The 56,921-nt window shown below is 64.8% G+C and carries 51 protein-coding genes and 2 tRNA genes (2 of these 53 only partly in view); 19 read left to right on the top strand and 34 right to left on the bottom strand.

Annotated features, from left to right (window positions below):
• From PNO31109_RS14325 to PNO31109_RS14310, 4 genes are all read left to right on the top strand, one after another.
• On the top strand, positions 1-1,153 hold the 3' portion of the coding sequence (locus tag PNO31109_RS14325; protein WP_150556134.1) for a methyl-accepting chemotaxis protein. Its footprint begins 545 nt before the window's first position; only the last 1,153 of its 1,698 coding nucleotides appear in the window; its start codon lies off the left edge, out of view; the stop codon is at positions 1,151-1,153.
• A gap of 183 nt (positions 1,154-1,336) precedes the next feature.
• Positions 1,337-2,179 (top strand): CheR family methyltransferase, encoded by an 843-nt coding sequence (locus tag PNO31109_RS14320; protein ID WP_150556133.1) that lies wholly within the window; start codon positions 1,337-1,339, stop codon positions 2,177-2,179.
• Positions 2,163-2,690: a chemotaxis protein CheD gene (locus PNO31109_RS14315; RefSeq protein WP_150556132.1), complete on the top strand. Its 528-nt coding sequence runs from the start codon at positions 2,163-2,165 to the stop codon at positions 2,688-2,690. Before PNO31109_RS14320 ends, PNO31109_RS14315 begins: the two co-directional genes overlap by 17 nt.
• Positions 2,687-4,393 (top strand): chemotaxis protein CheW, encoded by a 1,707-nt coding sequence (locus tag PNO31109_RS14310; protein WP_150556131.1) that lies wholly within the window; start codon positions 2,687-2,689, stop codon positions 4,391-4,393. Before PNO31109_RS14315 ends, PNO31109_RS14310 begins: the two co-directional genes overlap by 4 nt.
• Positions 4,394-4,512: 119 nt before the next feature.
• Here PNO31109_RS14310 and PNO31109_RS14305 read toward each other — a convergent pair whose 3' ends face one another.
• From PNO31109_RS14305 to PNO31109_RS14290, 4 genes are all read right to left on the bottom strand, one after another.
• The gene (locus tag PNO31109_RS14305) at positions 4,513-5,694 is read right to left on the bottom strand and encodes a DUF3734 domain-containing protein (RefSeq protein WP_150556130.1); all 1,182 of its coding nucleotides are present in this window, start codon (positions 5,692-5,694) and stop codon (positions 4,513-4,515) included.
• Positions 5,695-5,797: 103 nt separating this feature from the next.
• The gene (locus PNO31109_RS14300; RefSeq protein WP_150556185.1) at positions 5,798-6,583 is read right to left on the bottom strand and encodes a 3-hydroxybutyrate dehydrogenase; all 786 of its coding nucleotides are present in this window, start codon (positions 6,581-6,583) and stop codon (positions 5,798-5,800) included.
• 151 nt (positions 6,584-6,734) lie between these two features.
• Entirely contained in the window at positions 6,735-8,402 is a 1,668-nt protein-coding gene (gene ettA, locus PNO31109_RS14295) for an energy-dependent translational throttle protein EttA (RefSeq protein ID WP_150556129.1), read from the bottom strand.
• A 63-nt stretch (positions 8,403-8,465) separates the two neighbouring features.
• On the bottom strand, positions 8,466-8,852 hold the full coding sequence (locus PNO31109_RS14290; RefSeq protein WP_241014241.1) for a 2Fe-2S iron-sulfur cluster-binding protein: 387 nt from the start codon (positions 8,850-8,852) through the stop codon (positions 8,466-8,468).
• A 273-nt stretch (positions 8,853-9,125) separates the two neighbouring features.
• Between PNO31109_RS14290 and PNO31109_RS14285 the strand changes: the two genes are divergently transcribed.
• The 4 genes from PNO31109_RS14285 (at position 9,126) to PNO31109_RS14270 (ending at position 11,812) form a co-directional block, all read left to right on the top strand.
• A complete protein-coding gene (locus PNO31109_RS14285) occupies positions 9,126-9,530 on the top strand; it encodes a nucleotide pyrophosphohydrolase (RefSeq protein ID WP_241014243.1) in 405 nt (134 codons plus the stop codon).
• Positions 9,531-9,807: 277 nt separating this feature from the next.
• Entirely contained in the window at positions 9,808-10,920 is a 1,113-nt protein-coding gene (locus PNO31109_RS14280; protein ID WP_150556182.1) for a metallophosphoesterase, read from the top strand.
• 132 nt (positions 10,921-11,052) lie between these two features.
• Positions 11,053-11,349: an acylphosphatase gene (locus PNO31109_RS14275; RefSeq protein ID WP_174966392.1), complete on the top strand. Its 297-nt coding sequence runs from the start codon at positions 11,053-11,055 to the stop codon at positions 11,347-11,349.
• A 1-nt stretch (position 11,350) separates the two neighbouring features.
• Complete coding sequence (locus PNO31109_RS14270; RefSeq protein ID WP_150556127.1) at positions 11,351-11,812, top strand: GNAT family N-acetyltransferase; 462 nt, start codon at positions 11,351-11,353, stop codon at positions 11,810-11,812.
• Here the strand turns inward: PNO31109_RS14270 and infA are convergent.
• Positions 11,809-12,030 carry a translation initiation factor IF-1 gene (gene infA / locus PNO31109_RS14265; protein ID WP_039393473.1) on the bottom strand — a complete coding sequence of 74 codons (222 nt, stop codon included), beginning with the start codon at positions 12,028-12,030 and terminating at the stop codon, positions 11,809-11,811. The two genes, PNO31109_RS14270 and infA, sit on opposite strands and share 4 nt — an antisense overlap.
• Positions 12,031-12,617: 587 nt before the next feature.
• Between infA and PNO31109_RS14260 the strand changes: the two genes are divergently transcribed.
• Complete coding sequence (locus tag PNO31109_RS14260; protein WP_150556126.1) at positions 12,618-13,094, top strand: CBS domain-containing protein; 477 nt, start codon at positions 12,618-12,620, stop codon at positions 13,092-13,094.
• Between the two features lie 186 nt (positions 13,095-13,280).
• Here PNO31109_RS14260 and PNO31109_RS14255 read toward each other — a convergent pair whose 3' ends face one another.
• Positions 13,281-14,753 (bottom strand): MFS transporter, encoded by a 1,473-nt coding sequence (locus tag PNO31109_RS14255; RefSeq protein WP_150556125.1) that lies wholly within the window; start codon positions 14,751-14,753, stop codon positions 13,281-13,283.
• 490 nt (positions 14,754-15,243) lie between these two features.
• Here PNO31109_RS14255 and PNO31109_RS14250 point away from each other — a divergent pair, with 490 nt between their 5' ends.
• Positions 15,244-15,768, top strand: coding sequence for an outer membrane lipoprotein (locus PNO31109_RS14250; protein WP_150556124.1), 525 nt, complete (start codon positions 15,244-15,246; stop codon positions 15,766-15,768).
• A 213-nt stretch (positions 15,769-15,981) separates the two neighbouring features.
• Here PNO31109_RS14250 and PNO31109_RS14245 read toward each other — a convergent pair whose 3' ends face one another.
• Positions 15,982-16,203, bottom strand: a complete 222-nt coding sequence (locus PNO31109_RS14245) for a hypothetical protein (protein WP_150556123.1) — start codon at positions 16,201-16,203, stop codon at positions 15,982-15,984.
• A gap of 111 nt (positions 16,204-16,314) precedes the next feature.
• Here PNO31109_RS14245 and PNO31109_RS14240 point away from each other — a divergent pair, with 111 nt between their 5' ends.
• Positions 16,315-17,310 (top strand): DUF4434 domain-containing protein, encoded by a 996-nt coding sequence (locus PNO31109_RS14240; protein WP_150556122.1) that lies wholly within the window; start codon positions 16,315-16,317, stop codon positions 17,308-17,310.
• Between the two features lie 120 nt (positions 17,311-17,430).
• Here the strand turns inward: PNO31109_RS14240 and PNO31109_RS14235 are convergent, their stop codons facing one another.
• The 12 genes from PNO31109_RS14235 to PNO31109_RS14180 form a co-directional block, all read right to left on the bottom strand.
• Positions 17,431-18,114 (bottom strand): alginate O-acetyltransferase AlgF, encoded by a 684-nt coding sequence (locus tag PNO31109_RS14235; RefSeq protein WP_150556121.1) that lies wholly within the window; start codon positions 18,112-18,114, stop codon positions 17,431-17,433.
• On the bottom strand, positions 18,111-19,598 hold the full coding sequence (locus PNO31109_RS14230; protein WP_150556120.1) for an AMP-binding protein: 1,488 nt from the start codon (positions 19,596-19,598) through the stop codon (positions 18,111-18,113). The genes PNO31109_RS14235 and PNO31109_RS14230 overlap by 4 nt, the downstream gene beginning before the upstream one ends.
• 31 nt (positions 19,599-19,629) lie before the next feature.
• Positions 19,630-19,869: an acyl carrier protein gene (locus PNO31109_RS14225; RefSeq protein ID WP_150556119.1), complete on the bottom strand. Its 240-nt coding sequence runs from the start codon at positions 19,867-19,869 to the stop codon at positions 19,630-19,632.
• Positions 19,870-19,896: 27 nt separating this feature from the next.
• Positions 19,897-21,474 (bottom strand): MBOAT family O-acyltransferase, encoded by a 1,578-nt coding sequence (locus PNO31109_RS14220; RefSeq protein ID WP_150556118.1) that lies wholly within the window; start codon positions 21,472-21,474, stop codon positions 19,897-19,899.
• A 22-nt stretch (positions 21,475-21,496) separates the two neighbouring features.
• Positions 21,497-22,627 carry an alginate O-acetyltransferase AlgX-related protein gene (locus PNO31109_RS14215; RefSeq protein WP_306440560.1) on the bottom strand — a complete coding sequence of 377 codons (1,131 nt, stop codon included), beginning with the start codon at positions 22,625-22,627 and terminating at the stop codon, positions 21,497-21,499.
• Positions 22,628-22,631: 4 nt separating this feature from the next.
• Positions 22,632-23,654, bottom strand: coding sequence for an alginate O-acetyltransferase AlgX-related protein (locus PNO31109_RS14210; RefSeq protein WP_150556116.1), 1,023 nt, complete (start codon positions 23,652-23,654; stop codon positions 22,632-22,634).
• A gap of 50 nt (positions 23,655-23,704) precedes the next feature.
• Complete coding sequence (locus tag PNO31109_RS14205) at positions 23,705-26,452, bottom strand: NfrA family protein (RefSeq protein WP_150556115.1); 2,748 nt, start codon at positions 26,450-26,452, stop codon at positions 23,705-23,707.
• Complete coding sequence (locus tag PNO31109_RS14200; protein ID WP_150556114.1) at positions 26,449-28,146, bottom strand: glycosyl transferase family protein; 1,698 nt, start codon at positions 28,144-28,146, stop codon at positions 26,449-26,451. The genes PNO31109_RS14205 and PNO31109_RS14200 overlap by 4 nt, the downstream gene beginning before the upstream one ends.
• A 19-nt stretch (positions 28,147-28,165) precedes the next feature.
• Positions 28,166-30,478, bottom strand: a complete 2,313-nt coding sequence (locus PNO31109_RS14195) for a cellulose biosynthesis cyclic di-GMP-binding regulatory protein BcsB (protein WP_244958174.1) — start codon at positions 30,476-30,478, stop codon at positions 28,166-28,168.
• A 105-nt stretch (positions 30,479-30,583) separates the two neighbouring features.
• Entirely contained in the window at positions 30,584-31,744 is a 1,161-nt protein-coding gene (gene wecB / locus PNO31109_RS14190; protein ID WP_150556113.1) for a non-hydrolyzing UDP-N-acetylglucosamine 2-epimerase, read from the bottom strand.
• An 807-nt stretch (positions 31,745-32,551) separates the two neighbouring features.
• A tRNA-Glu gene (locus tag PNO31109_RS14185) sits at positions 32,552-32,627 on the bottom strand.
• Between the two features lie 17 nt (positions 32,628-32,644).
• Positions 32,645-32,720, bottom strand: a tRNA-Ala gene (locus PNO31109_RS14180).
• A 172-nt stretch (positions 32,721-32,892) separates the two neighbouring features.
• Between PNO31109_RS14180 and PNO31109_RS14175 the strand changes: the two genes are divergently transcribed.
• On the top strand, positions 32,893-33,357 hold the full coding sequence (locus tag PNO31109_RS14175) for a CreA family protein (protein ID WP_150556112.1): 465 nt from the start codon (positions 32,893-32,895) through the stop codon (positions 33,355-33,357).
• Between the two features lie 42 nt (positions 33,358-33,399).
• On the opposite strand, the gene PNO31109_RS14170 is transcribed toward PNO31109_RS14175, so the two are convergent.
• Complete coding sequence (locus PNO31109_RS14170) at positions 33,400-35,328, bottom strand: sigma-54-dependent Fis family transcriptional regulator (protein WP_150556111.1); 1,929 nt, start codon at positions 35,326-35,328, stop codon at positions 33,400-33,402.
• 296 nt (positions 35,329-35,624) lie between these two features.
• Here PNO31109_RS14170 and exaC point away from each other — a divergent pair, with 296 nt between their 5' ends.
• From exaC to PNO31109_RS14150, 4 genes are all read left to right on the top strand, one after another.
• Positions 35,625-37,145: an acetaldehyde dehydrogenase ExaC gene (gene exaC / locus PNO31109_RS14165; protein ID WP_150556110.1), complete on the top strand. Its 1,521-nt coding sequence runs from the start codon at positions 35,625-35,627 to the stop codon at positions 37,143-37,145.
• A 179-nt stretch (positions 37,146-37,324) separates the two neighbouring features.
• Positions 37,325-38,473, top strand: a complete 1,149-nt coding sequence (yiaY, locus tag PNO31109_RS14160; protein WP_150556109.1) for an L-threonine dehydrogenase — start codon at positions 37,325-37,327, stop codon at positions 38,471-38,473.
• Between the two features lie 238 nt (positions 38,474-38,711).
• Positions 38,712-39,008: a hypothetical protein gene (locus tag PNO31109_RS14155; protein ID WP_150556108.1), complete on the top strand. Its 297-nt coding sequence runs from the start codon at positions 38,712-38,714 to the stop codon at positions 39,006-39,008.
• A 235-nt stretch (positions 39,009-39,243) separates the two neighbouring features.
• Positions 39,244-39,540, top strand: coding sequence for a hypothetical protein (locus PNO31109_RS14150; protein ID WP_150556107.1), 297 nt, complete (start codon positions 39,244-39,246; stop codon positions 39,538-39,540).
• Positions 39,541-40,745: 1,205 nt separating this feature from the next.
• On the opposite strand, the gene PNO31109_RS14145 is transcribed toward PNO31109_RS14150, so the two are convergent.
• The 5 genes from PNO31109_RS14145 to PNO31109_RS14125 form a co-directional block, all read right to left on the bottom strand.
• Positions 40,746-42,341: a glycosyltransferase gene (locus tag PNO31109_RS14145; RefSeq protein ID WP_150556106.1), complete on the bottom strand. Its 1,596-nt coding sequence runs from the start codon at positions 42,339-42,341 to the stop codon at positions 40,746-40,748.
• Entirely contained in the window at positions 42,338-43,099 is a 762-nt protein-coding gene (locus tag PNO31109_RS14140) for a nucleotidyltransferase family protein (protein ID WP_145864653.1), read from the bottom strand. The genes PNO31109_RS14145 and PNO31109_RS14140 overlap by 4 nt, the downstream gene beginning before the upstream one ends.
• Entirely contained in the window at positions 43,096-44,349 is a 1,254-nt protein-coding gene (locus PNO31109_RS14135) for a hydroxymethylglutaryl-CoA lyase-like TIM-barrel protein (RefSeq protein WP_145864654.1), read from the bottom strand. Before PNO31109_RS14135 ends, PNO31109_RS14140 begins: the two co-directional genes overlap by 4 nt.
• Before the next feature lie 5 nt (positions 44,350-44,354).
• Complete coding sequence (locus PNO31109_RS14130) at positions 44,355-45,335, bottom strand: aminotransferase class I/II-fold pyridoxal phosphate-dependent enzyme (RefSeq protein WP_150556105.1); 981 nt, start codon at positions 45,333-45,335, stop codon at positions 44,355-44,357.
• A gap of 149 nt (positions 45,336-45,484) precedes the next feature.
• Positions 45,485-46,618, bottom strand: coding sequence for a TauD/TfdA family dioxygenase (locus PNO31109_RS14125; protein WP_145864656.1), 1,134 nt, complete (start codon positions 46,616-46,618; stop codon positions 45,485-45,487).
• Between the two features lie 67 nt (positions 46,619-46,685).
• On the opposite strand from PNO31109_RS14125, the gene PNO31109_RS14120 reads away from it, so the two are divergent.
• Positions 46,686-47,273 carry a hypothetical protein gene (locus PNO31109_RS14120; protein ID WP_150556104.1) on the top strand — a complete coding sequence of 196 codons (588 nt, stop codon included), beginning with the start codon at positions 46,686-46,688 and terminating at the stop codon, positions 47,271-47,273.
• A 29-nt stretch (positions 47,274-47,302) separates the two neighbouring features.
• Here the strand turns inward: PNO31109_RS14120 and PNO31109_RS14115 are convergent, their stop codons facing one another.
• From PNO31109_RS14115 to PNO31109_RS14075, 9 genes are all read right to left on the bottom strand, one after another.
• Positions 47,303-47,986: a class I SAM-dependent methyltransferase gene (locus PNO31109_RS14115; RefSeq protein ID WP_145864658.1), complete on the bottom strand. Its 684-nt coding sequence runs from the start codon at positions 47,984-47,986 to the stop codon at positions 47,303-47,305.
• A gap of 98 nt (positions 47,987-48,084) precedes the next feature.
• Positions 48,085-48,873, bottom strand: coding sequence for a DUF4852 domain-containing protein (locus tag PNO31109_RS14110; RefSeq protein ID WP_174966391.1), 789 nt, complete (start codon positions 48,871-48,873; stop codon positions 48,085-48,087).
• Positions 48,874-48,963: 90 nt separating this feature from the next.
• The gene (locus tag PNO31109_RS14105) at positions 48,964-49,740 is read right to left on the bottom strand and encodes a hypothetical protein (protein WP_145864660.1); all 777 of its coding nucleotides are present in this window, start codon (positions 49,738-49,740) and stop codon (positions 48,964-48,966) included.
• 275 nt (positions 49,741-50,015) lie between these two features.
• Positions 50,016-50,663 (bottom strand): hypothetical protein, encoded by a 648-nt coding sequence (locus PNO31109_RS14100; protein ID WP_150556103.1) that lies wholly within the window; start codon positions 50,661-50,663, stop codon positions 50,016-50,018.
• A complete protein-coding gene (locus PNO31109_RS14095; protein ID WP_145864662.1) occupies positions 50,660-51,430 on the bottom strand; it encodes an RNA polymerase sigma factor in 771 nt (256 codons plus the stop codon). The genes PNO31109_RS14100 and PNO31109_RS14095 overlap by 4 nt, the downstream gene beginning before the upstream one ends.
• Positions 51,431-51,492: 62 nt before the next feature.
• Positions 51,493-51,927 carry a T3SS (YopN, CesT) and YbjN peptide-binding chaperone 1 gene (locus PNO31109_RS14090; RefSeq protein WP_145864663.1) on the bottom strand — a complete coding sequence of 145 codons (435 nt, stop codon included), beginning with the start codon at positions 51,925-51,927 and terminating at the stop codon, positions 51,493-51,495.
• 143 nt (positions 51,928-52,070) lie between these two features.
• Positions 52,071-53,003: a glycerophosphodiester phosphodiesterase gene (locus PNO31109_RS14085; protein WP_150556102.1), complete on the bottom strand. Its 933-nt coding sequence runs from the start codon at positions 53,001-53,003 to the stop codon at positions 52,071-52,073.
• A complete protein-coding gene (locus PNO31109_RS14080) occupies positions 52,978-54,558 on the bottom strand; it encodes a hypothetical protein (protein ID WP_145864665.1) in 1,581 nt (526 codons plus the stop codon). Before PNO31109_RS14080 ends, PNO31109_RS14085 begins: the two co-directional genes overlap by 26 nt.
• A 2-nt stretch (positions 54,559-54,560) precedes the next feature.
• Positions 54,561-55,343 carry a hypothetical protein gene (locus PNO31109_RS14075; RefSeq protein WP_150556101.1) on the bottom strand — a complete coding sequence of 261 codons (783 nt, stop codon included), beginning with the start codon at positions 55,341-55,343 and terminating at the stop codon, positions 54,561-54,563.
• Positions 55,344-55,672: 329 nt separating this feature from the next.
• Here PNO31109_RS14075 and PNO31109_RS14070 point away from each other — a divergent pair, with 329 nt between their 5' ends.
• Together PNO31109_RS14070 and PNO31109_RS14065 are read left to right on the top strand one after the other, a co-directional pair.
• Positions 55,673-56,047 carry a hypothetical protein gene (locus PNO31109_RS14070; protein ID WP_145864667.1) on the top strand — a complete coding sequence of 125 codons (375 nt, stop codon included), beginning with the start codon at positions 55,673-55,675 and terminating at the stop codon, positions 56,045-56,047.
• A protein-coding gene (locus PNO31109_RS14065; protein WP_174966390.1) for a SulP family inorganic anion transporter crosses the window boundary here: on the top strand, positions 56,044-56,921 show its beginning. The gene runs 919 nt beyond the window's last position; the window shows 878 of its 1,797 coding nt (coding positions 1-878); it begins with the start codon at positions 56,044-56,046; its stop codon lies off the right edge, out of view. The genes PNO31109_RS14070 and PNO31109_RS14065 overlap by 4 nt, the downstream gene beginning before the upstream one ends.

Here is a 56,921-nt window from a genome sequence, read left to right as displayed (position 1 = left end):
CCGCCTGTTCTGCGAGCCGGACTACGCGCTCTCCGACGCCTATCGTGAGTTCTGGGCGAAGCTCAACCGCGGTGAATTCGACGCGGGCCGCTACAAGCGGCTGGGGCGCGGCGGGCGCGAAGTGTGGATTCAGGCGACGTACAACCCGATCCTCGACGCCAGCGGCCGACCGTACAAGGTGGTGAAGTTCGCCACCGACATCACGCAGCAGGTCGAGCTCGAGGCAAGCGTGAAGCGCCGCGCGGAGGAAGATCAGCGCAAGGTGGCGCGCCTGCTCGAGACGGTCAACCGCGCCGCGGCGGGCGATCTGACCGGTGAGATCGCCGTGGCGGGCACCGATCCCATCGACCAATTGGCCGAAGGCATTCGTCACATGATGGACGACCTGCGCGCCGTCATCGGCAAGGTGGTCAACTCGGCCGGCGAGTTCACGGGCGCCTCGCGCGACATCGCCGAGCGGGCCAATACCGTCGCCACGGGCGCGCAGGCGCTCGGGGCGACCGTCGAAGAGATGAATGCATCGATCGAGGAACTCACCGCGTCGATCAACTCCATTGCCGACAACACCAAGGGCGCGGATCAGCTCGCCCGATCGACGCAGCAGGAAGCGGAGACGGGGGCGCGCGCCATTGCCCGCTCGGTCGAAGCGATGGAGCTCATCAACAAGTCATCCGAGGACATCAGCGAGATCGTGAAGGTCATTGGCGAGATCGCCGGCCAGACGAATCTGCTCGCGTTCAACGCAGCCATCGAGGCGGCCCGCGCCGGCGAGCACGGGCTCGGCTTCTCGGTCGTGGCAGACGAAGTGCGCAAGCTGGCCGAGCGCTCGTCACAGGCCACCAAGGAAATCTCCAAGCTGATCAACGAATCGACCAAACGCGTGGCGCAGGGCAGCGACGTCTCGCGTCAGGCGGGCGAAGCGTTCGAGAAGATCGTGGCGGGCGTGTCGCGCACCACGCAGGCGATCTCGGAAATTTCCTGCGCAGCCGAGGAGCAGCTCGTGGCCGCGCGCGAAGTGAGCGTGGCGATCCAGCACGTGGCCGAGGAAACCGAGCGCTCGGCGGGCGCGTGCGAGACGATCGCGCAAGCGACCACCGGTCTGAGCCAGGGCGCCGAGGAACTCGATCGCACGGTATCGCGCTTCAGGGTGTAACGAAGGAGCGTGCGCGCCGCTGCGGGCTGCGTCCGCGAGCGGCACGCCCGAGGGCGCCGTCCCCCCGCCCCCGGCCAGCCTCATTGCGCCATTGCGTCATTGCGTCATTACCTCATTGCCCCGGCCACGCCCGACAGTCCCGCCGTGCGCGGCCGGCTCACCCGTCCGCCCGGAGGGCCCGCCATGGAAATCGAAGCCGACGTCGACCCCGGCACCCAGCAGGCGCTGTTGCGCGCCGTGCATCGCCACACCGGCATCTCGATGAACGAGAAGAAGTGGACGATGCTGCAAGGCCGCCTGCGTCCGCGCCTGCGCACGCTGTCACTGCGCTGCTACCGCGACTATCTCGCGCTGCTGGAGAACGCACCGGACGAAGTGCGCAACTTCGTGAATCTCGTCACGACGAATGAAACGGCGTTCTTCCGCACGCCGCGCGTCTGGGACTACTTCGCGCAGCACTACCTGCCGCGCTGGTATGCCGCGAACCCCGGGCGCAGCCTGCGCCTGTGGTCGGCGGCGGCGTCCTCCGGCGAGGAGCCGTATTCGGCGGCGATGATTTGCGAGGAATTTCGCGCGCGCCATCCGGGCTTCCAGTATCAGATCCACGCCACCGACATTTCGAGCCAGGTGCTCGCCTCGGCGGCGGCGGGGCGCTACGGCGGACGCAGCATCGACGGTCTGCGGCAGCAGCGCCCGGCCATGCTCGCGAAGTACTTCCGTGCCGACGCGGCCGGCTTCACGGTCGTGCCGGAGCTACGCGCCCACATCACGTTCGCCGAGCACAACCTGTACCAGCACATGGCGCGACGCGAGGCTTTCGATCTCGTCATGCTGCGCAACGTGCTGATCTATTTCGAGACTGCCGACCAGGAACGCGTGCTCGAGAACGTGCGCCGCACGCTCGCCCCCCACGGCGTGCTGATCGTCGGCGAATCGGAGTCGCTTGCGCGGCTCTCGACCGGCTATCGCTTCGAGCAGCCGCTCATCTACCGGAACCAGGGAGCACCGAATGGGGCCGTCGCATGACATCCAGGTATTGATGGGCGAGGTGCGCCTGGGGCGCGGCGGCGACGTGTTGCGCGCAACCCTCGGCTCCTGCGTGGGTATCGGCCTGATGTGGCGGGCGCGCGGCCTGTACGCACTGGCGCACTGTCTGCTGCCCGAGTCGCCGCAGCCGGTGCTCGCCATCGGCGCGAAGTACGTCACGCAGGCAGTGCCGTCGCTGCTCGCGCTCCTGAAGGCGACCGGTGCACGGCGCGGCGAGATCGAGGCCGTGATTGCCGGGGGCGGCAACATGATGCCGCACCAGCCGCCGGCGAGGCACGGGCTGATCGGCGAGGCCAATGCCAGAGTGGCGCAGGCGCTCGTCACCGCGGCGGGCATCCCGATCGTGCATATCGAAGTCGGCGGCGACGTCGGCCGCCAACTGACCATCGACTGCGCACGGCACGCATTTGCCGTGCGCACCATCGGCTGCAACGGCGGCGCGGCCGCCCCTCGCCGCCCGGCCCTCCGACTCGTGGGACGTGAATCATGAATGCTCGCACGCCAGGCTTTCCCTTCCTGCCGGTCTCCACGCGCGACGCCGTCGCCGGCACGGCCGTTCTGCCGCAGACGACGTCGCCCTATCACGCGTATCAAGGCGTCGGCGCGCCGGCAAAGGCAACGCCCGAGGCGCCCAAAGTGCCCAAAGTGCCCACGATGCCCAGGACGGACGAGGCCGAAGTCTTCGGCTCGTTCCATCTCGGCGGCATTGAATTCGCGCTGCCCATCGTCGCGCTGCAGGAAGTGGTGAACTATCCGTCGCGCGTCACGCCCGTGCCGCTCGCGCCGCCGTTCCTGCTCGGGCTGTTCAACCTGCGCGGCACGCTGATCCCCATCGTCGATCTGACGCCGCTGCTGGCGATGACGGCCGACGCGCCCGCGGCGCACCACGACGCCGGCAAGATCGCCATCGTCGACGTCGATGGCGTGCGCGTGGGGCTGTGGTTCGACGCCACGGGCGAGCTCCTGCGCGTGCGCGCGTCGCAACGCACCAGCTTTCAGTACGGCACCTCGCATACGGCGCCACGGGTCATCGCGGGCGCGATCAAGCTCGACGGCGGCGATCGCATTCTGCAAATCCTCGCGCCGGGCGCCCTCGTGCGCATCGAAAACATGCCGCAGTTGATCGCACGCCAGGCGCTCAGCGCGCCGCAGCGCCGCCAGCAACGTCAGCGCCTGCAGTGCGTGTCGTTCACCGTCGAGCGCTCGCGACTCGCGCTGCCGATGAGCGCGATTCGCGAAATCATCCGCGTGCCCGAGCTGCAGAATTCGGCGCTCGCGAGCGCGTTCTGCGTCGGCATGCTCAACCTCCGGGGCACGATCGTGCCGGTGATCGACTTCGCGCACTTCCTCGGCCTGCAGGCCGCCCGCCCGGATGCGGGCATCGCAGGCACGGCGTCCGACCCGCGCCGCATCCTGATCGTCAGGCAGGAGGACGTCCACTTCGGGCTGCTCGTGGACGCCGTGGACAGCATCGTCACGTACTTCGCCGATGAACTGCTCGCCGTGCCGTCCTTCAGCGCGTCGCATGCGCAGCTCTTCGCCGGCTGCATCGCGCGCGATCCGGCGGACGACATCGTGCTGCTCAACGCCGACGAACTCTTCACGCATTCACAGGTGCTCGAACTCACGCGCGGCCACCGCGAGCTGTATCGCGAGGCGCCCGCCGCGCAGCACGCGAGCGCGAGCGAGGCGGCAGCGCGCATGGGCGCGAAGTCGTCGCGCGGCACGCGCCACGCTTACGTATCGTTCCGTTTGCAGCACATGCTCGCGGTGCGCCTCGATCAGTTGCGAGAGATCATTCACGACTCGCCCGACGTCATGCCGGCGCCGGGCGCGCCGCCCTTCGTGCGCGGCATCCTGAACCTGCGCCGCGAGCTGGTCACCATCGTCGATTTGCGCGCGCTCTACGGCATGCCGCCGCACGACGATGCGCAGGGGCGCAAGATCCTCGTGATCGAACACGGCAAGGACAAGTTTGGCCTGCTGGTCGACGCGATCGAGAACATCGTCACGCTCGACGACGCCGACAAGCTGCCAGTGCCGGCGCTGCTGCTCGGCCGTGCCACGCACGAGATGCGCCACGACATGCGTGAAGCCGTGGAGTTGCCGGCGGCCGGCGCTCAGGCGCGCACGGCGATGCTGCTGGACCTGCAGCCGCTCAGGCTACGGCTGGAGACCGCGCTGGCGCAGTGATGCGCCGGCGCCAAAGCCTTGCGGCGTCCCCGGGGGGCGGGGAGCGGCGCGCCGCAGGCGGGCGAAGTGATGGCGCGCGCCGTGGCTTATGCGCGAAGCCGGGACGGTGACAGCCCGGCTCAGACGGCTTCGTGGCGGTGGATGTCGTGCGTGACGAAGCCCGTGGTGTCGCTCGGCATGGCGAGCCAGTCGGGATGCGCGAGGGTGCGTCGCATGTCGTCGAGACCGCTCGACCAGTGATCGAGCATGGCAGCCAGCCCGAACTGGTAGTCCTTGTAGTGGCCCTCGTATTCCTTGTTCCGGTAAATGAGCTGGATCACGTTGTAGCGTTTGCTGCACGCGATTTCCTGCGCCGCGTGGCACCACGGATCATGCGCGCGCACGTCGGCAGGCACGCGCTCGAGCACCTCGCGCAACACGCGGCGATAATGCTGCGCACGCTGCAAGTTGTCCGTGACGAGACGCGTGCGGCTCGAGAACTGGATGTCCTTTTGCCGGTCGGCCACGTCGTTCAGATTGTCCGGCAGCGGGCCGCGCGCACTCCACAGATCCACCTGGAACGCGATCGTGTCGCGCCGCGGCGAGGTGCCCAGCACCTCCGAGAGCGGGGTATTCGATACGAGACCGCCGTCCCAGAAATACTGCCCATCGATCTCCACGGCGGGAAAGCCCGGCGGCAGCGCACCGGACGCCATGAAGTGCTCCGGACGCAGCACCTCGCGCGTATTGTCGAAATAGACGAAGTTGCCGGTATGCACGTTGACCGCCCCGACGGATACGCGAATCTCGCGCGAGTTGATGCGATCGAAGTCGGCGAAGCGTTCGAGCGTGGCGCGCAGCGCGGTCGTGTCGTAATAGCTCGCGTGCGCGGGATCGCCCATGGCGGTGGGCAGCGGCTGCGGCCAGCGCGGTGTGAAGAAGCCCTTCTGCCCCTCGACCAATGCGCGCCAGGCCTGCCACGCGCTGTACGCAATGCGCCCCGATTCCGGACCGTTGAGGATGGCTGCTTCGAACGGTGCGGGCAGCGGTGGGAACACGGCCGGCTCGCAGATCGTGCGCCAGAACGCTTCGAGCTGAGCCACGCGACGCTCGGGCGCATTGCCGGCGATGATGGCGGTATTGAGCGCACCGATCGAAATACCCGCGATCCAGTTCGGCTCGATGCCCGCTTCGTACAGACCCGCGTACACACCCGCCTGATAGGCCCCGAGCGCGCCGCCGCCCTGCAACACGAGCGCCACCGTCTCGTAAGGCGGCAGTTCGATGGCCCGCTTGGGGACTTTCGGCGGATTGGCCGTCATGAACGTTCTCCTGAGGCTTGCAGACGCTGACCGGGTGCGACGGCGCGGGCGGCTCCCGCCCCCGCCTCGCGCGTCGGGAATTGGCCGGCTACTAATTGGCCGGTTACTGCATGAACCAGCCGTGGCTCACCACGAAGGACTGCCCCGTGAAGGCGGCCGACGGGAACGTGCACAGGAAGAGCGCGGTCTGCGCGACGTCGTCCACGGTGGTGAATACGCCGTCGACCGTGCCGCCGAGCATGACCTTCTTGATGACCTCGTCTTCCGAAATGCCGAGTTCCTTGGCCTGTTCGGGAATCTGTTTGTCGACGAGCGGTGTGCGCACGAAGCCCGGGCAGATGACGTGCGAGCGCACGTTGTGCTTCGCGCCCTCCTTGGCGAGCACGCGCGCGAGCCCGAGCAGCGCGTGCTTGGCCGCCACGTAGGCCGACTTCAGCGGCGAGGCCTCGTGCGAGTGCACCGAGCCCATGTAGATCACGATGCCGCCGCGATCGTCCTTGTACATGTGCTTGAGCGCCGCCTTCGTGGTGAGGAAGGCGCCGTCCACGTGAATGGCCTGCATCTTCTTCCAGTCGGCGAACGCGTAGTTCTCGATCGGATTGACGATCTGAATGCCCGCGTTCGAAATCAGAATGTCGATCGAACCGAACGTTTCGGCGACCTTGTCGATGCCGCCGTTCACGGCGTCTTCGTTCGTCACGTCCATCGCCACGCCGATCGCGCGCCCGCCCGCCGCCTTGATCTCTTCGGCCACGGCGTCGGCGCCCTGCTGGTTCAGATCGGCAATGGCGACTGCCGCGCCGGCACGCGCGAGCGTGAGCGCGATTTCCTTGCCGATGCCGCTCGCCGCCCCGGTGACCACGGCGACCTTTCCATCCAACTGATTCACTGACTGGCTCATTTGCACACTCCCGATTCGTCAAAATGGCGGGTCATGCGGTGCTGCGCGCACCGGCATGGCTCGTCGGATATACAGCGTTCACCACGTTCGCTTGATCGCGTCCAAACGGAAAAGGCGCCTTGCGGCGCCTTTTCCTGCATTACCGCGCGATCGGCTTGTAGCGGATTCGCTTCGGCTTTGCTGCCTCCTCGCCGAGGCGCTTCTTCTTGTCGGCCTCGTACTCCTGATAGTTGCCCGGGAAGAACTCGACGTGCGAGTCGCCCTCGAAAGCCAGAATATGCGTGGCGATGCGATCGAGGAACCAGCGGTCGTGCGAGATCACCAGCACGCAGCCGGCGAATTCGAGCAAGGCGTCTTCCAGCGCGCGCAGCGTCTCGACGTCCAGGTCGTTCGACGGTTCGTCGAGCAGCAGCACGTTGCCACCGGAGATCAGGGTCTTGGCCATGTGCAGACGGCCGCGCTCGCCGCCCGAGAGCGAGCCAACCTGCTTCTGCTGGTCCGAGCCCTTGAAGTTGAAGCGGCCGATGTAGGCGCGCGACGGCGTTTCGTACTTGCCCACGGTAAGCACATCGGCGCCGCCCGAAATCTCCTCGAACACGGTCTTGTTGCCGTCGAGCGCGTCGCGGCTCTGATCGACGTAGGCCATCTTCACGGTCGGCCCGATCTTGATCTCGCCGCTGTCCGGCTGCTCGCGGCCCGTGAGCATCTTGAACAGGGTCGATTTACCGGCGCCGTTCGGGCCGATGATGCCGACGATGGCGCCCGGCGGCACCGTGAAGCTCAGATCGTCGATCAGCAGACGGTCGCCGAAGGCCTTCGAGACGTTCCTGAATTCGATCACCTCGTTGCCCAGGCGCTCACCCACGGGGATGAAGATTTCCTGCGTCTCGTTGCGCTTCTGGTATTCCTGATTGTTCAGCTCGTCGAAGCGGGCCAGACGCGCCTTCGACTTCGCCTGACGGCCCTTCGGGTTCTGGCGCACCCACTCCAGTTCCTTCTTGAGCGCCTTCTGACGGGCCGACTCGCTCGCCTCTTCCTGCTTCAGGCGCTGCTCCTTCTGGTCGAGCCACGAGCTGTAGTTGCCCTTCCAGGGAATACCGTGACCGCGGTCGAGTTCGAGAATCCACTCGGCGGCATTGTCGAGGAAGTAACGGTCGTGGGTCACGGCCACCACGGTGCCCGGAAAGCGCGTGAGGAACTGTTCGAGCCAGTCGACCGATTCGGCGTCCAGGTGGTTGGTCGGCTCGTCGAGCAGCAGCATGTCGGGCTTGGAGAGCAGCAAACGCGCGAGCGCCACGCGGCGCTTCTCGCCGCCCGAGAGCACGCCGATCTTGGCGTCCCACGGCGGCAGGCGCAGCGCGTCGGCGGCAACTTCCAGCGTCTGCTCGATATTGTTGCCGTCGCTCGCGGCAAGAATCGCTTCGTACTTGGCCTGCTCGGCCGCAAGCGCATCGAAGTCGGCGTCCGGCTCGGCGTATGCGGCATAGATTTCGTCGAGCTTCGCGCGTGCCTGCATCACCTCGCCCATGCCGCCTTCCACGGCCTCGCGCACGGTCTGCTCCGGGTCGAGCTGCGGCTCCTGCGGCAGATAACCGATGTTCAGGTTTGCCATCGGGATCGCTTCGCCCTCGATCTCCTTGTCGACGCCCGCCATGATCCTGAGCAGCGTCGATTTGCCCGAGCCGTTCAGGCCCAGCACGCCGATCTTGGCGCCCGGGAAGAACGACAGGGAGATGTCCTTGAGGATATGACGCTTGGGCGGCACGATCTTGCCCACGCGGTTCATGCTGAATACGTACTGTGCCATTCGGCTTTCCTGATTCTGAAACGGTTGTGACGGCTCTCGGGCGAGCGCCAGATAGCGGCAAGTTTAACAAAGGGCGACACGCACGGCATCGGGCGCGTCGATCACGAGCTCGCCGCGCGCGTAGGCGCAGCAAGGCAACAGCCAGCCCTCGGCCTTCTCCTCGCGCGACATGCCCGGCCACTCGATGCGGTACGTTACCGGCGCCGGTGCGCCGCCCGTCTGCGCCCGGCACAGACAGGCCCGGCACGTGCCGTTGCGGCACAGGCTCGGCAGCCTGACGCCCGCCGCCTGCGCGGCGAGCAGAATCGGCACGTCGGGCGGCGCATCGAATTGCCAGCCCGACGGCGCAAGCGTGATGCGGCATGCAGGCGCGCCTGGCGCATGAGTGTCGCGCGCGGCGTCGGCGCACGGTTCGGAGACGTTGGCGGAGTCGGGGGGCGGACGGTTCAAGGCAAAGGCGCTCGGTGGGCGTCGAAACGGTGCACGGCGCATCTTGCGCCAACGCGCTACCATAACCCGTTCCCCGACCTTTTGTCGCCTCGGCGGGCGCGTCGCGGGCATCGAGGTCCGTCGCCCGGCAATGCCCGGCCGCCCCTTCGCTCCGTGCCCGCCGTGCGCTGCGATCTCCATTACGGTCCGCCCATGTCCGCTGCTCCCGAAACTACGCCTGCACACGCGCCCGCCAGTAAGCCCAACGACAAGCCCGCCAATGTGGCCGCCAATATGACCGCCAATATGACCGTCAACGCGCCGTCATCGGAGGCCGCGGCTGCGGGACAGCCTGCTGGATCCACCGCGCTCACCGGACTCATCGACACGTCCGGCCTGGAAGCCGCGCTGCACGCGTTTGCCGATGCGCGCGATTGGCACCGCCATCACACGCCGAAGAACCTTGCGATGGCGTTGTCGGTCGAAGTCGCCGAACTGGTCGAAATCTTCCAGTGGCACACCGAGGCCGAAGCGAAGGCCGTCATGCAGACGAGCGAAGCGCGACACGTGGAGCAGGAACTGGCCGATATCGCCATGTATCTCGTGCGGCTCGCCTCGGTACTCGGTGTCGACCTGAATCGCGCCGTACACGAGAAACTCGTCATGAACGCCGAAAAGTATCCGGTGCCGCCGGCCTGACCCACACCTTGCAATGTCGCCCCGCGCCCCCATACCAGGCGTACCGGGCGTATCGGGCATACCGGCCATACCGGGCATTACGGTTGCGCGCGTCCCAAGGCGATTCCCTCGAATGTCGAAGAGATCCATGTCCATGTCGCAGTCCTCTCCAGGCTCCCGGGCCTCTCAGGCGTCCCCGCCCCTCTCGGCGCCCACGGCGTCGCCGTCACCGCCTGGCGCGGCGCACGCGCACGGCAAGCCGTCGCGGCGCACGCTGCCCGCGCGGCCGCGCTGGCTCATGCTCGCCATCATCGCGCTGCTGCACGCCTACATCGGCTGGCGCCTGCTCACGCCCCTGCCGGTCGCCCCCGGCTGGAAGGTGCTCGGCGCGGCGTGGCTCGTGGCGTCGACGGTGCTCATCCCCCTGGGCCTCATGAGCCGCGCCATCCAGCGCGAGCCGCTTGCGACGCTGCTGACCTGGGCCGGCATGACGGCCATCGGCATCTTCTCGTCGCTGTTCGTACTCACGGTCCTGCGCGACGTGGTGCTCGGCGTGGCGCTGGCGGTCTCCGGGGTCGACGCCCAACTCGCCACGCGCTCGGCCATCATCGTGCTGGTGCTCACCGCCGTGTCGACCCTGCTCGGCTTCTACAACGCGCGGCGCCTCGCCCGCGTGGTCGAGATCGACGTGCCCATCGCCGACCTGCCGCCCGCACTCAAAGGCTTCACCATCGTGCAGTTGAGCGACATTCACGTGAGCTCGACGATCCGGCGCCGGTACATCGAAGCGATTGTCGAGGCCGCGAACGAACTCAAGCCCGACCTGGTGGCCATCACCGGCGATCTGGTCGACGGCGGCGTGCCCGCGCTGCGCGAGCACATTGCGCCGCTCGCCCGGCTCACGTCGCGCCACGGAACCTATGTCTGCACCGGCAACCACGAGTACTACTCGGGCGCGCCGGCGTGGGTCGAAGAATTGCGCCGACTCGGCCTCACCGTGCTGGAAAACGAGCATGTGGTGCTCGACCACGAGGGCGCGGCGCTGACCATTGCCGGCGTGACGGATTTCACCGCGCATCACTTCGACCCGGCAAAGCGCAGCGACCCCATGGCCGCCGCGGCGGGCTCGCCCGAAGGCGTCCCGCGCGTATTGCTCGCACACCAGCCGCGCAGCGCGCCCGCGGCCCAGGAAGCCGGCTTCGATCTGCAACTCTCCGGTCACACGCATGGCGGACAATTCTGGCCGTGGATGTACTTCGTGCCGCTGCAACAGCCCTTCGTGCATGGCCTGCATCGGCTGGGGCGGCTGGCCGTGTACGTGAGCCGCGGCACCGGTTACTGGGGCCCGCCCAAGCGCTTCGGCGCGCCCTCGGAGATCACGCGGATCCGGCTGGTTCCGGGCAACGCCTGAGCCCGGGCCCGGTCTGCGCGGCATCCGCGTTCGCGCCTTCGTGCCTTCCCCGGCGCCGCCGCGCTGCCCGGGCGAGCGGCATTCGATGACGCTACAATCGCCCTTGCCTGAATGTCCCATGCTGCTGCCGTCATGAAGTCACTGCCACCTGCCTCTTCGCTCGAAACCGTTGCCGTGCGTCTGCGCGGCAAGATCACGGGCGTCGGCTACCGTCAGGCGGCCGTGCGCGAGGGTCACCTGATCGGCGTGCGCGGCTGGGTGCAGGCGCTGCCCGAGGGCGACATCGTCGCCATGGTGCAGGGCACGCCCGACCAGGTCGACAAAATGCTGGAGTGGATGCGGCATGGCCCGCCCGGCGCACGCGTGACCGACTTCGAGAGCGAAGTCGAGTACACGAGCCGGCGTTTCGACCGTTTCGAACAGCTCTGACATGACGCGCCCCGCCACGCTTCGCACACGCCTTGCCATCGACGATGACGCGCCGCGCATCGTGACGCTGCTCTCGCAGCTCGGCTACGACACGCCGTTGGAGATCGTCCGGCGCAATATCGCGCTGTCGGCGGCGCAGGGCGACGACGCCGCGTTCGTCGCGCTCGACGCCGACGGGCAGATTGTGGGATGCATCGGGTTGCACGCGCTCACCATGTTCCATCTGGCGGGGCGGCTAGGGCGCATTACGGCGCTGGTGGTGGAAGAAAATGTGCGGGGCTCGGGCGTGGGGCACGCGCTGATGGCGGCCGCGCACGCGTGGTTCCGCGAGCGGGGGTGCGAGAAATTCGAAGTGACGAGCAGCGACCATCGGGTCGCCGCGCATCGCTTCTATGCGCGCCATGGCTACGCCCGCGACGGGCAGCGGCTGGCGCGTCAGAGTCAGACGACGTCGCTGACCTAGTTCTTGTGACGGTAGTTGATGCGGCCCTTGCTCAGGTCGTAGGGCGACATCTCCAGCGTCACGCGGTCACCCGCGAGAATGCGGATGCGGTTCTTCTGCATGCGGCCGCTCGCATATGCCACCACTTCCACGCCGTTCTCGAGCGTGACGCGAAAGCGATTGTCCGGCAACACATCCGAAACGTGTCCGCTGAATTCGATCAGTTCTTCCTTGGCCAATATCGTGTCCTCTTTTGGGCGCCGCTCGCGAGGGGCGCGGCACCGGTGTTACAGAAGGTTCGTTCGCCAATACCTTCGCCGCACCCCGGTGCTTGGCGGGGTGCACATCGAACGCCAAAAGGAGCCTACCCGGCGGACCGGCCATGTCGGACATGGCGGCGCACCGAAACGCGGCGATGGTTCGAAGGAGCAAGGCACATTGCGGCAGTGCCGCAATGACGAGCAGTGCGTGTCGGGAGGGCGAAGACCGTGCGGTCCGCGTCATCGGCACAGCGAGTGGTCCGGCCCGCGGGACATGGCTGTCAGCGGCGCCGATAAAGCATTTCGCGATCGTCAGGCGATGATCGGCGAATTTTCGCCGATTCCGCAAGCATACGCCTTTCTGCGTCGCCCGTGGGAAAAATGTGCTGCCGGCAGGCCATGCCGGGGGCTTTCCGAGGCAATTTGTGGCGCATTGCATCATGGCGAGCACCGAGGGACCATTTCGCGCCCCGGGGCGTCCGGTCGACTCGGTGAGAACGCGAGCATGACGCGCGGCGCGCCCTCAACTATGCTGTAAGTACCCGTAGCCCGCAGGAGGATTGATCATGAAAACAGTCGCTCAGATCCTGAAGTCCAAATCGGTGAACACGGTGTACAAGGTGCGCCCGTCCGATTCGGTGCTCGACGCCCTGACGCTGATGGCTGAAGCGCGCATCGGTGCGGTGCTCGTGAGCGAAGACGACCGCACGATCGTGGGCATCTTCACCGAGCGCGACTATGCGCGCAAAGTGGCGCTCATGGGACGCACATCGGTCAACACCCCGGTGCGCGACGTCATGACCTCGGCAGTGCGCTACGTGAGCCCCGATCAGACGAACGAGGAATGCATGTCGCTGATGACGGAGCATCGCATCCGCCACCTGCCCGTCATGAAGGACGGCGAACTCGTGGGCCTGCTCTCGATCGGCGACCTCGTCAAGGCGATCATCTCCGAGCAACAGTTCACCATCGACCAGCTCGAGAACTACATCATGGGAGGCGCCGCCGCCATGGCGGGCCGCTCGCCTTCGCGGCCGAGCTGACGCCGGAAAGACCGGAAAGCCCGGAAAGCCGGGCCGGTCCGGGCCGACCGCTCGCGAACCCGTCGGCGGCGCAATCAGGGGGCACGGCGCTTCACACGAAGCGCCGTTTTTTCCGGAGCGAGCGAGCAAATCGTCGACGGACGGGCCACGGCCCGGCCCACAACGTGCCCGTGGCCCCGCAGAACGTCAGAAGTCCTCGGCGTCGACGTCGTAGTTCGACGGCTCCCAGCGAATCGCGAGCAGCGCCAGCAGACCGATGGCCGGTGCGACGGCGATCACCCAGAACACCTTCGTCGAAAGCGCGGCGGCCAGCACCGGAAACAGGAACAGGGAAACCGTCGAGCTGGCGCGCATGAGCGTCTGGTTGAAGCCGACGCCCACGCCGCGCAACGAGGTCGGATAGCTCAGCGACGCGAACGTCATCGAATGCGCGCCGGGACCGAAGCCCTGCCCCAGCAGGAACAGCGCAAGGAAACCCAGTGCCCAGGCCACCTGAACGCCCCCCGCGGGCTTGCCCACGAGCGCCAGACCGACGAGCGCCGTCAGTTGAAACGCGTAGCCGAGCACCGTGAGTTTCCAGGCGCCGACCTTGGGCACCAGGCGCACGCCCAGCAGGCCGCCGGTGAATGCGAACAGCAGATTGAGCGCGAGCGACATCAGGATCGTGGTCAGCATCGACTGTGCGAGAAAGCTCGCGATGATGACGGGCAGCCCGAACGCCACTGCGTTGTAGGCGAACGACGATGCCACGGCGATGATGGTCGCGAGTGTCGTGCGGCGCAGGTACACGCCCTGGAGCAGCTTGCCGTAGTTGCTCCATGACGCGGGGCGCTTCGGTGCGGCGCGCTCGGCATCCGGCGCCACGACGGCGTCGATGCCATACGAGCGCTTCAGAATCTTCGCAGCGCCGTCGAGATCGCCCTGATTGGCGGCCCACACCGGCGACTCGCTCATGTAGCGGCTGCGCACGGCGATGATCGCCAGCGCGGGAATGGCGCCGAAGCCCAGGATGATGCGCCACAGCAGCGCACTATGCGACGCCGGGAGCACCGAATAGCACAACAGCACCAGCAGGTACGACGCACAGATCGCCGCGTACCACGTGGGGCACCACATCGCGACCCTCGCAGCCTTGTTCCCCCGCCCCTTGAGCTTCGAGAACTCGGCGAGGAACGCCATGGCCACGGGCAGGTCGATGCCCACGCCCAGCCCCATCACGAAACGCGCGCCGGCGAGCACGTACTCGTTGGGCGCGAGCGCACACGCGATGGCAGCGATCACGAAACACAGCATGTCGGCCATGAACACACGATAGCGGCCGATCCGGTCGGTGAAATAGCCGCCGAGGAAGGCGCCCACGATCGCGCCGAACGTGATCGCCGAGGCGACCATGCCCGTGCCGGCCGGCGTGAGGTTGAACTCGCGCGCCACGTCCTTCAGGCCGAAGGCCAGCGCGCCGAGGTCATAGGCATCGAGGAACACGCCGCCGAGCGCGATCGCCACAATCCAGCGCGCATTCGAGACGCGGGCGCCGCCCTCGTTGACGAGCTGCGCGACATCGCCAGCGCAACGGATGACGGCCGGCGCAGCGGCGCGTGTGGCGGAGTGCCCGGCACTCGCGTGCGCCGCGGCGGGAGACAGGGAAACGTCGACAGACATGATGCGCAACCGGAGAAACGGAAATGGGGGATGGGAAATGAAATGGAGCCAGTGAAATAGACCCAGCAATGGAACGGGCGACGGGCGGCGGATCGCGGCCATCGCCAAAGGTGGCGATGTTACCGCTTGGTACTCACGCCACCAAGTGCTTTGTAGTTATATGCTTAGATGATTCCAGCGTTGCCCCGATGATTTTCGCGACAAGACAGCAACAATTCTCTTCATCACCCCGTATGTATAGTGCATTCCCCCTTTGCGTTAAACATTGGCGGGGAATGCCCCCACGTCTCGCCAGGTGGGAATATCATCGAAACACCGCGCGAACGCCTGGGGCCGTCCCATTACAAATGCTTACCGTTTTTTACAGCACAAAGCGCGGCGGAACCCTACATTCCGCGTCGTGGTCGCAACAGATGTGCCACAGGTGCGCCACGCCATCCTTCACCGCGATGGCGACGCATTCACCTCACGCTCACGAGGACAACGGAAAATGAACATCAAAGCACTTACGGGAATCAGCGCGGCATTGGCCGCCGTCATGCTGGCCGGTTGCGTCGCGCCGGGGCCGCAGTACGGTTATCAGCAGGGCTACCAGCAGGGTTACCAACAGGGGTATCAGCCGGGTTACCAGCAAGGCTATCAGCAGGGTTATCAGCAGCCGCAACCGCAGATGCAGGGTGCGCTGTACGGCCGCGTGGAATCGATCGAGCAACTGAACGGCGCCAATAACAGCCCGAACATTCTCGGTACGGTCCTCGGCGGCGCGGCGGGCGGCCTGCTCGGCAACACGATGGGCGGCGGACGCGGACGCACCGCCACGACCATCGCCGGTGCGGTCATTGGCGGCATCGCCGGCAACCGCATCGAGAACAGCATGGGACAGCCGAACGTGCTGTATCGCATCACCGTGCGCCTGGACGACGGCCGTGTCGCGACCGTCACGCAGGCGCCGCCGCTGCGCGTACAGCAAGGCCAGCGCGCCGCCGTCGCCAACGATACGGTGTATCCGCAGTAATCGCTTCACGGCGGCGGCGCATCGCTGCGTCACCGCGCAAAACACAACGCCCGCCGGTGCCATGCCGGCGGGCGTTCTCATTGCGCGGACGGAACCGCCGCTACGCGTGCTTCATAAGCCCACGCAGGCGACAGAACTGCCTGACGTAGTCGTTCCCGGCAAGGGGGACGCGTCGGGGACGCGCCCCGGGCACCATGCGCACACGCGCTTGACTCAATGATGATGGTGGCGATGCGACCATAGCGGATCCATCGAGTCGACGAACGACGCGACGGCGTCCTTGTCGCCGGTGGCGTAGCGCATCAACTGACCGCACTTGCACCAGCCCTGATACGGGGTGATGTGCGAGCACGCCGACGTTTTTTGCAGATACAGGGTGACCGGCTTGGCGCACTTGGTGCACTTGAACTTGAGAGTGAGGGCGGGTTTGCTCATGAGAATTTCGCTGCGGCGCGCTCGGCCGTTGCGTGTGCAAAGGCGATATTCTACCGGGCTGTACCGCTTCCTGAACCTTTCACCCGAACTCTGGCGCTGAGCCGACCCACGATGCCCTCGTCTTTTGCCGCCCCCCATTCCCCGATGCGCCGCCGCCTGATGCAGGCGGCCGCACTCGCTGCCTGCCTTCCCCTTGCCGCCTGCACGCCGCCGCCCGAGGTCGGCGGAACGTTCGTGCAACTCTGGCGCAGTCATCTCGACTGGACGCCCGATCAGTGGCGCCAGCGCCTCGCCGCCACGCACGCGCTCGGCTGCAAGGAAATCTTCGTGCAATGGGTGGGCATCGACGGCGAGCCGGCGAACACGTGGATCGCACCCGACTCGCTCGTCCAGACCCTTCTGGACGAAAGCGCCGCGCTCGGCATGGGCGTGCACCTGGGCCTGCCGTATGACGAGCGCTGGTGGAAGGCTATCGGCATGGCAGACGACGCGCCGCTAGACGCCTACCTTCAGCGCACCGGGCAGCGCGTCGCGCGCTATATGCAACAGACCGTGTGGCCCCGGCATCACGCGTTTCGTGGCTGGTATTTCCCATACGAGATCGAACAGTACGACTGGGCCCTGCCGGCACGGCAGGACAAGCTTGCCGTATGGCTCGGCGACATGTCGGCCGTGGCCGTGGCCACGAGCGGGCGCACGCCGACAATCTCGACGTACTACAGCCGGTTGCCGACCACCGGTACGCTCGCTGACCTATGGCGCACGTTGCTCGATCGCGTCACGCTACATCCGATGATTCAGGACGGGGTGGGTGTCGCCGGTCTGGCGAACTACGACTCGCTCGCGCCCCTGCACGACATGCTGCGCGCCAGAGCCGCGCCGTTCGATCTCGTGATCGAGCTTTTCGAGGAACTGCCGTCGAAGAAAGACGACGGCACCGAATTCAACGCCAGGGCTGCGAGCTTCGCCCGCGTGAAGCGTCAGTGGGAGATCGCGCGCGACTACGGTGCGACGCGGCTCGTCGCGTTCGCCATCGACCCTTGGGTGCTCGACGATACCCCGGAGTCGAAGGCGCTGCTGCGCGAATGGCAGGCCGCCCTGCGCTGACCGGCGCCGGGCGATTGCGCGACGGCGGACGTTCTACTGGCGCCATTCCGCCTCGGTCTGCTTCGACGCGCTTCTGACCGCGCCTGCCACCACTTGCCGCCGCGACTCGCATCCGCGTGGTTATCGCTGATACGTGTCCGTCGCGCTCAACTGTCCGCGCAACACGGGGGCGGTGTCAGTGCCGACGAGGAACAGGCTGTAGTGATCCCCCGGTTCGAGCGCGGGTAGCGCGAGCGTCTTCGTCGTGGCGCTCCCACACGCCGACACCAGCGTAGCCTTGACCGGGTTGATCGCGCGCGCCACCGACGCTCCCTGCGCCACGCCGTCGAATAGCATCGGGCCGGACGGGCTGACGCGCAACTGGCCCGCCGCGCAATTCGCGCTCAGGTTGTAGAAGCGCAGTTCTGCCTTGAGGCCGTCCTGCGTGCCGCCCGCGTCGGTAAGCACGGTGAACGTCACCTTGCCGCCTTCGCGTCGCGGCACCAACGTGTTGAACGTATCGGGCGCGACCTGGAGCGTGCCTGCCGGCTTGCCGTCGATGACGATCGGAAATGCGTCGTTTCCCTTCACGATGGCGTACGTGCTTGCCACCTTCTCGCCTGCGAGCGTCTGTGCCGGGCCACCGGCGACCTGCGCCCGCATTGGCGTGCCACCGGGATTGACCACCCTCACGAACGACGAGCCCACTGGCGGACGCGCGGCATAAAGCCGCGAGAAAATGCCTTCCGCGTTCGCCACGCCTGCACCGCCTCCCCCGGCCACGCCTAGCGCCAGTGCGACTGTCAGAATTCGCCACGTCCTCATGCTTGCGACTCCGTTTTTCCTTTCGTGCCCGGACGCGCCCTCGCGTCCATGTACATTCGCTCCAACTGCTTCCGGTCCGCCTTGTCGCTATTGGTGGTCGGAAAACCATGACACACAAGTAGTTCGGACGGAATCATGTACGACGGCAGACGCTTGCCGAGCAGCGCCTTCCAGTCGGACAATCCCTCAGGCACCGCATGCAGCCCCGGCGGCCCGCTCGTCTCCGGTTCGACGAAGCCGATCATGCGCACGATCGCGCCATCGGGACGGCGCAGCGCTACGGCTGCGCCTGCGCGAATGCCGGGCAGCGTCGCGAGCGACGCATCAATTTCCGCCAGCTCGATGCGATAGCCGTGCATCTTGATCTGGTCGTCGCGACGTCCGCGGAACGTGACCAGCCCTTGTGCATCGATCTCGCCGAGGTCGCCACTGCGATAGGCCCGTTTGCCGTTGTACTCGAACAGGCGCGTCGCGTTCAGGTCAGGCCGGTTGAGGTAACCGCGCATGACGTGGTCGCCGGCGATACAAATCTCGCCGTCGTCGATAAAGACTTCGGCGTATGGCTTGGCGCGCCCGATCGGGAACGGCAAGGGGGCCGCCGCGCGCAACACCGAATCGATCTCGACCCAGGTCGTCGAGCACGTCGCTTCGGTCGGTCCGTAGGAGTTGACGATGCGCGCGCCGGGGAAGCGCTGCCACAGCGCCTCGGCGACCGTCGGCGTGAGCGACTCGGCGCCGAACACGAACATTCGCAGATCCGGCAGATGGGCACCATCGAAGGCTGGATCGAGCAACTGCTGCCGCACGAACGACGGCGTGGAGGCCCACACGTTCACGTGCGTGGCGTGGAGGTAGGCGGCGAAATCCTCGCGATCGGCGATGATCTCGCGCGGACACAGCACACAACAGCCGCCGGTGACGAGCGCGCCGACCCAGTTGAACAGCGAGAAATCAAAGCTGAACAGCATTTGGTCCATGAATGCCGGTGCGGGGCCCGGCTTCACGTCGTCGCGGATCCATCCGGCGAACAGTGCCACGCTTTCCCGGCCAATCTGCACGCCTTTCGGATCGCCGGTGCTGCCCGACGTGAACATGATGTACGCGAGTCCACGCTCGGCGAGCACGGCGCCCGCCTGTCCGGTCGGCACGAACGCATCGGCCTGCGCGTCGTAGCGCAACGCCGCCTGCACCAGCTCGCCGATGCGCGCAATGCGCTGCGCGGGGTTGATCACGTCCACCGGCACGAACGGCACGCCCAGGCGCAAGCAACCGAGAATCGCCACGAGAAAGGCCAGCTCCTTGTGCCCGGAAATGACGAGTGGCACGTCGGGCTTCGCTCCAGCCGCCGTGGCCTGCACCATCCATTGGTCCGTCGCTGAGCGCAGTTGCGCCCAAGTGAGCGCGCCCTTTGCATCGACGACCGCGGGTGCGTCGGGCGCGTGCGCAGTCGCGGCAAACGCCAGACGGTCGAAATCGAAATACATGATCGAAGCCCTCCGACTCGGTCGCCGGCGCTCAGGCGCCCTTCTGTTCCGCGATGAACGCGGCAAGCGTGCTCACCGACACGAGATAGACGTCGATTTCCGACGGTGGCACCTTCACGCCGAACTCGCGCTCCACCGCGAGCACTACGTCGACGGCCGACAGCGAGTCGACCAGTCCCGAATCGATCAGCAGCGTATCGGGCTCGACGTGGGTAAGAACGATGTTGCCGACGATCTCGGCGACCTTGTTTTCGATGTCATTGAGATTCATGAAACGACTCCCGCGAACGATCCGCAATCAGAATTGAAAATAGAGGAAACGGGTTTCCTTGTGAAGATTCACCAGGCACAGGAACAGCAGCGCAAGCGTGACCGACAGCCACGCCGTATTGGGCTGCCAGCGCATGAAACGCTGCGCGGCTTCCTGGACTTTGAACAGCGCGGGCGAATAGCGCCCCATTATCTGGTGGGCGTTCGGCGTGAACCAGACGATGCCAAGCAGCAGCACCACGTATACGAGCTGCAGGTGATGCCCCACGAGCAAGCGCCACGCATCGCCGAAGCTCGCGTGCGCAAGATAGCCGAACGACGGCCACACCTCTACACCGCGCAGGCCAATCATGCCGCCGAGCAGCGCGAGCGCGTCCTGTACGCCGTTGGCGCGGAAAAACGCCTGCGCGACGAGCACGGCGACGAACGTGAGCGCCACCGAAGCCGCATGGGCGTACCACTTCGATTTGTGGGACGCCGGCCGGCGGCCGATCACGAAGATGCGCCAGCCGTGGTTGATCGAGAGATACGCCGCGTGCAGCAGCCCGAAGACGAGAAACTGGAACCCCGCACCGTGCCAAACGCCGGCTAGGCCCATCGTGAACACCGTCGGCACGACGATGGCGCCCATGAACCCCGACGGCGTGCGGGCGCCTTCCGAGCCGACCGGCAGACCGCGCGCACTGCGACGCCGCGAAATGGCCATCGTCACCGGGTAGAACAGATAGGACGTGAGGTAGCGCGTGAGCGTGATGTGCCAGCGCGCCCAGAAGTCGATGACACTCGTGGCCTTGTATGGCGAATTGAAGTTCAGCGGGAAGCGAATGCCGAACATCTTCGCAAGACCGAGCGCCATGTCCGAGTAGCCGGAAAAATCGAAATACACCTGCAGCGCGTAGCTCAGGCTGGTGCCCCACGCGGCCCAGAACTGCAGGTCGCCAGGGGCAGCGAAGCCAGCGTCGGCGTATGGTGCCATCGCGTCGGCGAGCAGCACCTTCTTGGCCAGGCCAATCACGAACAGAATGCTGCCGATCGACAGGTTCTCCGCCTTGAAGCGGTAATTCTCCCGCTGCGCGAACTGCGGCATCATTTCCTTGTGATGCAGGATCGGTCCCGCGATCAGATGCGGGAAGAACGTGACGAACAGCACGTAGCTGAGCAGGCTGCGCTCCTTAACGAGCCCCGCACGGCAATCGAGCAGGAAGCCGATCTGCGTGAACGTGAAAAACGAGATGCCCAGCGGCAGCACCAGCGTATCGACGCTCGCGTGCGTGAGCCCCAGATCGCGCAGGAAACCAAGCAGCGCTGCAAAGTATTTGTAGTGGAACAGCACCACAAGATCGACGCCCACGCCGACGGCCACGATCGCGTTCTGCACGCGCACACGTCCGGCATAGCGCAGCACGCCCTGGCTCACGAGGTAGTTGAACGCGATCGAAATGGCGAGCAGCACAACGAACTGCGGATTCCACCAGCCATAGAACACGAACGACGTCAGGCACAGCCAGAAGGCGGCCAGCCGCAGATGGATGGCGCCGCTCAGGTAGTGCCCGGCCAGCGCCACCGGCAGAAACAGCAGCAGGAATAGATAAGAGTTGAACAGCATCGGGGGTCGCGTCTCGTATCGTTCAATGTCGTTCGGTGTCGTGCCGTTTGGCCTCGGGCAGCCGCGCCAGCGCGGACTTCTCGTCGTCGCTCAAAGGCAGCGAGAGAGCGTTCTCCGAGAACTCCCAGATCACCAGCTTCAGGCTCTGGGGCCATTGCTCGCGCTGCCTGAGCGCCGCGGTGAGCGCGCCGGCGAAATCGCCGCCGTCCATGCTCACGTTCCAGACTTCGCGCCCGAGATCGACGCCGAGCCATTCCGCAAAATTGCTGCGGCGACCGTGCGAGCTACCCGCGAGCATCACCTCCACCGGCGGCGTATCGTCGAGCAGACCGCCGCTGCGCATCGGCGCGATGTGCTGGGCCGACGCCAGATCAGGGCGCGGACGCCAGCCGTCCGGCGCGTCGCCCAACCCCGAGAGCGTGAGCAGATCGCCTACGCGCCGTTGCGGCGCAGCGGGCGTACCCACCTCGAATTGCTGCGACCCCTTGCCGGACAACAGCGCCAGGCCGGCCCGCGCCACGGCCGCCGCCGCGATCCTCGCCCCTTCGGCGTTCATATGCACATCCGTGCGGAAGAACATCGGCCGGTCGCGCCCCGCGAGCGTCTCGCGCAAATCGACGAACGGCACTCCCTCGCGCTGCAACGACGCTTTCACGGCGTCCAGGCGCGCGAGCATCTCGGCCGACATCTGACTCCCGCACAGATGCGCCGCTTCGATACGCGCCTTGTCCGGCACGGCAACCACCATGACCTTTACGCCGCGTGCGCGCAATTGCCCGAGCCAGTCATGCATGAGACGCAGGCGGTCGTGGAACACGGTCTGCGGCGTACCGGGCCGTGGGCGCATGCCGTCGCGGTAAAACATCCACTGCGGACACCCCATGGCAACCTGCTCGCCGACGTCGCCCAGCGCGCGATAGCGTACCGCGGCATTCCACATCTCCACGCTGGCCTGTCCGGGCAGCCTCAGCGACTTGTTGAGCGCTGCCCCCGCCGTGCCGTCCAGCCAGGCTTGCACACTGACCTGATCCCGATCGAGACGTGCATGCGCGAGTATCCACAGCCCCCATGCGAGGCCACACGCAAGCAGCACCGCCGTGATGATGGCGCTCGGGCGGTGCGACGGCCCTCGAGAAGCTTTGATGTCCGACACGTCGTCAATTTCCCAGTGCGGCCTTCAGACGCTTGCGCCAGACGTCCGGCGTCATGATCGAGGCGTTATCCCACAAACCGGCGGCGTCCGGACCCTGCGAGTACGCGGGCTCGAAGATCTGCCAGACGAGCACCTGTGGCTTGGTTTGCTTGAACGCGGGCGATTCGAGGTATTCGAGCAGCATCACCCACTGGCCGACGTTTCCCGGCTTCCAGTTCACCGAGACCGGGCGGTCGAGCAGATTCGACAGCTTCTGCGGGAAGCCGAAGTACGGCTGCATCATGCTGTGTCCGGTGATGTGGACGGGCGCGGGGGCGTCGTCGAGCAACTCCTGACCTTCCGACGGGCGGCGCACGGTGAAGACCTCGCGGCCGATTTTCTTGCGCTCGTCGGCCGTCAGGAACAGATCGGCCAGATCGCCGTAGCGACGGTCGTTGACCATGCCGCCCAGGGGCATGCCCGTGCCCGGCTTGCCGGCGAGCACGGGCACGTCCTTGCGGATCATCTCTGCCGTGGCTTCGGCGGTCGCGTCGGCGGCGACCTGTGTCCAGTGCTGGTCGGTGCGGTAGTACACGTCCTGGCCGCCGTTCTTGATACGGCGCAGGATGGCCTCGTCGTCGAACGTGCTGATGCCTGCAGCCTCGAGCTTGCCGAGGATGGTCCTGTAGCGTGCCTTGACTTCCGGACTCATGACTTTGTCGTCGGGAAGCTTGTCCTGATAAAACAGCGACTTGTCCGGCAGCAGCAGCACTTCGAGCTTGATTTGCTTCGCGGCGAGGGCGTCGCGCGCCTCGCGCACCAACGCCGTGTTTGCGTCGATGCCGCGCGTGTCGACCTGCGTGAGACTGCCCCAGCCCGGGAACAGCCAGTTGTCCTTGCCGCGGATGATCAGCGTGGACGCGTCCTGCGCTTGCGCGGCGCCTATGGCTAGCGTGAGCGCACACGCCGTCAGGCAGCGCACGAGGCCATGCCCCAGACCACGGCTAAGTCCGCGCGATACAGGGGTTTCGGAAGCAAACGGGGTCATGCTGCAACTCCTCGATATCGATGAAAACGTGTCAGGCACTGTGTCCGCGCTCAGTACGAGAGCGTGAAGGTCAGGAACAACCCCTTCGCACGATCCGCCTGCCCGCCGCCAATGTTGAAGCGATACTGCGTGGCAAAGTCCACGTAGGAACGCGCCGTGTTGTAGTGATCCGATCGGAAGTAATAGCGGACGTTGAAGCCGAGCCCGGCGCCGAGCGACCACGAGGACGCATTGCCGAGCAGTTCGTAGTCGTCCACGCCAGAGATCGGCAAGCCTTCCACGCGATCGGCCGTCTTGATCCAGTCCCCGCCCAGCACCGCATACGGGTAGAGCACGAGATGCTCGCTGATTTGATCCATACGGAAGCTCTCACCCGCGCGCACCTCGAAAGCGCCGAAGTACTGGCGCCGCTTGACCTTGCCCGAAGTGCGCGTCGTCGTTGCGCCCGTGGTGTTGTCCGTCAGCCAGAGATCGGACGGCATGTCCTGCCACGCATAACCCGCCTGTACGTAGCTCTCGAGCGTAAACCAGCTCGGCTGGTCCATGCGCAGCTCGCTGCCGATGTAGTAGCCATACGTCATGTACGCTTGCCAGCCGCCATTGCCGGCGTTGGACCGGTAGTTCCCGGTCGCGTTCTGCTGATTGAGTGCGCATCGCAGATCCTGACGCTTGGGCTGGAACGTGCCAGTACGCGTCGCCGTGCCCAGGTTGAACAGGCGCTCGATGCCGAAGGTCAGGCCGATATCGGTGGACGGTGTGAAGCGCACGCCGAGAATGCCCTGCGTCGTCGGAATGCCAGCAATGCCCCGGTTGGACGTCGGGTCGATGTTGATAGGCGCCTGGCTGCAGGGGTCGAGTCCCGTCTGCGCGAGCGTGCGACCGCCGCCGTCGTAGAGCGTGTTCGACACCTGCGCGTAGGCTTCGAAGGCGCGGCCGTTGGCGTTCAGCCAGCCGCGCGGGCGCCAGAACACTTCGGCGGTGCTGAATACGGCGTCGCCGGGCACCGAGATCGCCGCGCCGCCCAGCGCACCGCCCGCAGGACGCGCGCCGCGATAGCCGACCGACACCGTTGCGCCCCATTGACGCGATACATCCGCGATCGCCCCACGCGTGTCGTACAGTTGCTCAGGCGTGAGCGGCAGACGCTTCGCGTCGTACTCGTCGATGGCGTGGCGGAACGTCGCTTCGGCTTCGTCCTTCTTGCCGGCGGCGGCGAGCGCATAGCCTTCGGCCAGCACGATGTCCGGTGGCGCCTTGCCGGACGCACGTGCGGCGCGGAAGTCGTCAACGGCGAGCGCCGGTTCGTTGAGCCGCTGACGCAAATAGCCGCGTTGCACCAGCAGGTCGGGATCGTTTGGCCTTTCGGCGAGCGCCTTGTCGATGCGCTCGCCCGCTTCCTTGGCCTGCTCCGCATTGCCGGCGGCCAGCGTCGACGTTAGCAGGTTCTGGTAGATCGGACTCTTGGGATCGAGTTCAACCGCGCGGCGCGCCTGCCTGATTGCTTCCTGGTAATCTTCGCGGTCGTATGCCGCATAGGCCTGCGCTGACGGGCCTCCATAGCCGACGGTGTCGTATGGCAGCAATTCGTAGACAGTGCCGTAAGGCGTCTCGCGCGGATCCTGGATCGGTGCCGGGAAGTTGGCCTGCGTGAGTACCTTCGGCGCGCGCTTGCCCGAGCGCGCGAGCTTCAGGCGCTTTTTCACCAGCTCGTCCCTGCTTTCCTTGCCATCCTTATCGGCCAGCGGCGCGAGCAGCGCGAGCGCGCGCGCATGATCGCCCGCCGCGAGTGCGGCGTCGACGGCGATCAGACGCACGTTGCGCTGCTGTCCCTCGTCGAGCCAGTCCTGCTTGAGCGCCTCGTCAAAATCGGCGTCCGCGAGTTCCTTCTTGCCCTGTAACGCACGCAGATACCCGCGCATTTCCAGCGCCACGGTGTTCTCGTCGTTCTGCTTGAGTGCGTCTGTCGCGGCGGCCTCCGCTTCGGGCAGTTGCTGGTCAAGCATGAGCGCGGAAATCAGCAGCAGGCGGTAACTGTCGTCGTCGGGCGAGAGCCGCACCGCTTCGCGCGCGAACGGAATGGCATCCTTCGGCTTGTTGTCGATGATCGCCTGATAGCCCCGGCTTGCGGGCTCGACGGCCATGCGCGCACGCAGCACCTGGATGCGCGCCTTCAGGTCCGACGTGTTGGGAGCACCCAGCGAGATCGCCGTGTTGGCTGCAGCGACACCGTCTTCGAACTTCTCCTGCGCTTCGAGTCCCGCGATCCACAGCAGCGCCCAGGCGCCCTGCGTCGGATCGATGCGAAAAGCCTGCTCCGCGTGTTCGGTCGATTCCGCGTATTGCTGCGCGTTGTATTCCGAATAGGCCTGCGTGGCGATCGGGAAAGCGCGACGGTAGGCTTGCGTCGGCGGCGGTCCGCCCGCCTGCGCCTGGCTGAGGTTGGCGCTCGCGTCGCGCAGCGCCGGCGAGTCGAACCCGTACTTGATAGCGTCCTCGACGGCTTTGCGCGCTTCGTCGAGCTTGCCGGCCCGTTGCAGCGAGTACACGAGCAGCATGCGCAGGCGCAGCACGTCCGGGCGCAGGCGCACGGCCGCCGCAGCCGCGCCCGCGGCCTGCGCGAAACGTCCGGCCTGATAGTGTTTGTAGGCTTGATCGGCAAGCTTCCAAGCTTGCCCGGAAAGCGGCGCGTCGCCGCTCGGGCGAGCCGAGCGCGGCGGGGTCTGGGCCGCCGCCTGTGTGGCAGGCCAGCAGCAGGCCATGGCCGTGACGAGGAAAAGCGTACGGAAAGGCGGCTTCATGTCGCGACGGAAGAAGAATCATTGGGTTGCAATGCCGGGCCCGCCCCGCCTTGTTGAAACGAGATGGCTTCGTGCAGCGTGGCTTCGTCCAGCCAGCCCTGCTCGATGAGAATTTCGCCTAGCGGCCGCCCTTCGCGCTTTTGCACGTCCAGCGCGTAGGCGAGCTTCGTTTCGTCGATGGCCTGCCAGGACATGAGCAATTCGCCCAGGCGCTGACGCTGCTGCGAGAGCTGGTCGGTCGACGGGAAGTCGTGCATCGTCTTGTCCCACACCAGGCGCTTGCCGGTGATGAGGTGGACGATGAACAAGCGCCACGCGCGGGCTGCCGCCATGGCATTGATGAAGTTGCCGATCACCATGCGCGGAAACGCCAGCAGCGCATGCTCCCACCCGTACATGTGGTACACAAAGTAGCTGCGCTGGAAGACGCGCAGCGCCAGCGCCAGCGCGTTGATTCCCATGAGGGTGACGAGCCAGCCATTGGGCGGGAACACCGACGGATAATAGATCGTCCACCAGCCCATCCTGTCGGCCAGCAGAAACAGCAGGAAGTTCACCAGCAGCACGTAAGCGATGATGGCGACGAACGACGTCACCAGCCCCTTGCGGTCGCGAAACAACAGGTACTTCGTGGCGAGCGAGCCGGCCCAGCCGACCTGCATCCAGCCCTGCAGGCCAATGCCCAGCGTCCAGCGCGCCTTCTGACGATAGGCAGTCTTGAAGGTGTTCGGGAAGTACTCGCGGATACCCAGCGGCATGCGGATCGTCGAAACCTTTTCCCGGCCGAAGCCGAACAGCCCGCGGCGCTTGACCACGTACTCGACCGGGAACTTGCCGAAGATCTGCTTCATGCCCTTGCGCGCGAGCCGGGCGCCGATGTCGTAGTCCTCGGTCAGCGTGTCGGTGTTGAACGGCTGATTCTGCGTCTCGGCGGCAAGCTCCTCGAGCGCGCGACGCGAGAAGCAGGTGCCTACACCGGCCGAAGGCACCATCTTCGACAGGCTCTCGCGCACCACCAGATCCTTGGTGTGCCATTCCGCGAACTCGTCCATGTAAGTGCCCGCGACCAGTTCATACCACTCGCGCTCGAGCGATGTCACCGGCAGTTGGATGAAGTCGATGCGCGGCAGCAGGTAGTTGTAGTACTTGAGCTCCAGTGGGTGAAGCACGTCTTCGCTGTCGTGCAGGATCACCCCGGCGAACGGTTCGGCCTGTTGCTGGTTCTGCTTGAAGATCGCCTGCACGATCCAGTTCAGGCAGTCCGCCTTGCAGGTCGGCCCGTCGTGCGGCACCTCCACGCGCACCAGCTGACGGTAGCGGCGGCGCATGCGTTCGACTTCGTTCTTGGTCTTGTCGTCGTTGCGATACGTGCCGACGAAGATCATGTAGTTCTTGTACTCGAGCGTGCCCACCATGCTCTCGAGCATGGCCGCGATCACGTCGTACTCCAGCCATGCGGGCACCATGATCGCGAGCGGCTGTTCGCGCACGGCACGCAGCTGCGACGCCTGCAACGGCGCGTATCGGCGCTTGATGAACAGCGCACGGTAGAGCTGGCGGCCCCAGTACCAGCCATCGATGAAGAGATCGTCGATGGCCGAGAACAGGATGATGAGACCGACCACCGCGCTGATCACCTCCAGCACGTGATAGTAGTCGGCCACCAGGTAGGGCCAGTAGAGCGAGGAGATCACGGCGTCACGCCCCTGCCGGTCACTGGCCGTTCTGCTTCTTGCGACCGGCGCGCAGCGCCAGCACGAGCACTACCAGCATCGCAAGCAACGCGATGGCGATTGCCGGCACGCCCCAAGACACGTAGCGACGCCATTCATAGAATGCGCTCTCGCCGGCGCCGGGCGGCTGGCTGGCGTCCGGGTTGCTGGTGTCGATCCAGGCAACGGGACCGGCCGGGCCGATGATCGCGAGGTTGCCCCGATTGAGCAGGAACGGCTCACCGACATCCGCCTTCGCGTCGCCCACGGCGTACCACAACAGACCGTCTTCCCCGCCGCCGCGTACGACTTCCGCCGTCGACAGGTTCTGCAACCCGGTGATGTCGAGCCACTTGGCGTCCTTGCCACCGATCTCGAGACGCTTGCGATCGGACACGTTTACCGTCGGCTTGGCGCCATCGACCTGGACTTCCATCGCCACGAACGGTTTGGACGGCTTCACGCGCTTGCCGTCCGCGGCGACCGTGAGTTCCGTGCGCGACGGCGCGAGACCGCTTGCCGCCGCAATGCCGATCACGCGGCGAATGTTCGCGGGGGCGTCCTGCAGATATCGATCGGGCACGATTAGCTGCGGGTTGCCCGCCATGAGCGGCAGCAGGCCGACGAACGTACCGTCCGGCTCAGCCTTGCCCGGGCGGATGTAGCTCGCGGCCGGCAGCACATTGACCGGATAGGCCTGCGGGATCTCGTCGCAGTTCGCCGAATACGGCTGACGTTGCACCGATACGCGCAGCGTGTTGTTCACGCCCAGCACGTAGCCCGGCACGCGCGCCTTGAGTTGCTCGGGACGGCCGTTCGCGTCGAGCTGTTTCGCCGCGAGCAGGATGCCGTTCCAGAAAACCGTCGCCACCGGCTTGGACGCCGCCGGACCGGGCGCCGCCGACAGATACAGCGAAATTTCACCGGGCATGCGGCCGTCGGAGGCGACCGCGCCGAGCGGGAAGCTCACGGTCCAGTCGCCGCGCGCGAGCACGTCGAAGCTGTCCGACGAGCCGCCCAGACTCGAGAGCCGCACGACCTGCTTGTCGGCGATGTCGGGCGTATGCGCGACGGGCACGGTCACGTTGTTCGACAACAGCAGGCGGCGCAGCGCGTTGTCGAACAGGCCCGCGGCTTGTGCGCCGGCGTCGCCGGCCACGGCGATCACCGACTGATTGCCCATGTTAAGCAGGCGGATCTGCTTGGCCGCGAGGGCGTCGTTGGCCAGCGGTGCGCGCTGGGCGCGCCATGCCTTGAATGCATCGGCTGCGTCCGCGTCGCTGGCCAATTGCGCCTGCAGTGCGTCGAAAGCGGCGGCCAGGCGCGCGCGCAGGGCCGCATCGGCCACCACGACGTCGCCGCTGACCGACGCGGCGTTGAGCGCCAGCAGTGCGCCGAGCTCGGCGTCGTTGGCGAGCTTGTGCGTCGCGCTGTTGTCGCGCAGCGCGGCGAATGCGGGCACACCGGCGAGACCGGCCGGGACATTGACCCCGCGCGTATCGACGACGTCGCCGACGGCCGGCAGCGCCCGCACGGTCACGCGCTTGCCGCTGCGCTCGAGCGCAACGCCGATGCGCCAGGCGCTGTCGAACGCGTCCTGAGCAAGCGTCCTGGAAGCCACGAGCAGCGACGGTGTGCCGGGCAGCGTCCCCCAGGCGTCGTCGAGGCTAGACACCGACTTCTGGTCGATGCGATACGTCAGGCGCGTTTGCGGCGTGATCGTCACCGAATTGGCCAGCGAACGGTCGGGCTCGCAGCGATACTCGCCCGTGCGCGAATGCCAATTGACGGAAAAACGCACGAAGCCCGAGTCGCGCGGTCTCGGTGAGACGGCGAGCGTGCGCTGCAGCGGCCCGTCGCCATCGGGCAGCGACTGGGACGTCATCGGCTGGCCGTCGATGGACAGCACCACCGACGCCGCGCCGCGTTCGCCCTTCAGGTAGCGGCCATCGAAGGCGATCGATGCGTCGGCCAGCGGCAGGCCCTTGGGCACCGGGAGATAGAAGTCCTGGCTTGCGTCGCCCGAGAGCACGACCGGCGCCGTGATACCCAGGTCCGACAGCGCGATGCTGCGCTGCAGGTTCGTACCCGCGCCGAGTGCGCGCACGCTGTCGCCCAGGGCGCTCGCATGCGCGACGGCCGGCGCAACGGCGCCCAACACGCCGAGCGCGGCGAGCACGCCGGCGGCGACCCGGCGCGTGCGGGGCGCAGGCGTCGGCGGCGCCAATGACGAGGGGGACGGCGTGTCGGGGGCTTTGCGGCCGCGCGTGGCGGTCGTGGCGGTCGTGGCGGGCAACGGGTTAGGCTGCGGCATGATGGTTCCGTGAGTAGGCGCGTCGCTCGCACGAGCGATCGAGACAGAGTGAGTGGGCATCGGCATGGAGGTCGGGACAGTCATCGGGAGCGCTCCGGCATCGTGTCAGGACGCATGGCCGGGCGCGGCGGCGTCCGGATCGAACTCGCTCACCGCGCGTCCACACAGGGCGTCGACAATGCGTTGCGAGGCGTGACCGTCACCGTAGGGATTGAGGCGGCGCGAGAACGACGTGTGATAGGCCAGCTCGTCGAGCAGGCGCGACACGCCGGCCACGATGCGCTCGCGATGGGCGCCGACGAGCGCCACCGTCCCGGCGGCGACGGCCTCCGGACGCTCGGTCACGTCGCGCATGACAAGCACCGGCTTGCCCAGGTACGGCGCTTCTTCCTGCACGCCGCCGGAGTCCGTGAGGATCACATAGGCACGCTGCATGAACCAGACGAAGTCGACGTAGTCCAGCGGATCGATGAGGTGCACGTTGCTGAAGCCGGACAGCGCTGTCATCACCACTTCGCGCACGGCCGGGTTCAGATGCACCGGATAGACGATCTGGATGTCGTCGCGGCGCGCCAGGTCCGAGAGCGCCGCGCAGATGTTGCGGAACCCGTCGCCGAAGCTCTCCCGGCGGTGGCCCGTCACGAGCAGCAGGCGGCGCGAGCTGTCGAGCCACGGATAACGGTCGGCGACGCTGCGGGCGAGCGGCGAATCGTCGCGCAGACGTGCGGTGAGCGTGGCAAGCGCGTCGATCACCGTGTTGCCGGTCACGGCGATGCGGCCCTGCAGGTTTTCCCGCAACAGGTTCTCGCGCGACGTGGCCGTGGGCGCGAACAGCCAGTCGCCCACGGCGTCCACCACACGGCGGTTCATTTCTTCGGGGAAGGGCTTACCCAGATCGCCCGTGCGCAGGCCGGCCTCGACGTGGCCGATGGGAATGCGGCGATGGAATGCCGCCAGCGCGCACGCCGACGCAGTGCTCGTGTCGCCGTGGACCAGCACGTAGTCCGGCTTTTCGTCCTCGAGCACGGCGTCCACACGAGCAATGGCGCGCGAGAACAGCCCGTTGAGCGTCTGGTTCGGCACCATCACATCGAGGTCGTACTTCGCCGACAGCCCGAAGAGCGACATGACCTGATCGAGCATTTGACGATGCTGACCCGTCACGCAAACCACGCTGTCGATGCCGGGCTCACGATCGAGCGCGGTCACCAGGGGCGCCATCTTGATCGCTTCGGGGCGCGTGCCGAAGATAGACAGAACTTTCATCGTTATTTCTTTGGTCGGCGTCTGCTCACGCCGTATGGCGCGCAGGCTCATCTCGTCCCGGAACATCGGACAGGGCTAGCTCGGAAACAAGGACGGGACGACAGCAGCGACGCTACGACTATTGTGTCGGTATCCGATATATTGATATCGGTCGTCTGCGCGACGAAGACCTGCGAACGACACCGACCGACCCGGCCGGGATCGAATACCCCCCTCTTGCCACCCGATTCCCCGCTGCCAATCACGCGTTTTTTCGCGGCAGCACAAACCAGGTTGGTGCGCATAGTATAGGTCCACCGTCCCCATACAGTCCCCCCATCAGGGAAGAAACGAACGCTGTAGCGTCTCAACAACAAAAAAAGTCCTTGGAAATCAAGGCCGGGCGTGCGTGCGGTCCACAGGGGCCCCCAAGGCGAAAGGACGGGCAGCGCACGGAAGTCCTCGCGCGGCGCGCTTCGGCGCGGAACGGCGGGTACGTTGCCGCAGGCGCATCTTGCCAACGATGCAGCCATGGAGCGTTGCACCCTGGGGAGCGGTCGATGGGGCTCGGGAACGCTGTCATATCCGCGACATCTTGTTCGCCCGGGCAGGCCGCGATCGCGACGGGTGTTCGCACCGGGTGAGAAATCCGGCTCGGGACGCCCACGGGCAAATCGGGGCCCGCCCCAGAATGTCAACGCAAGAGGTGAACGCAAAAGGTAAACACAAAAGGCCGGATGTCACGAAGACATCCGGCCCTGGTATGCGTTTTGCCGAACCCGACGCCGGCGGGCCGCGATGTGCGGATGTCACACCGATGCCGATAGATGGCGTCCCCTAGGGGATTCGAACCCCTGTACTCACCGTGAAAGGGTGATGTCCTAGGCCTCTAGACGAAGGGGACGTAGACCGTCATTCGTTTGGTGGAGGTAAGCGGGATCGAACCGCTGACCTCTTGCATGCCATGCAAGCGCTCTCCCAGCTGAGCTATACCCCCGCGCGAAGAGGCGTGACTATAGCGCGTTTGAACGCGGTGGGCAACCGCTTTCGTCCTTGCGCGCTACCCAGGCGCCATCGGCGGGCCGTTCACCGGACGCGTTTGTCGTCACGCGACGCGAGTAGAATCGCATCGCGCGGCCGCGTGCCGCGACTTTTGACGGGACATCCTCATGAAGAAAGTGGTTGCACTGGCACTGACGGTCGCCGCGAGCTGGGCACACGCCGAGCGCGTCGGCGACGTCAGTACCGCATTCAAGTTGTTGGGGCCGGATCACAAGATCGTCGTGGACGCCTACGACGACCCCAGGGTACCAGGCATCACATGCTACGTCTCGCGCGCCAAGACCGGCGGCGTGAAAGGCATGGTCGGACTGGCCGAGGACAAGGCCGAAGCGTCGATTGCCTGCCGCCAGGTCGGACCGGTCGCCTTCGGCAAGCCACTCCCGCACGAGGAAGAGGTCTTCTCCGAAGGGCTGTCGCCGCTGTTCAAGAAGCTGCGCGTGGTGCGCATGGTCGACAAGACGCGCAACACGCTCGTCTACCTCACCTATTCCGACAAGCTCATCGACGGGTCGCCGCAGAACAGCATCACCGCCGTTCCCATCGATCGCGCCACACCGATTCCCACGAAGTAGCCGACGGCGCACGCGCCGGGCGGGAGCGGACCGCCACCTGCGTCACGCGCGCGGCAACCCGAATCGCTTCAACTTCCGATACAGCGTGTTGCGGCTCACGCCGAGCCGGCGCGCCGCGGCGCTCACCTGTCCCTGGCAGGCGTCGAGCGCGGCGCGCAGCGCCTGGCGTTCCGCAGCCTCCAGCGGCGCTTCGAGCTCCCGTGCCGCCTCGTCGCGCCCGAGCCGCGAAGTGTCCGTCTCTCGCAATTCCTCCGGAAGGTCGCCCAGCGCGATCACACCGTTCTCGCATAGCGCCACGAGCGTGCGGATGACGCTGCGCATCTGACGCACATTGCCGGGCCACGCATAGGCGCAAAGGCGCTCCTGCGCTTCGTGCGTGAGCGCGATGCGGCCTTGCGCGTGCGTTTGCGAGAGCAGATGGAAGATCAGTTCGCGCTTGTCCTCACGCTCGCGCAGCGGCGGCACGCTGACTTCCAGACCGTTCAGCCGGTAAAAAAGGTCCTCGCGAAATTGGCGCTCGACAATGCGCGCCGGCAAGTCGCGATGCGTCGCGCTGAGCACGCGTATGTCGAGCGGCACCGGTTCGCCGCCGCCCAGCGGCATCACCATGCGCTCTTCCAGCACGCGCAGCAGGCGGGTCTGCATGGCAAACGGCATGTCGCCGATTTCGTCGAGAAACAACGTGCCGCCGTTGGCCTGCCACAGCTTGCCGTTCATGCCCTCCTTGCGCGCACCGGTGAAGCTTCCGCCCACATAACCGAAGAGCTCGCTCTCGATCAGCGACTCGGGAATCGCCGCGCAATTGAGGGCAACGAACGGTCCGTTCGCCCGGGCGCTCGCCGCATGAACGGCGCGGGCGAAGACCTCCTTGCCGCATCCGGTCTCGCCGCGGACCAGTATGGGCACGTCATGCGCGAATACGCGGCACGCCCGCGCAAAGGCTTGCGCGAGCGCCGGGTCGGCGAACGGTTTCGCCGCCTTGTGCTGCGCGACGCCAGGGACCTCGTGGCTGCGACGCGGCCCACGCACTGCCGCGCGCGAGGGCGCCCGCACCATGGCCAGCAACAGCTCGCTCGTATGGGTGCGAATCGGCCAGCACGTGTTCGGCGCGGGGTGCCCCTGCGCGAAGAGCGAATCGAGCGTTGGCGCGAACCACCGGTCGATGCGCGAGCCCACGATTTCCCCGCGCGTCGCACCCAGGCGATTGAGTGCGCTTTGGTTCGCGGCGAGCACACGCCCCGTGTCGTCGAAAGCGATCAGCGCCTGCGCGAAGCCGCCGAGGTGATCGGCCTGCTCCTGCAATTGCAACAGCCATTCGTCGCGATACTGCTGGAAGAAATACTCGCTCTCCACGACCTTGGCGCTCAGGTTCACGAGGGCCAGCGTGTGGAATTGGCTCTGCCGGGTAACGTCAGCGCTCGTGGACGACACGTCGATGACGGCGAGCAGCTCGCCCTGCGGCGCGAAGACCGGGCTCGCGGTACACGTGAGCGAGGTATGCAGCGCGCGGAAGTGGTCCTGCCGGCAAATGATCACGGGCGCACGCTCCACCAGGCACGTGCCAATGCCATTGGTGCCCTCGCTCGACTCGCTCCAGTCCGCACCCGGCCAGAGGCCCGCACGATGGAAAGCGTCGCGCGAACGGTCGTGCAGGCGGGAGTCGACGATCACGCCGTCCGGGCCGGTCAGCAGTACGGCCTGATCGGGGTGCGTCAACTGGCGTTGCAGGCGTTCGAGCACGGGCATCGACACGTGACGCAGGCGCTCCATCGCATGGCGTCGCTCGCGCAGCTCCGATGACGCGAGCACACGCGGCGCCATGCGCGCGCCGGGATCGAGTGCGTGTTCATCGAGGCAGCGGCGCCATGAACTGGCGATGTTCGGATCCGTCGCAGCAACCGCTGACGTCGCATCGCCCTGCACGACGTTGAGCACGCGGCGCGCGTGCGCGAATTCTGGAGTGGCTGGCATTGGTCGTCTCCCCCCGCCGGATGGTCGCGTAGTCGTTCCCGAAGCATCCCCCATGCCGAGGCCGAGCGCAATGCGGGAAATCAATCGTGTGGCGTGCGGCGATTGGCTGTTCCACGGACGTGACACGTAGTGTCATGAGAGGTGACACCACTGTCACGGATCCGATACACGTCGACCGCTCGAATATCGGACAAAGCTCGTCGGCGCGGGGCTCGGCGCCGATGGCCCGCGAATTGCTTGGGCGTGGCGCGTGGCCGATGCGCCACCACCGACACCACAATATCCGGAGACACGACATGCGATACGCCCCGCCCGGCACGCCCGGCGCCCTGCTGTGCCTGCAACCGCGTTATGAAAACTACATTGGCGGCAAGTTCGTCCCGCCGGTGGAGGGACGCTACTTCACCAACACGTCGCCGGTCACTGGCAGCGTGATCGGCGAATTCCCCCGCTCGAGCGGGGCCGACGTCGAGCTCGCGCTCGATGCCGCGCATGCGGCGGCGCCCGGGTGGGGCAAGACGTCCGTTCAGGCGCGCTCGCGCGTCCTGCTGCAGATCGCGGACAGGCTCGAAGAAAATCTGGAGCGTTTTGCCGTCGCCGAGACCTGGGACAACGGCAAGCCGGTGCGCGAAACGCTCGCTGCGGACATGCCGCTTGCCATCGATCATTTCCGCTACTTCGCCGGCTGCATCCGCGCACAGGAAGGCACGGCAGCCGAGATCGACACGCACACGGCGGCCTATCACTTTCATGAACCGCTCGGCGTCGTCGGCCAGATCATCCCGTGGAACTTCCCGCTGCTGATGGCGGCGTGGAAGCTGGCCCCGGCGCTGGCGGCGGGCAACTGCGTCGTGCTCAAGCCGGCCGAACAAACGCCGCTCACGATCACGCTGTTCGCTGAACTGGTCGGCGATCTGCTGCCGCCGGGTGTGCTCAACATCGTCCAGGGCTACGGTCGGGAGGCCGGCGAAGCGCTTGCGACGAGCCGCCGCATCGCGAAGATCGCCTTCACGGGATCGACGCCCGTGGGGGGACAGATCCTGGCAAAGGCTGCGGCCAACCTCATCCCCAGCACGGTGGAGCTCGGCGGCAAGTCGCCGAATCTCTTCTTCGACGACATCATGAAAGCCGAGCCGGAATTCATCGAGAAGGCCGCCGAAGGGCTCGTGCTGGGATTCCTGAATCAGGGGGAAGTGTGCACGTGCCCGTCGCGCGCCCTCGTGCAGGAATCGATCTACGAGCCCTTCATGGAAGTGGTGATGGCGCGCGTCGCGCGCATCAAGCGCGGCGACCCGCTCGACACGGAGACGGCGGTCGGTGCGCAGGCGTCGCAGCAGCAGTTCGACAAGATCCTCACGTACCTCGATCTCGCACGCAAGGAGGGCGCGCAGGTGCTCACCGGCGGCGGCATCGAGATGCTGGACGGTCCGCTCGCCTCGGGCTACTACATTCAGCCGACGCTGCTCAAGGGCGAAAACCGCATGCGGGTGTTCCAGGAAGAAATCTTCGGTCCGGTCGTTGGCGTAACGACGTTCCGCGACGAAGCCGAAGCGCTCGCCATTGCCAACGACACCGAGTTCGGCCTGGGCGCCGGCGTGTGGACGCGCGACATCAACCGCGCCTATCGCGTGGGTCGCGCCATCCAGGCCGGACGCGTGTGGACGAACTGCTATCACCTCTACCCGGCCCACGCGGCGTTCGGCGGCTACAAGAAGTCCGGCATCGGTCGCGAGACGCACAAGATGATGCTCGCCCACTACCAGCAAACGAAGAACCTGCTGGTGAGCTACGGCACGCAGCCGCTCGGCTTCTTTTGAGTACCGCCTCTATTCGGCGTTGCGTTTGCAGCAGATCAAGGAAGCATCGCGCCTGCGGTGCGATGCTGTCCTCAACATCCGCGAATGAATCCGACATCGTCCCGGCGTTGGCGTCCGGCCCCGCATGGCCTGACACGCGCGACGGTACGCCGTTCACGGAATCGACAAGGAGCACGACCATGAGCACGACCTTCTTCATCCCCGCAGTCAACATGATGGGCATCGGCAGTCTCGACGAGGCGATTGCCGCGCTGCGTCAATACCCTTTTCGCCGCGCGTTGATCGTGACCGACGCGGGACTCGCCAAGGCCGGTGTTGCCGGGAAAGTGTCGAAGCTGCTGGCGCAGCAGGACATCCAGTCGGTGATTTTCGATGGCGCGAAGCCCAACCCCACGGTGGGCAACGTGGAAGCCGGCCTCGCACTGCTCCGGCAGCATCAGTGCGACTTCGTGATCTCGCTCGGCGGCGGCTCGCCGCACGACTGTGCGAAGGGCATTGCCTTGTGTGCGACCAACGGCGGGACGATTGCCGACTACGAGGGCGTCGATCGCTCGAAGAAGCCGCAGTTGCCGCTCGTCGCCATCAATACGACGGCCGGGACGGCAAGCGAGATGACGCGCTTTTGCATCATCACGGATGAAAAGCGCCACGTGAAAATGGCGATCGTCGATCGCAACGTGACGCCGCTGCTGTCGGTCAACGATCCCGCGTTGATGGCAGCCATGCCCCCAGGGCTGAGTGCGGCCACCGGCATGGACGCCCTCACGCACGCGACCGAAGCCTACGTCTCGACGGCCGCGACACCGATCACCGACGCCTGCGCACTGAAGGCCGTGACGCTGATCTCACAGAACCTGCGGCGCGCCGTATCGCACGGTGACGACATGACGGCGCGCGAGAACATGGCGTATGCGCAGTTCCTTGCGGGGATGGCATTCAACAATGCATCGCTCGGCTATGTTCATGCGATGGCGCATCAGCTCGGAGGCTTCTACGATCTGCCGCACGGAGTTTGCAACGCCGTGCTGCTGCCGCACGTGGAGGAGTTCAACGCGAGCGTGAGCGCCGGCCGCCTGAAGGACATCGCCCGGGCCATGGGCGAGAAGGTCGATGGTCTGAGCGACGAAGCGGGCGCCAAGGCCGCGATTGCCGCGATTCGCCGCCTGTCGAAGGACATCGGCATTCCGGCGGGTCTGACCGAGCTCGGCGCGAAGCAGGAAGACATTCCAACGCTGGCGGCCAACGCGATGCAGGACGCGTGCGGCTTCACGAACCCGCGGCGAGCCGAACAGGCCGAAATCGAGGAAATTTTCCGGCGGGCGTTCTGATCAAGGAGCCCCCCGCCTCTTCGCGTTCCATGCCCCCGAGTCACCGCTGTTTCCGTGACTCGTGTTGTGACACCTTGCGAGCGTATCCCATTGCCGTCGGATGCGTTTCGATACGTTTCGAGCGTAGACGCATTCGACGAATTATTCGGAAGTTACTGAAACTCAAGGCCCGGCGCTGCTGCGATGATGAAATTGGCCACGGGACCGGCCAATTCACACACTTCTACGGAGGTTCTCTATGAGCGCCAAAGACGGTACGAAGACAGGTGGGGACGGTAAATGGGGCGGACTCGACATTCCGAAATCGCTGGCGCGTGAAGGGCATGTCGTCTGGTTTTATGAGCACAACCGGTATCTGGGCTTGGAGTGGGACGAACTGGCGGGCGAAATCAAGAAGGCGCATGTCGCGAATCCCGAGAACGCCATTTACTTCGATACGTTCGCGCACGCGGTTGTCGCCTCGGACCGCCTGGTGAGCCCGAGTCTCGTTCTCTACTCGCCCGGCAAAGGGCTCCGTCCACAGGTGAAGGGCTGACGATAGCGGCAAGTTCATCGGGTTGACCGGGAAGGGTCACGCGAATCGCGTGGCCCTTTTTTCGTTCGGCTGCGTCGATACGCCGCGCGCGTTTTCTTTCGGCGTCGATACGTTTCGAGTGTCGACGCGTCGGGAAAATGGATTCAGACGTTGCTGAAACTCAAGGCACGGCACTGCTGCGATGATGAAATTGGCCACTATGGGCCAATCAACCCTCCTTTCATGAGGAACATCTATGATCGTCGGAAACGGAACGAAAGCAGGCGCTGGCGGCGACTGGGGCGGGCTCGATATCCCTAAGTCACTGGCACGCGAGGGACACGTCGTCTGGTTCTATCAGCACAGGCGATATCTCGGCCTGGAATGGGATGAGTCGGCCGGAGAAATCAAGAAGGCTCATGTGGCGGACTCGGAAAACGCCATCTACTTCGACAGCTTCGCGCACGCCGTCGTCGCCTCGGATCGCCTGACCAGCCCCAGCCTGGTGCTCTACTCGCCGGGCCGGGGAATGCCAGTCAAGGTGATGGGATAACGGAAGCGGAGGATATGGGCCCGCTCCGGGAGCGGGCCGTCGAGCGTGTTGGCGTTGCGCTAACGAGCGGGCGCCCGGCGCGCCGATGCGGGTACGCGGCATCGTGGCCGGTCGCCGGCGTATCGTGTGGGTGTAGGACGGTTCCGATTGTGATTGGACCGGCCGGTGCCGGCGCGATCTCAGGATGGTCGGGATCGGCATTGAGCAGTACGGCATTCGCGGAGGAGCGGAAAGAAACCATGCGAATCGCGAAACCGGCGTTGCCGTGCCGGGTTGAGCCTCCACCGTCATTGCAGGCGTAAGGCGAGCAAGCGGGCGATGGCCAGGATGGCCGAGAAGCCCGCGGCCGCGGCGCGCGTGGAAGGGCAAAAGAGGCGAAGGGACGCAAGGGCAGAAGGGGCAAGTCGAAGTCATCTGGAATCGACTTGCCGCGAGCGTGGCCCCATTGCGAGCGCCGCTTCGAACGACTTTCATGGCGGCGAATGCCGCTCGCGTCCGGGCGCTGCGCCTGTGCAGCCCCGACGCCAACGTTGGCATTGGAAACGCCATGCCCAGAACTGAAGGCGAATATCCCGGCAAGCGCCGCGTATAGGCGCGCCACATTGAAGTGTCAGAGAGGGGACGGGAGGAAAAACGACGCTCAGCCGGCCATACAACAAACACCCGCCATAACGAGCATGGCAAGCCACTATTCGCCCGGAAACCGTCGGTGAAGCCGCCGCGCTGATATGGATTGGAACGCAAACACGAGGCACCACATCGCCTCGATGTTGGTGGAAGTTGCCGAGCTCAGCACGACACCTACGCCTACGACGGAAGCTGAGGAATCACAACAAGCCGGCGACCGTTGTGTAGCGCTTGAGCGGCGAACTGCACTGACTGACCACCTCCGCGACGACAGAGGAAGGGCTGCCGTGGGCAGCCCTTTTTCTTTGAGGCGAGCACCCAGCTCGCGCATAAAGTTGCATCAGGCAGAACCTTAGGTGACTGGCCCGCCGCGCCTAGACTAAGGATTCACGCTGTAAGTGCGGTTAACAGTGGCAGTAGATCTCTTGGCCGGTACGGAAACGCGGGGAAGCATAGAAAATGCCGTGTCAGTCGGGATCCCTTGACTCGGATGGTCGGTTTCATCGACCGGCGCGGCGCTGTTGCACCATGGCCATCAAAAGAAGAAGTAATGAAGCGAGCTCCACCGCCCCTCAGCCTCAATGCGCCGCCTGCTTCAATATCTTGGATGTCTCGTTGCCCTCGGTGTGGCCATCAGGGAAGACTCGCAGATAATCAAAGAGCTCCGACTGGCGAGCCTCAACCATCTGCCCGGCCTTCAGGCCACCCACATTGCGCGGCTCATTGCGCAACATGCCCTTGATCCGGTCGCCTTTCCACTCTGTGACTTCGATCCACATCCATTCGCGACTGCCATCTCGGGTGGTAAATGGCGCCTTTACTTGCAGTTGTTCACCTGGCGCGAGCCCCCGCTGGAATGCTTGCTGCAGTGCCGGCAATTGAGCGCGGGCGCGTTCGCTTGCGGCGCGTAATGCGGCGCCCTCTCTGACGTAGGCCACTTCGTCCGGCTGGGCGCCAAATACCGCCATCACAAAATTGGTCTGGCGTTCGGTGATGTCTCGGCCAGGATAAGCGTCGAAGCTCAATGCAGCGAGCGCATTGTTGGGGTCTCCGGCTTCTGGTGCGGCCTCCACCAACCGCAAACGCCCTTCACCCTTGCCACCCGACAGGATGCTGTCAGTCAAGCGCTTGCGTACTGCAGCATGACGGATGCTCGCTACCCTAAGTTGCACGGTTGCGCTGTCGTTTGGCGCGCCGGCTTCAACAAGTTGCTGGGCTACCGCATTGATCGTGTTCCCTAGCGGACGGTTGAGCGACCAAGTGCTGTCGTTGATAACGATGTCTGGTAAGCCAAACCGCGCCATGCCCAACGAAATTGCGCGGGTAGCCTCTCCACTCTTGTATGCGTGAATGACGATCTGCTTCGATACGTCGGGAGTGTCGCCATCCCACGCGCCCGAACGACTCGTTTCCCATGCCTCAGGGGTGAAGGCTTCGCGCGTTTCGTCGTCCCAGATGATGGCATGGCCTTTCTTCGCCAATTCTGCAACGAACTGTTCGGCCCGCCGCAGAGCTGTGACGCTTTGGCTGGCTGGGTGGGCAAAGGTCAAGATCAGCGCGCGAGGCGCCTTCTGGAGGGCTTCGGCTTGTTCCCGACTGAGGCCACGACCAAAGTAATGCAGCGACTGAATTGAGGGCGGCGCAAAGTCACTGGCCACCTTGCTGCTGTAGATAGTCTGCAGCAAAGCTTGGCTTTGTGCCGTCTTGTCCAGTTTGTCCACGACCTGCAACGCGAAACGCTTATCCGCCGCTACCTGTTCAAGCTTGCATGCGCCTTGCCATGTCAGATTCTCATCCACCAGTTTTCCGTCATGGATCACCAGCAGAACATCGTCCCGGGACTCCATTTTCTGCACCACAGATGCAATTTTTTCCGGAAACCAGACATCGTCCTGATCACAGAAAAACAGAATCTCTCCTTGCGCCATTTCCAGACAGCGACCGAAATTCCGCGAATAGCCCAGATTTTTTTCATTCCGCTGCATCCGTACGGCAAAGGGAGCCCGCGCTGCAAAGCGCTCCAGGATGTCCCAACTGGTATCCGTGGATGCGTCATCGCACACAACCAGCTCATCGGGCAACATCGTCTGCGCAGCAAGGCTTTCCAACTGCTGCGACAGGAACGCTTCTCCGTTGAAAACGGCGAGCAGCACCGAAATACGGGGGCGTGTCATGGCATAGGCACCGATTGGCCGGGATCGCAGGGCACGGGAGCCTCGAAAATCAGAGCAAAAATCTCTCTCAGTGTTTGCGGGCCGAGTTGTCTGGCGCAAAGGTACTGGTCCAGCCGGTCATGCAACAGCGGGTCGCTGACCGCCAACGCACCCCACCATTGGCTAAACGAAGTGGTATGCATGCCACGCACGTGTGCATGGAACTGCGGTATGGCGGCAATCAGCCGTGACGACAGCAGCCAGGCTTTCCCTTCATCCACGGGAGCCAGCTTCTCAAGCCGACGGATCAGTCGCTCAGCCCAAACCTGATTGCGCAAACGATCCACCTCGTTCCACTCGGGCCGGTGAGCGCTCTTCCAGGCGCGCAGCGTGCTTTGCCATTGCAGCAGTTCGGGTGGCCTTCCGTCCCAGAGAATTCGCGCATCTGCGTAAACCCAGTTTGACGCGAAGTCAGCCAGTGTGTCGGCGCGCGTTTGCACATGCAGATCCACCTGAACCTCCTGCGCAAAACCGAAAATGCCGCCGTGGGCAGGCTCATCGGTCAGCAGCAGCAAGTCGACATCCGAGTCGCCGATTTCCGCCGGCAACGGACGCCGCGCCAGGCTGCCATACAGCACCACCCCCGAAAAGGGGATGGGCATCAAGGCCCGGAGTTGCACCAGCAATTGCTGCACATCGGCGTGGACAAAATACTGATGCAGTGCGTCCGCCAGCGCGGGCTCAAGCACCGGCCCGACCGCAACCGGCCGGGCGCTCATGACGACGCTCCGACTGGGGAAGACGCCTCGTCCCGAAGCAATTGCCCGACGACGAGGCGGATCTCATCCATGCCCGTCAGGCAGCCCTCACGGCTACGGCAATACGCCCAAAGGCGCGCGACCCGTTCCGGCTGCACGTCTACACCACAGGCATGCAACGCATACTCCACCGCAGCGCGGCCGCTGCCCGGCCCGAGCAACAAAGCCTGCTCGCGACCGAGTGCGCGCGCCGGCACGGCCGAGTAGACCAGATCCTCATAGGCCTCGCCGAAGTCGCGGCTCTTGAGAATTGCGGCGACATGGGTGCCCGTAGAGGTGCTAAACGCATCAGCGCCGACCAGCGGCGCCTGCGGGGCAATGCCGATGCCCGCGGATTCGGCAAAAAGGGCACATAAGCGCGCCATGGGTTCCAGAGCGAAGTGGCTATTGCCGGCTTCCCGCAACAACCAGATGAACTGCTCCAGCGGCGTATTGCCGGTGCGCTCGCCGACGCCCAGAAAAGTGCCGCTTATCATTGACGCCCCGCTCGTGGCGGCCGCCCACGCGTTGGCCAGACTCAAGCCTTTGTCATTGTGACCATGCCAGCCCATTTCCACGGAGGAATGGATCCGTGCGAGCACATTCATCACGAATTCGGTCAGACGCCGGGCCCCCTCGGGAACACAGTCACCCACGGTGTCGCAAATCACGACGATGAGGGCACCCCAGTCGGTCGCCGCTTGCAGCCCCCGGGTCAGCGCGTCCGGCCCTGCGCGGGAAGCATCTTCGTACGACACCCGGAACGGCAAGTTTTCCCGCGCGGCCAAAGCACACGCTTTCTCAAGCTTTTGCAGTGCTTGTTCGAACGTCCAATGTTCGACCCGCAGCCGTAAGTCGCTGATGCCGATAAAAATATCCGCAGCCATGGGGGCCTGCGTCGCGTCGCGGATCGCCAGAATCGCCTGAACATCGGCCTCCACGGCCCGGGCCATGAACACAGGTTCTATCGGCAACTTCCGGTCATGGACATGCCGGGCCAGCGCTGTGCAGCGGTCGTACTCTTGTGGTGATGCCGCCGGAAATCCCAGAAAGGCATGTTGCACGCCAACCGCGGCGCTCAATTCGAGCAGACGGATTCTTTCCGCAAGCGCGGGCTGCCGCAAACGTACGCTTTGCAAGGCGTCGCGGATATCCTCTTCCAATCGGACATGTTGCAGTTGATGCGCGGGGACAGGGTTCCAGGACGCCAACAGATTGGATACCTCGGACATAGTCTTCAACCCTCGGCCATCAGCAGGGCCCGCAAGCGGGTACAGGCCAACTGGAACATCGCAGGATTGCGCTGGAGCGCCACGCGCAGGTATTTCTCACCTGCGTGAGGATGGGCCCAGTAAAACTGCACGCCGGTGAGTACGGACAGGCCGTGTTCCGCCATCAATGCCTGCCACTGCGTGGCCGTGCGCGGCCCTGTGACCTGCAACCACGCGACGCTCATGCGCCCCCCCTCTTGCGGACAGAGACAGGTGCCTTCCAGCGCCTCCTGCAAGGCCAGACGATTGGCCGCAATGACGGCGTGCACCTGCTCGGTACCCAACGCGACAAAATTCCGCAACAACTCGATGGCCACCGGCGATACGTGGAGGATAAAGTCGGAGTAGATATGCGCGATGCGCGGCGCCAGCCCCATGGAAACGCTGAAAAAGGGCGCCTTGATTTCCTTGGTTGGCCAGGTTTTCCCCGTATCTTCGATCAGGATGCAATCGATCCCGGAGCGCGCGAGCATGGCGTATTGGTCATAGACTGCCCCGGGCCGCTGAAAAAAGCGGAAGGTCGCATCCAACACCAGCAGGCATTTTTTCTTTTCGCAGAAATCAATCACGACCTGAAGGTTTTCCTGCGGCAGCTCCATCCCGCTCGGATTGTTAGGCGCAACCAGAAACAGCACGTCCGCTTCAAGGCGCTCCAGATGCATCGACAATTCATCTGGCCGGCTTTGCATCCAAGCCTCAGGGAATACCTGCAACGGAACGTCATGGCGACGCAGGATGTCATGCAGGTTGTCGAAGCAGGGCTCGATCAACGCCGCGGTGCGCTTTTCCAGGCGAAGGTAGTTCGCCACGACTTCCAGGCCGATCGACGCGGTGAAGCACATGAAGTAAGACCAGGCATCGTGATCACAGGTCTGGCGTGCCGCCCCGAGAAACGTTTGCACATAGGCCCGCTCAATTTCTCGCTGCTGCATGCGATCGACTTGCATGAAGATGCGAGGGAGATTCTGAATAATTGCACTTTCCTCCGCACTCAATTCACGATATGCATGACCGTCCGCCAGATTTAATTGATTGGACAGAGCCGATATTTGTTCTTCTGTAAGATTGTGCACAGCAGTCAGATAATTATTAAAAATCAGCGGTTGCTTCCGATGGAATGCAGTTGCTCCGCGAGGAAGGCATGGCGGGCATGGAATTCATCGCGCATCACATTGGTCTGTCGAATCAGTCGCTCCGTTCGGAACGCGGTGCGACCATGCAGAACGCGCAGATTGTCAAACACCATGGCGTCACCCGCTTCCATGGGATACCAGACGGTATAGGCACCGGAATAGGCAATCTCCAATGCCTTGCGCAAGGCTGCATAGACGGCATCCATCTGCTCCGGATCGATGCGCAGGGCAGACATGGTGCGCTCGTTAAGACGCACCTCCGTCAACTCGCCCGCCGAGTCCCTCATAAAGGCGGGATGATTCGAGACAATGATTTCGTTGCCGGCGCGGCGCGCATGACGAATAGGGGTCTTGCACAGCACTTCGTACGCTGCAGCGTCGAGAGCTTGTAGCTGTTTCGCGCAGGCGTGACTGTCCGTCATCGAAGACACGCCACCGCCATCGCGGCTGGGCGTTATGCAATGAAAGACATTGATGCCGGTGGGCACAGGCCGGTACGTTTCATCGGTATGCGGCAGGATCTCGACCGGGAAATCGGACAAATGGCTGCCTTGTTCGCGCAGTTGCAGATCGGTGATGGCGCCAAAATGCGTGTCACGCGTATAGCCAAGCATCCGGGTCAACGTGGCGGTTTCTGCGGGATCGGTCCCGACATTCTTCACCACCACGAAGCCATAGCGAACCACATGATCGAGCAACCGGTATCGCTCGCGATCGTCGTGCAACGCCAGGCGATAGTCAGCCGTGGGAATCTCGGGCAAGGTACTGTCCCAGAGGGTCTTCTGCGTATGCGACGTGGCTTGCACATGGCAGTTGCGCCGCAGCCATGCAAGGTCGTACCGGGATCGATGGTCACCGTGATCCCAGACGACATCGAGGCAAGCGCCGTCCCATGCTACGTGGCGCAACGTCACGTCCTGCGGAATCTTCAGCCACGACTGAAAACGGCTGCCGCTTTCATGGTCGCCGCAAATCTCGCACGCACAATTGTCGCGCAGCCAAAACTTGCTGTAACGGCTGACACTCCCGTCGCGCCAAGCCACGTCCATAAAACGCGAACCCACTTCAACCGTGACAATGCCGTTGATCTTATGCATTTCTACCGATATCGAAATCTGAAATAAAATACGAAATCATCCAAATTTGCAGTCGTCGCCCTAGGCAATGAACGCTACGCACATGCCGAAATCGCCTATTCAGACCATGGATGATCTGGATAAAAAATTCTTAAAATCGTACGTCAGATCGAACATACGCTTTCCGCAGACACGCTTTTATTTCATTTTGGATTTCTGTGGAAAATTGCATTCTGACGATATCCCCAGACTGAACGGGTTCGATGGCCTGTCGGCAACGTCCGTCAGCGCAGATGCGTTGGTACGGCTGGCACAGGCGCAACATCGCCGGCGTTCGGTCAGAAAGGCGCCTGATGCTGCCGAGATCGCCCGCGACATTTCAAAAACGGTAGCAGCCATGCACGAGTTCCTCGATCGATGCCGCGTGGAAGAAGGCATGCCTGCCGCGGCACTACAGCGTTGGATCGAGCAATGTCGACAACTGACAGACTGGATCGACGCCTCATCCTTGTCGCGGGAATACCTGGACTTCCTGTCGCCACGCCAACCCGGCGTGGCCGGGAACGTCGTGCGCATGGTCAGTCCTCTCGCAGTCGCAATGCAGTCGGCACCCCGCCTTGGCGTTCTGGAGACACTCTGGCAGGAAATTGACAAGGAGGTCTGGGTCATCCGATAGACCGGGGTGCCGTCCATGGGCTTGCTGTGTCAGATTTTCTCAAAGAGGAATGTGACCAGCCTGGGCGGACGCCCCGCATCGCGGTCATGCCAGGCCTCATCCATATCCACCAGGCGAAGCTGATGTTGCCGCGCCGCCTGGAGAAAGTGGCTGATCTGATGGTCAAACGCAGGCACCGTCAGGTCCTCGCTATTGCGGACATAGCGCGCCATGCTGCCCTGATACTTCTTTATGGGATGGAGCTCACTGATGAAAAAACGACCTCCCGGCTTCAGGCAGCGCCGCACCTGAGCAAACACCGCGTCGAGTCGTTCCACGTGCTGCAACACCAGATTGCAACTGATCAGATCATGTGAGGCACTGTCCACCGGCCACGGCTGGCTGATATCCCACTCCAGGAATGCAACGTTTGAGCGCACCTCTTTTTGACGTGCGATACCGATCATTCCCGCAGAAAAATCCATTCCCAGAACGCTTTCCGCACGCGCCGCAAAAAATGGAATGTTCTTTCCCGTGCCACAGCCGCAGTCAATGACCGCCTGGAAAGCCTGATTCGCAAACTGCTTCTCTGTCACCCTGGAGTCGAGGTCACGTGTAATGTTTTCGTCGTTGTCGTACGTGGTGGACCACGTATCGTAGCCGGCTCGAATTGACATAATCGAATGCATTTTTTTGCGAGCGCGGGAGGAGCGCTCGTTGTGCAACAGTCCCAATGGGCAGGAACACCTAAGTGCAGTACGTTACAACATATCTTGAGGCATTCCCAGATGGATTCCGAGCCTAATTACGCGCCTCCCGCACTCAGGCCGGATTATTGCTCGGCCAACACGTTGCCCTGACGATCGACCAGCGCCACCTTGACGATTTGTGCCTTGACGGCCTTGTTCGACATGTCGGCGGATTGCGTGTAGCCATAGACCACCAGCGTCGGCGCCGCGCCACGCGCGCGCATCGACTCAATGTTGCGGGCTGCGTCTTCATTGGCAACCGCCAGATAACGGAAGCCATCGCCATTGCTGAAACTCAGACGGTACTCGCCGTTATCGTAGAAATAGCGGAACGAGCCGCTCTCCCACAGCGAGCTGTCGAGCGGGAAGCTCTTCTTCTCGAAGTCGTACTTCTGGACAGGATTGCTCACGGTAATGCGGAAGTAGCGCTGTGCCTTGGCCTGCGCAACCGCCTGATCGATTCGTGGCTTGAGGGCTGCGAGCAGATCGCGCTTGCGGAACTCGTCGTTCGCACCCGCATAGTCACGCGACATGCGATTGGCGATCTGATCGTAGTCGACCGGCATGTCGGCCAGCGCGAGGTACGCAAACATCAACTGATTGCCGCTGTTGTATTCGACGTAGCTCGATGCGGGCGTGGCCGGATCTCCCTTGGGCAGCGCCGCCTGCGCGGCCTGCTGCTGCGCCTGTGCCACGGCCCGCGGCGAAGTCGCGTCGGCCAGATTCGGCGTTGCGGGGGCGGTGTCGGCGGCGGGCTTGCCCTGCGGCGCCTTGTCGCCACAGGCCGACAATCCGACCGACGCTGCGGCGAACGCCGCCGTCAGCACAAGATGTTTGAAAGTACGTTGCAGAGCGAGCGTGTGCGTATGCATGATGGGCATCCTTATTGAGGAATACTCGGGATTCGAGTGCGTTCGTAAGTAGGAATGACGCGTGAAGTCGATGTCGGTCGACGGTGCGAATCAGCGCTTGGCCGCCGTCCAGCCGAGCACGCCGCTTGCCGCGAGATACAGGCTCACCAGCACGGCGAGATATCCCCCCAGACCGATCGACACGGCCTTGAGCGCTTCACGAACGAGTTCGCTGGCGAAGTCTGCCGCCTGCTTGCCGCCGAACATCGTTGCCGCGCCCTGTGCTTGCGAAATGCCATCGCTGATGTTCATGTAGATGCCGGCCATCAGCACCCCCATGAAGAGGAGCGGCAACAGGTTCGCGAGATGCGCGCGCGGATCGCGCACAAAGTAGGGGGCCAGCGGCGCGAACAGTGCGACTGCGGCCACAACGCCGTACACACCTGCGCTGCCGCCGTTACCGCCCAGCGCGTTGATCATGCCGCCCGGCGCATTGATCAGGCCCAGCAGCTTCCACAGCGAAATGCCGACCTTGTAGTTCGACGACACCTGCACCGTGATGGTGTTCAGGAAGAACCAGGACACGGCCAGCAAGCCCATCGCGCCGAGCGTGCGCGCCCCGAAGCGGGCCACGAGCGCATTACCGCGCTGCTTGACTGCGGAGAGTGCCTCGTCGGTCGCCTCGCGGGCGAGCTGGCTATCGGAGACCGCGCGCAGTTGCACCAACTGGCCCGCTTCGTCGATCAGCGCATCGACCGTCATGTTCACAGCGGGGGCCTGCTCCGATTGCCACACACCTTCCAGGGTGAACGGATATTGGCGACCGCCAATGCTGACAAGGCCGGGGCCGGTGCTCGTGTCGCGCAAAATCTTGCCACGTTGGTTCATCGTTTCTCTCCAGTGCTTGGTGTCGCATCTGCGGCACGCCGAGGGGTTGGGTCGAGCGCACGGCCGTCTCACGGGCCCGCGTCGTTGCCCGCCGGGCTCATCGAGCATCGCGGCGGATACCCCCTATTCGGAGCGGCCCGGCAAAACCGGAAGAGAATCTGAGAAATATTTTCGCGGGCGAAATCCCCGCGCGACGCGATAGGCGCGCGGACAAAAGCAAAGGGGGCCGAAGCCCCCTTGATCGTGCGTGTCGATGCGCAGCAGCGCCCCCCCGGTCAGTGCGGGTCGTCCACCACTTCGCCGTATGACAGCAGCCCCGTCGCCTTGAGATCCGTGAGCGCCTTCGCAGCGTTCCCCGTGGGCACTGCGAGCCAGATCATGCCGTCCTCGTCGGGACCGCGCACGATATCCAGTTGCAGATCGCCTATCGCCTTGCGCAGTTGCGCGACGGTCGTGCCGTCTGCGAAGATCACCTGAACCATCGGCACACCCGGCGCAGGAGACACCGGTGCGCCACGCATCGCGCTTGCGCCGTTGTCTTCGGACGTCGATGCCATTTCGGCCAGACGCATCGTCTGTGTACCGGCCACCAGCACCAGTGCGGCGAGAGAGGCGAACGCCCAGCCGCGCGGTATCGGACGCGTCCACCACGCACGCAAGCGCTCCGCCAACGACAGTGCGCCGCGCTCCGGCGCCAGCGTGGGCAGCTCATCGAATGCCACCAGCGGACGATGCTCGGCGTAGCTTGCATCGATGGCGTCGCGGGTGGCGTCGGCAAAGCGCTGCTCCTCGTCGAGCACCGCCTGCCATTCGGGATGCGCCGCCAATTTCTGCTTCATCCATGCCGACTCGGTGTCGTCGACCTTGCCGCAGACATACAGCAGTGCCAGCGCGCGGAAGCGGTCCTGATCGTCGTTCGTCATGCGCGCGTCTCCATTTGATCCGTGGCCGGGCCGCCTCGCTTCGGACGCTCCCAGCCGAGTTTCGCCGACACACACCGACGCATACGCTGCGTGGCCGCCCGGACCCAGCCGCGCACCTGTTCGGCATTGATGAGCACCCCGGGCGGCGTCTGTTCCTGCAAGCGCACGGTCATGTCTGCGTAGCTCAGTTCTTCCTCCAGCGTGAGCTCCATTGCCAGCCGGTAGTTCGGCCCGTCGCCGGTCGGCAATGTGTTGAGACAGGCGCGCATCACGCGATCCAGTTGCGAACCGTAGGCGCGGTCTTCCGGTGACGGCAAGTCGCAGGCGGTTTCGTCAGGATCGGAAACAGGCGCGGTTGCGAGCCAGTGGCCGGCACCGGTAGGGGTGGCCATGGCGTCGCCATCGGCCTTGGCCGACGCAGCATCCTCATTGGACAGGGGGGTATTGCGATTGTGCTTGTAGTGCTTGCGCAAGACATCGATCGCGCATTTGTACGTGATGTCTTTGACCCAAGTCTTGACCGTAGCGCGGGCCGGATCGTAGGTCTCGGCCTTGCGCAGAATGCGCAGCCAGGCGTCCTGCACTGCGGTGACGGCCAGATCTTCGTTGTAATTGGTCGCCTGCAATGCCTGGCGGTCGAGCACGCGGGCAATGTGATCGTAGAATTTGCGGTGTGCCGCAAGCGCCTCGCGGCTGCGGTCTCCGGCTTTACCGAACTTGCGCAGCAGGCGCGTCAGTTCTTCGTTGTCGATGTCGTCGCTTTTCATGCGGGCAGGGCGTAGTCCAGCGCGAATTCTACGTGATCCGCGCCGTACCGTCCCCGCTTGAATCAGTGATTCAGCCGCAGTGTCTCATTGGCCCCACGTGCCTCCTCTACCGAGATCCGCATCTGCTCCGCAAACCGGAACAGCGCATGCGACAACGCCCGCACCGCACGCGGCAGGTGCTCCGTCCAGTCGGCCTGATCGACGAGCCACATCTCGACGGCCAGCCACACCTGGTCGTCAACGGTGTGGATCTTGATGGCTTTGTAGCGACGATTGATCTCGTTCATGGCGTGCAACACAAACGCCCGCTCCTGCGGCGTATCGATACACCACACGTTGGGCAGGAGCAACTTGGAGAATTCCGGGTCCTCGCGATCGAAACACAGGGCGTAGTTCATGCCTTCACGCTTGAAGACGATGTCGCCGTCGTCGTCCACATGGGCGACATAGCCCTCGCGCTTGAAGTAATCGAGCAGGGTCGGAATGGCTTGATGCATGGCTGGCTCCTGAGGATCCGCAAGAGATCCGAATGCGATCGGGATGGACCCGCCGGCGGTGACCGGCGGGCTGGCGGCAAGGCGCCGACATCCCCTATTCGCAGCAGAAGCGGAAAACCGGAAAGGTTTTACGTCACGACGACTCAGTGCAGGCCGGTGGTGCTCGCAACGCGACGGCAAAAAGCGTCGGCATCGCCATCGATCACCGCACCACTCGGCAGTTTCCCGGTGCGTGCCCGCGCCCGGCCGATGGCGTCCGCAAGCGCGGCGTCTCCCTGCACCGCATAGGCGAAGACCGCCAGCCCTGAGGCCGTGGCGTCTGCCAGCAGATCCGGGTTGGCGTCCATGGTGCGCGCGTCGACGTGAATGCCGGCTGGCAGGCCAAGCTCTGCGACCAGCCGGTTCATCCAGTTCCGGTCGAGCACGGGGGCCTTGGCGTGCTTGGCAATCATCTTCGTCCAGCGGTTCGACGCCGCCGCCTCGGCATTGCGCCCATCGAACACGATCAGCCCCATATACCCCTGAGCATCGGACGTGCGCGCGCAGCGCAGGTTATGCAACAACCCGGACGTCAGGAACCAGTTGCCATGCGAGATGCCCTGGCGCATCTGCGCCACCAGCCCCTGAATCGGTGCACAGTTGCCGACGACTTCCTTGATTTCCGCGTTGAGCGTCTTGCCCGGATAGCGGCTTGCGATGGCAAGGGCGTCGGACAGAAACGGCGGCGCCTCGGCAGTCGGCCGGCCATTGAGCGTCATGCGTGCGGCACGCCACTCGGCACTCGTGAGCTGAGCCACCGGACGCGGTGCGCCCGCGAGCACGGAGCGGCCCGTGCGCAGGTCGTGATGCAGCACCCAGGTACCGTCGGACAACTGCTGCATGTCAGTCTCCACACCGTCCCATTTCCCGGCGTAGCCGCTGCGCAGCGCGCTGCCGGAGTTCTCGGGGTCGGCAGCCGAGCCGCGATGCGCGTGAATCTGCATGCCGAGACAGGCGGCATACGACGGCGAGGCCGCCACCGCCAGTACCGTCAACGCAAGCGCGGCGGTGTTAGTGCGCAGCCGGGTGATAGCCATAGTTCAGCCCTTGCAGAACATCCTTGCGAATCGCTTCGTTGAGCGGATAACCGTAGCCCTGTCCCACCACGACCACATGCGCGATGTTGGTCAGCGCACGACCGCCCGAGGCTCCCGTGCGCGCCCACGACATCATCTGGCCGAACAAGTCGCTGCGGGTAATGTCGTTCGACGCCATCGACAGGATCGACCACACCCCGATCATCGCGCAGAAGAGTACGGCGAGCGCCGTGCGCGAGGCGCGGCGGCTCAACTCGCCATCCGGGCCGGTGCGCATGAGCATCAGGCACTTGGCGCTCAGGAACAACAGTTTGGAGAAGTGTGCGATGGCGCCCAACAGCGAGAAGAACAGTGCGACGGCGGGCACGATGGCTGCCCGCGTGGCGTCGATGCCTTCCTGCGCGTACTTGCCGCCATCCTCGAAGTCGGCGGGCTTCGCATCGTATTTGCTCATCTGCAAGCGCGCCTGCTCGTCGGAGAAGGCGTCGAACAACTGACCGAATGCTTCGGTGCTGGCGTACGACGGCTGCACTGTGGCGCTCGCGGGCAGACCGAGCGATTTGCGCAGTTCCTTCTGCACGCCCGCACGGGCCACGAACGCTTCGTACGAGAGCCCCGGCGGAATCGTCTCGCCGCCGACTTCCACGCTGTGGACCTTGCGCGCGGCCTGCTGACGGTACTTCACCGCAACCGCACGATAGAACGACACCATATCGCCCGGATGCCAGTTGCCGGGCAGCGCAGGCAGATCGCGGCGAACACTCGCGCTCACCTTGCCGCGCGCGTAGAACGGCACCGTCTCCGGCTGCCAGCCACGGCGCGACAAGCGGGCGCGATAGTCGTTCCACGCGCGCTGTTGCTCGGCGATCAGACCGGAATCGCCATCGGGAATGATCGCGGCGTACTTGCTCCAGTCGTCGTGCAGGCGCTTCATCGCGTCACGATAGTTGTCGTAGTAGCCCTTCGCGCCGCCGATCTCGCGGCGCACCGCTTCGCGCACCAGCGTCGCCTTGACCGCGCGGGTCTTCTCGTCGAGCCGGTCGACCGACACGGCCAGCACCGGGAACAGCGCCAAAAACGCCTTGCCCTGCGGCTTGGCGAACACCGTGTCGTTGCCCGTGAGACCGTCCAGTTGCAGACGTCCCTCGACGAGCGAGCGTTGCAACAGAATCGTGTTCGCGGCAATGCGACGGAACTCGGCGTCGCGTGTGGTCACCAGCACGTCGACGAAGGTCTTGATGGCGAAATACACCACGACGATGGTCACGAGGCACGCAATGCCGATGGTGCGCAAGCCGGGCGACTTCTTGCCGCCATCCTTGCCGCCGTCCTTGCCACTCCTCGTACGCTTGCCCATGAGCCATTGCAGCACGAACAGCGCCGCCGCAATGCCCGAGAGCGTGCGCCCGTAGACTTCGATGTGATGCACATCGTCGATGGTGGCGGTGCCGCCCACCACGTCGAGCAGGCGCCCGTTGAAGCCGAGTTCGAAAGTCAGGTAGACCAGCGTGAGGGCGATCAGAAACGCCGTCTGTTTCAGCAGGGTATTGCGCACGATCAGTTCCGCAGGTCGACTCGAACGGGTTTGACTTCTTCAGCGCCGAATGTCAGCCCGGCGCTGGGGGCACTCGGCAATCCCGGCACGGTGCGGCCGGACGACGCCACGGTCGTGGGCGTGTTCGGTGCCGGCGCATTGTTGGCCGGCGCCGTCGTGCCGGTGTTGCGCGCCTGACGGCGTGCGGGCGCATGACGCGCGGGCGCCGGATTGTTGTTCGCCGTCGCGCCAGCGGCCTGCGGCGGCGCGGGAATGAAGCGATTGGCGTCGGCCGGGTCGTCGATGGCCTTGAGCGACGCATCGGCGAACGGCTTGCGACGGACGTCGACACCCGGCGGCACCGGGATGGCCGATTGCAGCAGACGGCTGTCGGTATAGGTGTGGCGCACGAGGCGGCCGTTGCCCGGGAAGTCGAACACGAGCGCGCGCCCCTGGTCGATCAGATCGGCACGCGGACGGTCCGCGCAGTTGCCGAACGTCCAGCCAAGTACATCGCTGTCCTGAATGGCGTAAAGCACGTACTTGAACGGGCAGTTGCGCTCCTGCGTTTCGACCACCACAACGGAGCGGTCGCCGATCACCTCATTGCGCACCACGCGTGCGGTGATCGCGTTCTGCAACGGCAGCACGCGCATGTAGCGTTCGAGCTTGAGTGAGTACTGACCGTTGCTGCGGCGCAGATTGCCTTCCGAGCCGTCAGCCAGCTTGAAGGTGTCGACCACCGTACCGAAAAGGCTCGCCTGATCGATGCCGTAGACCGTGTTGCCCTGACTGTTTTTCGTCACGGCACAACCGCCGAGCGTGAAAGTCGTGACAATGACGCTCAGCAGTCCTGCGCGCCGCATTGCCGTGCGGGCACCCCAGCCCGCACCGCACTTCCCGTGTTCAATTCGTTTCATTCTAGTTGTTTGATTTCTCAAATCTGGCGCCCGATTCTCTCACATCGAAACTACCGAAACGATGACGAGACGGGCTGGGCGCTACGCCCGTGTTGCGCACGCAACGGTATTTTTCGGTCTGCCATTCTCTGCTATGCTCGGCGCACTCAAAACAAGGCGCCAACCGTGCTCTCACGCCATGCGCGCCACCGCCGCGCTGCCTGGGGAGAGCGAACGTGTTCGATACGATTGCCGACTGGATCAACAGCAAGACCGCTTTTGTGCTTGCCCTGCTGCTGGCACTGGCCGGCCTCACCCTCGGACTCGGCCACGCAGCCGCCACGCTCAGTGGCAGCCACGGCGAAGCCGCCCGGCGAGGTGCCGGCGACGGCATCTGCGGTGAAGTCCAGGCCTGGTTCGGTCCGCAGGCTTCGCTCGCCAATCTCAACGAGTTTCTGACGCAATACGGCGCCGTGGTCACCTACGGCCCCAACGAAAACGGCGCATGGCAGTTGCACTTCCCGGCACTGTCGCTCGACGACGCCCTGCAAGCCACCTCGCGCGCCAACGGGGTTGCCCGTGTGGCGGCAAACCCGCAATGCCGCGCATGAGCTCGCCGCAACCTCGCGTGCGCTGGGGCCAGGAGGCACTGGCCGCACTGGTCGTCACGCTCGGCTGCACCACCGAATACATTGCGCTCGGCGCACAAGCCACCTCCGCGTTGCCCGGCCCGCAAGCGGCCGCCTTCGGCATTTTGATCGGTATCCTGACGGCCGTGATCGGCATCGCCCTTGCCTCGCTGGGTGCCGGTACGCGGCCGATGATATCGGGTCCGCGCGTCGCGTCGACACTCTTCCTATCGAATTTGGTAGGGGCACTGGTAGCCGATCCGGCGATGGCGGCGCAGGGCATGCGACCGATCCTCACGCTGGCCGGGGTGGCGGTGCTGATCTCCGGACTGATGCAGATGGTGATCGGCTTGCGTCATGGCGGGTCGTTCGTGCGCAAGGTGCCCGCGCCGGTGCTCTCCGGTCTGATTTTCGGTGTGGCCGGGCTGGCCGTGGCCGATCAGGTCAACTTCCTTGTGCGCTGTACGCTCGACTGGGGCATCGTCACGCTGGCGATTGCCGGACTCGGCATTGCCAGTCATTTCGCGTGGCGTGCGTTCGCGCAACGTATGGCTCGCACAAAACGCAGCGGCGCACCGCCTGCCGGTCTGTCGTTGTTCGTCGCCATGCTGGTCGCGGCCGGCACGTACTATCTGGCGCTGCGCGCGCTACCGGCACCCTCGCCGGCCTGTCGTCTGATCGGCGTGGCCGGTCTCGATTTCGCGGCGTGGCGTCCCGTCGACACCGGCGTGTGGTTCGACCTGCTGCACGGCGTGAGCCCGCACGCGCTGGCCCTGACGATCGGCTACGGCCTCGTAATCGGCTTCGTGTCGTCCCTCGACACCGTGATTGCGGTCTCGTCCATCGAATCGCTCAC

This window comes from Pandoraea nosoerga (assembly GCF_902459585.1).
Classification (GTDB): domain Bacteria; phylum Pseudomonadota; class Gammaproteobacteria; order Burkholderiales; family Burkholderiaceae; genus Pandoraea; species Pandoraea nosoerga.
Note: the sequence above shows the minus strand (reverse complement) of the source record. Positions and strands in the feature narration are given on the sequence as shown.

Excerpts from the sequence above, each read along its gene's own strand:
- PNO31109_RS14125 (WP_145864656.1), bottom strand. The coding sequence starts at position 46,618 with ATGCATAAGATCAACGGCATTGTCACGGTTGAAGTGGGTTCGCGTTTT.
- PNO31109_RS14105 (WP_145864660.1), bottom strand. The coding sequence starts at position 49,740 with ATGAACCAACGTGGCAAGATTTTGCGCGACACGAGCACCGGCCCCGGC.
- PNO31109_RS14230 (WP_150556120.1), bottom strand. The coding sequence starts at position 19,598 with ATGTATTTCGATTTCGACCGTCTGGCGTTTGCCGCGACTGCGCACGCG.
- PNO31109_RS14280 (WP_150556182.1), top strand. The coding sequence starts at position 9,808 with ATGCTCGCCATCATCGCGCTGCTGCACGCCTACATCGGCTGGCGCCTG.
- wecB (WP_150556113.1), bottom strand. The coding sequence starts at position 31,744 with ATGAAAGTTCTGTCTATCTTCGGCACGCGCCCCGAAGCGATCAAGATG.
- PNO31109_RS14195 (WP_244958174.1), bottom strand. The coding sequence starts at position 30,478 with ATGCCGCAGCCTAACCCGTTGCCCGCCACGACCGCCACGACCGCCACG.
- PNO31109_RS14275 (WP_174966392.1), top strand. The coding sequence starts at position 11,053 with ATGAAGTCACTGCCACCTGCCTCTTCGCTCGAAACCGTTGCCGTGCGT.
- PNO31109_RS14250 (WP_150556124.1), top strand. The coding sequence starts at position 15,244 with ATGAACATCAAAGCACTTACGGGAATCAGCGCGGCATTGGCCGCCGTC.
- PNO31109_RS14130 (WP_150556105.1), bottom strand. The coding sequence starts at position 45,335 with ATGCAAGTCGATCGCATGCAGCAGCGAGAAATTGAGCGGGCCTATGTG.
- PNO31109_RS14090 (WP_145864663.1), bottom strand. The coding sequence starts at position 51,927 with ATGCATCAAGCCATTCCGACCCTGCTCGATTACTTCAAGCGCGAGGGC.
- PNO31109_RS14225 (WP_150556119.1), bottom strand. The coding sequence starts at position 19,869 with ATGAATCTCAATGACATCGAAAACAAGGTCGCCGAGATCGTCGGCAAC.
- PNO31109_RS14135 (WP_145864654.1), bottom strand. The coding sequence starts at position 44,349 with ATGTCCGAGGTATCCAATCTGTTGGCGTCCTGGAACCCTGTCCCCGCG.
- PNO31109_RS14315 (WP_150556132.1), top strand. The coding sequence starts at position 2,163 with ATGGGGCCGTCGCATGACATCCAGGTATTGATGGGCGAGGTGCGCCTG.
- PNO31109_RS14240 (WP_150556122.1), top strand. The coding sequence starts at position 16,315 with ATGCCCTCGTCTTTTGCCGCCCCCCATTCCCCGATGCGCCGCCGCCTG.
- PNO31109_RS14320 (WP_150556133.1), top strand. The coding sequence starts at position 1,337 with ATGGAAATCGAAGCCGACGTCGACCCCGGCACCCAGCAGGCGCTGTTG.
- PNO31109_RS14305 (WP_150556130.1), bottom strand. The coding sequence starts at position 5,694 with ATGACGGCCAATCCGCCGAAAGTCCCCAAGCGGGCCATCGAACTGCCG.
- PNO31109_RS14235 (WP_150556121.1), bottom strand. The coding sequence starts at position 18,114 with ATGAGGACGTGGCGAATTCTGACAGTCGCACTGGCGCTAGGCGTGGCC.
- PNO31109_RS14110 (WP_174966391.1), bottom strand. The coding sequence starts at position 48,873 with ATGCATACGCACACGCTCGCTCTGCAACGTACTTTCAAACATCTTGTG.
- PNO31109_RS14220 (WP_150556118.1), bottom strand. The coding sequence starts at position 21,474 with ATGCTGTTCAACTCTTATCTATTCCTGCTGCTGTTTCTGCCGGTGGCG.
- PNO31109_RS14155 (WP_150556108.1), top strand. The coding sequence starts at position 38,712 with ATGAGCGCCAAAGACGGTACGAAGACAGGTGGGGACGGTAAATGGGGC.
- PNO31109_RS14085 (WP_150556102.1), bottom strand. The coding sequence starts at position 53,003 with ATGGCTATCACCCGGCTGCGCACTAACACCGCCGCGCTTGCGTTGACG.
- PNO31109_RS14210 (WP_150556116.1), bottom strand. The coding sequence starts at position 23,654 with ATGACCCCGTTTGCTTCCGAAACCCCTGTATCGCGCGGACTTAGCCGT.
- exaC (WP_150556110.1), top strand. The coding sequence starts at position 35,625 with ATGCGATACGCCCCGCCCGGCACGCCCGGCGCCCTGCTGTGCCTGCAA.
- PNO31109_RS14175 (WP_150556112.1), top strand. The coding sequence starts at position 32,893 with ATGAAGAAAGTGGTTGCACTGGCACTGACGGTCGCCGCGAGCTGGGCA.
- PNO31109_RS14095 (WP_145864662.1), bottom strand. The coding sequence starts at position 51,430 with ATGAAAAGCGACGACATCGACAACGAAGAACTGACGCGCCTGCTGCGC.
- yiaY (WP_150556109.1), top strand. The coding sequence starts at position 37,325 with ATGAGCACGACCTTCTTCATCCCCGCAGTCAACATGATGGGCATCGGC.
- PNO31109_RS14170 (WP_150556111.1), bottom strand. The coding sequence starts at position 35,328 with ATGCCAGCCACTCCAGAATTCGCGCACGCGCGCCGCGTGCTCAACGTC.
- PNO31109_RS14150 (WP_150556107.1), top strand. The coding sequence starts at position 39,244 with ATGATCGTCGGAAACGGAACGAAAGCAGGCGCTGGCGGCGACTGGGGC.
- PNO31109_RS14120 (WP_150556104.1), top strand. The coding sequence starts at position 46,686 with ATGAACGCTACGCACATGCCGAAATCGCCTATTCAGACCATGGATGAT.
- PNO31109_RS14205 (WP_150556115.1), bottom strand. The coding sequence starts at position 26,452 with ATGAAGCCGCCTTTCCGTACGCTTTTCCTCGTCACGGCCATGGCCTGC.
- PNO31109_RS14310 (WP_150556131.1), top strand. The coding sequence starts at position 2,687 with ATGAATGCTCGCACGCCAGGCTTTCCCTTCCTGCCGGTCTCCACGCGC.
- PNO31109_RS14245 (WP_150556123.1), bottom strand. The coding sequence starts at position 16,203 with ATGAGCAAACCCGCCCTCACTCTCAAGTTCAAGTGCACCAAGTGCGCC.
- PNO31109_RS14100 (WP_150556103.1), bottom strand. The coding sequence starts at position 50,663 with ATGACGAACGACGATCAGGACCGCTTCCGCGCGCTGGCACTGCTGTAT.
- PNO31109_RS14285 (WP_241014243.1), top strand. The coding sequence starts at position 9,126 with ATGACCGCCAATATGACCGTCAACGCGCCGTCATCGGAGGCCGCGGCT.
- PNO31109_RS14140 (WP_145864653.1), bottom strand. The coding sequence starts at position 43,099 with ATGAGCGCCCGGCCGGTTGCGGTCGGGCCGGTGCTTGAGCCCGCGCTG.
- PNO31109_RS14270 (WP_150556127.1), top strand. The coding sequence starts at position 11,351 with ATGACGCGCCCCGCCACGCTTCGCACACGCCTTGCCATCGACGATGAC.
- PNO31109_RS14145 (WP_150556106.1), bottom strand. The coding sequence starts at position 42,341 with ATGACACGCCCCCGTATTTCGGTGCTGCTCGCCGTTTTCAACGGAGAA.
- PNO31109_RS14260 (WP_150556126.1), top strand. The coding sequence starts at position 12,618 with ATGAAAACAGTCGCTCAGATCCTGAAGTCCAAATCGGTGAACACGGTG.
- PNO31109_RS14255 (WP_150556125.1), bottom strand. The coding sequence starts at position 14,753 with ATGTCTGTCGACGTTTCCCTGTCTCCCGCCGCGGCGCACGCGAGTGCC.
- ettA (WP_150556129.1), bottom strand. The coding sequence starts at position 8,402 with ATGGCACAGTACGTATTCAGCATGAACCGCGTGGGCAAGATCGTGCCG.